Genomic DNA, 54423 nt, shown 5'->3' with positions numbered 1-54423 from the left:
TGCATGCCGGTGACAGTGGCCTTGCCCGGCTCCTGCGTCACGTTAGCCGTCGTCTGGCCCTGGGCCGCGGCAAGCTGCGCCGCGGCGACGATGACTGCTGAGACAACCCACTTGAGGTACAGCATCGCGATCTCCTGTTACAGATCGAGCTTCGTTACCTTGGTGCCGGCGACCGACGCATCGGCCATGAGGCCCGCATTGGTCATCACGATCGCCTGCACCGGCGCCGTTGCGGTTCTCGTGTCGATCTGTCCATTCGCACCCACCTTGACGAGCGCTACGGCAACGTCGCCGCCAACTGACCAGCCCTTCGAGTTGCGGAACTTGTCGAGCGAGTCCTGCGTCATGAAGAGAAAGATCACGGCTGTGGACTGAACCCCTGCCTGCAAACCGAACGAAGCGGCCGCCGTGCTGTAGTACCCGACTGTCGATCCACCTACGCGCAACGCACCCTGGCCGTATGACCCGCCAATAATGAACGCCGCCTTGCCGACCGAAGGAAAGACCAGCACACCTTGCGACTTGGAAACGAGTTCCTGCGAGCCCGGGACGGTCGAGAACAGCCGGGACATCGTGCCGTCCACGGCCGCATCGATCTCCTGGCGTTTTGCCGCGTCGGTCGCGCCGCTCGTCCCACTGCTCGTGGTCGTGCTGCAACCCGCAACAGCGAGCCCAGCCGCGGTCGCCGCCGTAAGCACAAAAATCCGTCGCTTCATTGTTGTCCTCCATTCAGTTTTTACAGCCCGGACACGGCACTCACGCATGCGGATCAAAGCTCACGCGAGAATGAGACGTTGCTCGCACATCGTTGCTCATCGTTCAGTTACATAGTCTCAGAGGCCGCGCACAGGACAAATCGGACCTTGGTCTTACGCCGCCCGAAACCACAACGCGCTCCGCACGCGCTACTGCACCGTGTAGCCGCGCCCTTGCATGCACGCGGCAAAGGCACGGTTGAACGTGTCGATCGCGCCCTGCTGCTGTTGCTGGGCGTTCGCCTGCTGGGCACGGCGTTCCTGCCGCGCGCGTGAGCCGCCCACCATCGTGCCGGCCGCCGCGCCCACTGCCGCACCCCTGCCCGCGTCGCCGGTAATCGCGCCAATCACCGCGCCGCCCGCCGCGCCGCGCGCCGCGCCCTGGACACGCTGGCCGCCGCCCACGGCCGGGCCCGAAGGCGGCGGTGGCGTCGACGCAACCTGCTTCGGGTCGATTCCCGTGTTGTTCTTCGCCCACGAGTAGCACGCCGATTCGTCCGCATGCTGTTGCTGCGCGCTCTGCCCCTTCGCGGGATAGGCAATAGGCGTTGCCTGCGCGGCACTCATCAGAAGCACCACGGCGGCGCACAGGGCGCCGGTTCGACGATTTATATAGGTATCCATATCAACTCCTTGAGCGCGTGCGAGAGCGCGCCGATTACACCTGCTGCGATCGGCGGGAGGTTGGCAAGCGACAGTCGTGCTGGGCACACGACGCCCGAATGCGGGGCAAACACCGCGCCGTGCGACCGGCGCAGTGGTCTGTTCAATGATGTGGGAGCGGCACAGCGAAGACAATCAGACCATGGTCCTACCGTCAGGAACAATGGCTGGCCGGCGCGATGAACACGCCCGCCGGCGCACGGCCGGAACGGTCATGCGGCGCGGCGGGCGCAAAAGCGATGCTGAGGGAGATCAGAATTTGTGGCGGATACCGAGGCTCACCATGATTTGGGAACTCGAGCTGCCGTTCAGCCCATAGTCCGCGACGGAGGCGACCGCAGTAGTCAGAATGGAACCCGTTGCGGTCGGTACGCGCTGCGTGCCGTTGGCGTGCTGCCACGCGCCGACGAGGTACACGTCGGTACGCTTGGAGAGGTTGTAGTCCCCGCCCAGCGAGACCTGGTTATAGGTCGCCGAGGTGTCGCCCGCGCTGTGCGTCCACGTATAGCCAACGCCGATGAGCGACGCCGGCGTGAGCGCATAGTTCACGAAACCGCCAGCGACGTTGTAGCGCTGGTTGGATGGGAAAAGCGATTGCGCGTCGGCCTTGTACTGCGCATTGCTATACCGGCCGCCGAACGTCCACGGTCCGGCCACGTATTGCAGCGCGACGGAGCCAATGCCGACCCACTTGGCGGTTTCGTACGCGAGGTTCTGAAAACCGCCATCGAACGTGCCGTCCGAGGTGCTGGTCCAGTTGGTGCGGGGAATCGTGGAGTTTGCGTTATGCATGCGAAGGTAGCCCGCCGCGATGCTGAATGGGCCAGTCACATAGCTCGCTGCCGCCGACCAGGTCTGCTGCGAACCCGTCGCACCTGCGACGCCGCCCAACGCATACATGCCCTCGATCTGGAAGCCGGCGAATTGCGGCGAGAGATACTTGATCGCACTATTCGTACGCGAGCTGTTGTCGTTGTTGTCGACGTCGCCTGGCGTGGCGAAGGTGCTGCCCCAGTAATTGTCTGCGGTAAGCGGCTGGACCATGTCGACGACCGGGTCGTACTGACGGCCCAGGGTCAACGTACCGTACTGCTGGTGCGTCAGGCCCACGAACGCCTGGCGGCCGAACAGGCGGCTGCCCTGCTCCGAAGTGCCGTTATTGATGTCGAACCCGCTTTCCAGCTGGAAGATCGCTTTCAGGCCGCCGCCCAGATCCTCCGTTCCCTTCAGCCCCCAGCGGGACCCTTGCAGATTGCCGCCTTGCATCCGATACAGGTTTTTGCCCTGAGCGTCGGCGTTGTGGACGAACTGAAAGGCTTCGTCGATCACGCCGTACAGGGTGACGCTGCTTTGCGCTTGAGCGACCGGCGCCAGCATGGTGAGCGGAACAGGAAGCAACATAAGCGCAAGCTTTTTCATGTTTGCAACTCCTTCACGCACCAGGTAATTGGTATTCCTATATTAGTCGCTTGCTCCGGAACGACCTCGGCGTGAAATTGGTTCCGTTGTTGGCGCAAGACACCCGAGGCGACATGCATGGAGGCCGCCGCGCTGTAACCGCAGCTTAAATAAAGCACGGAATAAAGTACCCGGCATGTTTGCAAATGCCGCGAAGGCCCTTGCCTCGCGGTGCGTTTCGCTCGTTGCGGGATTGAACGTAGTTCGATCAGTATTGCCAACCATTATTCGAGAAATTCCGTGATCGCTGCGGCAATCTCGTCGGCGTGCGTTTCCAGTGCGAAGTGCCCGGTGTCGAAATAGCGCACCACGGCTTGCGGCAGGTCGCGCTTGAACGCCTCCGCGCCAGTGGGAAGGAAGAACGGATCGTTCTTGCCCCACACGGCCAGAAACCGCGGCCGATGCGTGCGGAAATACGCTTGAAACTCGGGGTAGAGGGCGACGTTGTTCCGATAGTCGCGGAACAGGTCGAGCTGGACCTCTTGCGCGCCGGGGCGGTTCATATAGTAGTCGTCGAGCGAATAGCCGTCAGGCGACACTGCCGACGCTTCGGGCACGCCGTGCGTGTATTGCCAGATCGTCGCTTCGCGCGACAGCAGTGCACGCAGTGCCTCGCGATTGGCCGGCGAAGCGTCCTGCCAGTACGCGCGAATCGGATTCCAGCCGTCGCTCAGGCCTTCCTCGTAGGCGTTGCCGTTTTGCGAAATGATCGCCGAGATGCGCTCGGGATGCGCGAGCGCGAGGCGAAAGCCCGTGGGCGCGCCGTAGTCGAATACGTACACCGCGAACCGCTCGAAGCCGATTCGCTCGGTGAAGCGCGCCATCACCCTCGCGATGTTCTCGAACGTGTATGCGAACTGCCCCCGGTCGGGCAGGTCAGATTGACCGAAGCCCGGCAGATCCGGCGCGACGATATGAAAGCGGTCGGACAGCTTGGGAATGAGGTCGCGGAACATGTGGCCGGCGCTCGGAAAGCCATGCAATAGCAGGAGCTTCGGCGCGCCAACGCGCCCGGCTTCCCGGTAGAACACGTTGAAGCCGTCGATATCTGCGCGGCGGTAGGCAATGGCAGTCATGGGTTCCTCCAGAGGTGAACGGAAAGCCGCGCGTCTAGCGAGAAGAGACGGACTGAACGGCTTCGCCCGAGTTGCGGCGCCTGCGGGTGCGTTTTCCCGCGATGGAACACGTCGGCCACGGTTTCGCCTTCGTCGGGCGCGAGCGCTGCCGCCTACACGTGAGAGATGCTTCCTTACCTAACCGTTCCGTTGGTATTTTATAGGTTACTAATCACAGACGTAACTTGTCAATCAGCATTTGGCTAGTTACACTGAACGCACCCTGATTACCTTGCGCGGCAAGAAAATGGACTTCCGTCCCATACCGGCAATATTCGTGGCCGACGCGCCGGGGCTCGACTTCCTGAACTCGGTTGCGACACCAGTGGACGTGCCGGTCGACTGGATCGCCGACGGCGAAGGTTTGCTGGCCTGGCTCGAACGCTCGGGCATGGTCCCCGCGCGGGCACTTGCCGCCATGCGTGCGCAGTTCACCGCGGCCGAGTTCGACAGCATCGCGGGCGAGGCGCGCGCGCTACGCGAATGGTTCAGGTCGTTCGTAGGTGAAAAAAAAGGTCGGCCGCTCGCCCGCGGCGATCTGCGCGAACTCGCGCCGCTCAACGATTTACTCGCGCGTGACGACCGCTATGGCGAAGTCGTTGCGTCCGGCAGTGACGGCGCAGCGGCGTTCGAATACCGCGTGAATCGCCGCTGGAAAACGCCGGAATCGCTCTTGATGCCAATCGCCGAGGCGCTGGCGAAACTGGCCTGCGAGGAGGACTTCACGCACGTGAAAGCCTGCGAAGGCCCGAAATGCACGCTGCTGTTCGCCGATCACACCCGCGGGCACGCGCGCCGCTGGTGCAGCATGGCGATCTGCGGGAATCGCGCAAAAGTTGCGGCGCACCGCAAACGGCTGAAGGAACGCGAAAGCGCTTAGGGCGCCACGCCCGGGAGCGGGTCTTGCGGGGCTCTGGCGTGCCTACCGAAATGGGAGAGGAACGATGACCGCCAGCACCCCAAAGCCCCAGGAAAATGGCGCCAGCAACGCCAGCGAAAATCCGCAGCAGAAACATACCGAGCACAGCGACGACAAGCGCAGCGCCATGCCCGAGCGCGATGACAAGTCGCGCGAGCAGTCGCCCGCCGACCGCCCCGGCAAGCAGTCCGGCGAAGGGGAGCCGCCGGTGGGCTGATTCCGCTGTTCGTCAAGCGAAAGAGGCTTGCCTGGCGCAAGCCTCTTTCGCGTTCCGCCTCACTTACTTCGCATCCCTTATCGAATCGTCTCAGTCGCGATCCGGCGCGCCGAGTGGAAAAAGCGGACGATATGGCCGCGCCTCGTCCACGGCCTGCGCGAAGGAACGGCGCGCGAGCAGGCGGTCGCGATAGGCACGCAGCACGGGATACGCGGAGGCGATACTATGCGTCCAGTCCGCATAGAACAGCGAGGAAGAGGCGGCGCAGTCCGCCATCGTATAGTTCTCGCCCGCCGCCCACGTCTTGCCCGCAAGGTGGCCTTCGAGCCATGCGTAAGCAAGTTCGAGCTTTTCCTGCGCAAAGGCGCGCCCTTCGTCGCGCCGCGCCGGGTCGCCGGTCAACGCGCCATCCACGGCGCGTTGCACGGGTGTCATGACATGCAGGTCGAAGAAGCGGTCGAGAAAGCGCACGTCGAGCGCGGCCATGGGATCGGCGGGCAGCAGGCGCACCGGCCCGGGATGCGCGAGCTGAAGGTATTCGATGATGATGCTGGTTTCCGCCACGTTGCGCTCGCCGTCCACGAGCACCGGAAACTTGCGCAGCGGCCAGCGTTGCAGCCACCGCGCCGTATGCTCGGGCGAATCCGGACCGACGCCGCGGAACTCGAAAGGCGTGTTGTTCTCGTACAGCGCGATGAGCACCTTCTGCGTGTACGAGGAAAACGGATGACCATATAGCGCGAGCGACATCTTTGAATCTCCTGGTTCGAGCCGCGTGAAAGTCGTTGAACCATGCACCGGTGGCCGGCGGATTGCAAGCGTTGCCGGGAACTGCAGCGGCGCGTGTTAGGGGAACTGTACATGGCCGCGGCCAGATGCATGACGTATCGTGCACGGGCGAGACTCCCTCTTCTTTTCTTTCGATATGCTCAACATCCTCGGCAAAGCATCGTCCATCAACGTTCGCAAGGTGCTTTGGACCTGCATCGAATTGGACCTTCCCTTCGAGCGTGAGGATTGGGGCTCGGGCTTTCGCTCGACGCATACGCCGGAGTTCCTCGCGCTGAATCCCAACGCGCTCGTGCCGGTCATCAGGGACGGCGATTTCGTTCTGTGGGAGTCGAACACCATCATCCGCTATCTGGCGTCGCGCTATGGCGGCGCGCATCTCTATCCTGCCGATGCGTGCGAGCGGGCTCGCGTCGATCAATGGATGGACTGGCAGGCGACCGACCTGAACCGTTCGTGGAGCTATGCATTTCTCGCTCTGGTCAGAGCGTCGCCGGCTCACCAGGCATCCAGCGAAATCGCGCTTTCCATCGAGAACTGGACCCGGCATATGCGCATTCTCGACGCACGGCTGCAGGCGACCGGCGCGTTCGTCGCCGGCGCGCAATTCTCGCTTGCCGACATTCCCGTTGGGTTGTCCGTGAACCGCTGGTTCGGCACGCCCCTCGAGCATCCACATTTGCCGGCTGTTGCTGCGTATTTCGAACGGCTTGCCGAACGGCCCGGGTTTGCCGTGCATTGTGCAAATGGGTCGCCGTGAGGAGCGGCGCGGGCAGTTTCGTGGCCGGCGAGGAACTTCTCGTGGATGGCGCGTTCGTGGCGGTCTGATCCCCCGTGACACGACCGACGAAAAGATCCTTGAAAATCCGAGCTTCGCGCCGAGTAAGAATTCGCGCGCGAACGCCAGGCCGTGCACAATAACGCCATGCAAGCCCAAGACCTCGAACGCCTTGTCACCCTCGCCATGCCCTTCGGCAAATACAAGGGCCGGCTCATCGCCGACCTGCCCGGGCATTACCTCAACTGGTTCGCTCGCGAAGGGTTCCCGCCCGGCGAAATTGGCCGTCTGCTCGCGCTGATGCAGGAGCTGGACCATAACGGCCTGAAGGGCTTGCTCGAGCCCCTGCGCAAACGCGGCTAGCGCCAACCGGGCACCCGGCGGACAATGCTCGGGCGAATCTCTTGCGAGGCTCCCCGACATGGCCAATTTTCAGCCCGATGGATGGCACACCGTCACGCCCCGAATCGTCGTGCGCGACGCGGAGAACCTGGTCGCCTTCATCAAGACGGTGTTTCAGGCACAGGGCGCGTTCCGCCATGGGCGACCTGCCGAAATCAGGATCGGCGATTCGGTCGTGATGGTTAGCGGCTCGGACGGTCTTCGCGAGGCGATGCCGGCATTTCTGTACGTCTACGTTCAGGACACCGATTCGACCTACCAGCGAGCGATTGCGGCGAACGCGGTCTCGCTCGAGGTTCCGGCAGACCTGCCTTATGGCGACCGGCGCGCGATGGTCAGAGACCCGTGGGGAAACACCTGGCAGATCGCCACCCATCAGCGCGACCTCTCTGATGCCGAAATCCGCTCGAGAATGGACAGCGAAGGTTAGCCCGATATTCGAGCATTACGCGAATGGGGGCTGCAGGACGATTGCATCATCGCGCTCAGGGCCGGTGGTAACCATCGCCGCGGGCACGCCGACTTCGTTCTGAATCGCTTCGATCAGCGCCGCTGCCTGCGGTGGCAAGTCGCCATAAGAGCGCACGCCGCGGGTCGAACCGGCCCAGCCCTCGTAGCGCCTGAGAACCGGCTGCAGGCGCTGCTGCTCGGCGTTCGTGGATGGCATGTAGTCGATGCGCGCTCCATCGAGCATATAGCCCACACAGAGCTGCACCGACTCGAAGCCGTCGAGCACGTCGAGCTTCGTCAGCGCGAGTTGGTTGATCCCCGCGACTTTGCAGCTCTGACGCAGTTGCACGGTATCCAGCCAGCCGCAGCGGCGTGGGCGGCCGGTATTGACCCCGTACTCGCCGCCGCGCTGCCGGAGCACGTCGCCGAGCGCGCCGTCCAGTTCCGACGTGAACGGGCCTTCGCCGACGCGCGTCGCATAGACCTTGCTGACGCCAAGTACGCGCCCCAGTTGCGACGGCGCAATGCCGGCGCCGCTGGCCGCGCCGGCGGCAATGGTGCTCGACGACGTCACGTAGGGGTAGCTGCCCCAATCGATGTCGAGCATGACCGCCTGCGAGCCTTCGAATACCACGCGTTTGCCCGAAGTATGGGCGTGGTCGAGCTGCTCCCAGACGCGGCCCACGAACGGCAGGATGCGCGGCGCCATGGCGAGCAGCCCGCTCAACATCGGCTCGCGCGGGAACGGCTCCTGGCCCGTGCCGCGAAGCCAGGCGTTATGGTGCTCGAGCAGAACGTCGAGCTTTTCCGCCAGCAGGTCCGGTTCGGCCAGGTCGCATACGCGCAGGCCACGGCGCCCAACCTTGTCTTCGTACGCCGGACCAATGCCGCGCAAGGTGGTGCCGAGCGGCTTCGCGCGCATCCTTTCCTGGGCAGCGTCGAGCGCGCGATGCACCGGCAGGACCAGCGTGGCCGTCTCGGCAATCTGCAGCACTTCGGGCGTCACGCGGATGCCCAGCGCCGCCATGCGGTCGATCTCCGCGAGCAGCGCCTCGGGGTCGAGCGCGACGCCATTGCCGATCAGGCCAAGCTTCCCGCGCACGACGCCGCTGGGCAGCAGCGCCAGCTTGTAGGTGCGGCCGTCCACCACGAGCGTGTGCCCGGCGTTGTGTCCACCGTTGTATCGGACGACGATATCCGCCTTCTCCGCGAGCCAATCCACGATCCGGCCCTTCCCCTCATCGCCCCACTGCGCGCCGACCACGACGACATTCGACATGCGAGATTTTCCCTGGTGAGTTAATAGAACAGATCCAGAAACCGGAGCTGCTGAAAAGGGCTCAATATAGGGCGAGTCGTGCGCCACGAAAAGCGATGTAAACTCACGGCATTTGTCAGGAAAAGTCACATAGGGGGTCGATTTTGCGTCGTCTGCCACCGTTGAACGCCCTGCGCGTATTCGAGGCGGCCGCCCGCGCGGAGAGTTTTTCCATGGCGGCTGAGGAGCTTTGCGTCACACACGGGGCCGTTAGCCGACAGGTTCGGCAACTGGAGGACTGGCTCGGACTCGACCTGTTCGAGCGTCGCGGCCGCAGGGTTGTCTTGACTGCATCGGGGCGCGCCTACCTGGCCGAGGTATCGGCGGCGCTGGATCGCATCGCGCTGGCCACCAGTGAGCAGCTTCGGGCCACGCGCGCGCAGATCGTGAGGGTCAACGCGCCGACGACGTTCGCGTTGCGCTGGCTATTGCCGCAGCTTTCGAGCTTCCAGCTGACCAATCCGGCGGTGGAGGTCCGGCTGACGACTTCGGACGAGCCAATCGAAAAGCTCGGCGACGAATGCGACGTGGCGATTCGCGGCAGCGAACAGAAGTCGCAAGGGTATGCGGTCAAGGAGTTTCTATCGGAAGTCCGGCTGCCGGTGTGCTCCCCCAAGGTGCTGGAGTCTCACCCGATACGCCGTGTTTCGGACCTGGCGCACCATACCCTGCTTCACACGGCGACCTATCCCGGCCTTTGGGCGGAATGGCTTGCGGCGAGCGGCCACCCTGGGCTGGCCACGCGCCATTCCCAGCAACTGGATCACTTCTATTTGACCCTGCAAGCCGCCATTGACGGCCTTGGGATCGCAATGGGACCTACCGCGCTTGTCGCGCTCGACGTCAAAGAGGGGCGTCTCGTGTTCCCGTTCGACGGCCCCGCCCTGCCGGCATGGCGCTACTGCAGCTATGTCCGCGAAGCACGCCTGGAGGATCCTGCAATCAACACCTTTCTGGCGTGGTTGCGCGAACTCGGCCAGCGCTTTTCACATCGCGCGTAGCGCTGGAATGGCGCGTCGCCTGTTCCGCGCTCACGGGTTGACAGCCCGGATTCGATGCTTTAAAAAGTAAAGCATGAAAATTCCACGACCAGGACAACCCGTCCGCGGCTCGACCACCGGACGGCCGATCATGGTCGTGCTGGACCTGCTCGGGCGGCGTACCGCATTGCGGATACTGTGGGAACTTCGCGGCGAGGCGCTGACGTTTCGCGCGCTCCAGGAAGCGTGCGACACGAATGCCCGCCTGCTCAATACGCGGCTCGCGGAATTGCGGGCGTCCGGTCTCGTCGAGCACGGCGATGGCGGCTACCGCATGACAGCCGAAGGCAGGAAGCTCCTGGCCGCACTGCAGCCGCTGCTGGCCTGGGCGCATCAGTGGGCCGAGCGCGATCCGCACGGGTTCGAAGCTGCCGATCCCGATCACGCCGACCGCGAGGCGTAATTCGCGGTTTTTCACTCAAGGGATGTTGCACACCGTGAACCATCTCCGCTGGAAGATCGTGGCATTGCTCGTTGCGCCACTGACGTTCGTGATGACGCTCGACCGCACGGCCATGGCAGTCGCGGCCCCGACGATCCAGAACGAACTGGGCCTGTCGATCGTCGAGATGTCGATGATTCTCACGATCTACTTCTGGGCCTACGCAATCGGGCAGATACCGGCCGGCCGCGCTGCCGAACGCTTCGGCTCGCGCAGGGTGCTGTTCGGCACGAGCACGCTCTGGTCGCTCATGATGCTCGCCACGCCCCTAGGCACCTCGTTCGCCTGGCTCTTCGGATGCCGGCTCGTGCTGGGCGGGGCGCAGTCGGCGGACTGGTCGAGCAGTGTCGTCGCGCTCAAGCGCTGGGTTCCGGCCAGCGAGCGCGCAAAAGGCAACGCGCTGCTGCTCGCAGGGCTCTATCTTGGGCCGATCGTTTCGGCCCCGCTGACGGCGTGGACCATCGCGCGCTTCGGCTGGCATGCCGTTTTCTTCGGATTCGGCGCACTGGGCCTGCTACTCGGCGCGTTCTGGTGGTTCGGCTACCGCGACACGCCGGCCGCACATCCGCTCATCACGAAGGCAGAAGTCGAGTACATCGCAGCCGGCCAGCCACCCGAGCGCGTGGCGGCAAGGAGTGCGCTCAGGCGCTGTCTGAAGCAGTGGCGCTTCTGGATCTTCGGTATCCAGTACTTCCTGCTGGTGCTGATCCAGAGCTTCTATACGACGTGGCTGCCGACCTACCTCATGCGCGCGCGCGGGCTCTCGCTCAAGGCGATGGGTCTGTACGCATCGTTGCCCTGGGTTGCCGTGTTCGTGGCGGTATTCGTCGCGGGGGCATTCAGCGACTGGCTGCTTCGAAAGACCGGCTCGATCTATCGGGCGCGCACGCCCGTTGCAATGACCGGATTCGTCGTGAGCGCGCTCGCATTGACGGCGGCCTCGCGCGCGGAATCGATGGCGATGGTCATCGGCTTGCTGTGCCTGTCCTTTGCCGCGGTGGGATTCGTGCAGGTCGTCGTGTGGTCTGCCACGCAGGATCTCGGGCGCGCGTTTGCCGGTGTCATGTCGGGCTGGACGAACGTGTGGGGGGGCCCTCTCGAACGTCGCGGGCCCCATGACGCTCGCGTTGATCGTCAAGGTCACGCATAGCTGGGCGAGCGGCATGATCGTGATCGGCGCGGCGGCCGCCTGCGGTGCGCTGCTATGGCTGTTCGTGCACCCCGAGCGCCCCTTGCTCGGCGACGAGCCGGCCGGACCGCTGCCGCCCGCAGAAACGGGCGCGGCAACAGAGTCCGTGCGGAACGCGGGCGCTTCGCGCCATGATGCGCGCGAAACCGACGCGGATGCTGGCGAAGTATCCGAGCACAACAGCTAAGTCAGCGCGCGAGGATCATCTACGATGAGTGCAATTCCCGCGAGCGACACTGGCTGAAGCATCTCACTCCAAACAACGTAACCGAATAGCGCCGCCCCGATTAACGAAATGCCTGCCGGATTCCCAGCGCAATCATGAGCCCTCCACATGTGAGGTCGATCCACGCCTTCGCGCGACGATACGCCGTCGCAATCGCCGCGTGCGATAGAACGAGCGCGACTGCTCCGTACCAGCACGTCGCTGATGCACCGACAGTAGCAAGCATCGTGAAGAATGTCGGCGTGGAAACGTGGGTGGGCACCGCTGAGGAAAACACCGCCGCATAAAAGGCGATGGACTTCGGGTTCGCGATGTTTGTCGCGACACCTTGCAGGAACGCGGCCCGAAAAAGAGGCGCCTTCGTTGGGTGATGCGCTCCTGAGGGGGTTGCCCCTGCCGATACGACGAGGCGCAGCCCGAACCAGATCAGATAGGCCGCGCCAGCAAGCCTGACGCCGACAGCGAGCCACGGGAAAACAGCGAACACCATTCCGATACCAAGGATGGCGCAAGTCGCCCAGAACAGATTCACCATCACGATTCCGGCGACAAGCGCGAGCGCATCGGAGCGTCTGCCCGCTACCGCCTTGTGAGTGACTGCGACGAAGTTCGGCCCGGGTATAACGGCAGCTGCCGCGTAGACAAAAAAGACTGTCGCAATAGCAGACCAATCGACCATTTGTAGCCTCAATGAATTGTGGTTGTGCAAAACGTGGAGTTGCTTCATCGGCCAGTATTTTGAAGCAATTCACGACTGACCGCTGTTGGGCCGGCAATTGCCCGCTTAGAGGGTACAACAGGCGCTAGTCCACTACCGGGCTAACCTGCTGCCTGGCTTAGCGCTCGCCCTCAGGAAAGAAACACCCACCCTTGCGGACCAACGACTTCATCTCTTCGCTCACTTCCACGGGGCTTCGATTCAATCGAGCAACGAACTCCTTGTGTCGCCGCATGTACGACTTCGAGTCGTGCCTTCGCGCTCCAAAGGGCGATGTTGAGCAGAACAGGGATGAGGTCCAGACCCTGTCGCCGAAGATCTCCGCGCCGTAGTTCACTGCGCAATGGGCAACGGCGCCCGCAACAAGTCGTCAAGCTGTTTGCCATAAATATGAACGTCGTTTATTATTGTGAATGCGCGATCACAGTTTGGCGGCGATGTAACGCATAGTCATTTGCGGGTGCTCTGTCATCTCACAGGTATCCGGCTCGGCTATAGCCTTGGCGCCAAAAGCTGTGTGGTGACAAGTTGTGGGGCCACAGTACAGGAGGAGCTCGCCGTGCCACGGGAAGCTGTCACCGCCTGCCGCATCTGCGCCGGCAACTGTTCACTGCGCTTGACCCTCGACGACGTCGGACGCGTCGTTGCCGCGCGCGGCGACCGCGACAATCCGCTCACGCGCGGCTACGCCTGCATCAAGGGCGCGTATCTGCATGAGGCGCATAACAGCGCGGAGCGGCTTCTGCACCCGCTGAAACGGCAGCGCGACGGCAGCTTCGTGCAGATGCCGCTCGACGCGATGCTGGCCGAGATCGCGGCGCAACTTGAGGCGCTGATCGAGCGTCACGGCGCCGATGCGGTCGCAGCCTTTCGCGGCACCATGAACTACTCTAACCTCGCCGCCAATCATATGTTGCCCGCCTTCCTCGCGGCGCTGGGTTCGAATTCGTTTTTCTCTACAATGACCATCGATCAGTCGGCCAAATGGGTGGCATTTGAGCGACTGGGCGGCTGGCCTGCCGGCAAAGATCCGTACGCGCTCGCGGACGCGCTATTGTTCGTCGGCACCAATCCGCTGGTGTCGCTATCCACATTCAACTTTGCATTGCAGAATCCGGTCAAGCAGCTCCACGAAGCGAAGGAGCGCGGCCTGAAGCTGGTGGTGATCGATCCACGAGAGACCGAGACCGCCCGCCATGCCGATGTCTTCCTGCAGGTGTTGCCGGGCGAAGACCCGACCGTCCTTGCTGGCCTGCTGCGCATCATTCTGTGTCGGGGCTGGCACGATGCTGAATTCTGCGCGCGCTACGTCAAGGATCTGCGACGACTGGCGCGCGCGGTCGAGCCATTTACGCCCGAATACGTCGCCCAGCGCGCCGGCGTAAGCGTCGAAGGGCTAGAAGCCGCCGCTGCAGCCTTCGCGGAACCCGTCCGGGAGGCCGGCGGCCTGCGCCGCAAGCGTGGCTCGGCCGCGTCGGGAACCGGGCCCAATATGGCGCCGCACTCCAATCTGGCAGAGCATCTGGTCGAATGCCTCAACGTCGTATGTGGCCGCTTCGCTCGCCCCGGCGACCCCGTACCGAATCCCGGCGTGGTCGCCCCGCGCTACCAGCGCCGCGCCGAAGTGATTCCGCCACGCCGTTCCTGGGAATCCGGCTGGAAGAGCCGTGTCGGCGGCCATGGCATCCTGTTCGGCCAGAAGATGAGCGGCACGCTGGCCCAGGAAATCACTACGCCTGGCGCCGGCCAGATCCGTGCGTTGTTGGTCGACGGCGGCAATCCAGTCGATGCCGTGCCTGACCAGCGTCGCATCGCCGATGCGCTGCGTCAATTGGAACTACTGGTATGCATCGAGCCATTCATGACTAACACTGCGCGGCTCGCGCATTATGTGATTCCACCGAAGCTGATGTTCGAGCGCGCCGACCTGCATTCGCGCGACTACGAGTCCTACATCATGTTGCAGCCTTACGCACAATACTCGGCCGCCGTGGCGATGCCGCCGGAGGGATCCGAGGTCGTGGACGACTGGTTCGTGTTCTGGGATCTGGCGCGGCGCCTGGGCAAGACCGTCATATTCGACGGCGTTCCGCTCGATATGCGCGCAGCTCCGACCACCGACGAGCTGCTTGCGACCCTGGTTCGCCACGGCTCGATTTCATTCGACGAACTGAAGCTGAACCCACATGGGAAAATCTACGATGTCGAACCGATGGTCGTGCAGCCCGGCGAGCCAGCTAATACCGCGCGCTTTGACGTGATGCCGGACGACGTCGAGCGCGAACTGGGGGGCGTACTGACCGAAGCGGGAGCGCCACCGGGGTTCACGCATCGCCTGGCGGTGCGGCGCCTGCGCGACGTGCAGAACACCATGTACCACCACCTGCCCGCCATCCGCCGACGCATGACGTTCAATCCGGCCTTTGTGCATCCCGATGAGCTGGCTGCTCAAGGACTGACCGAAGGCCAGTGCGTGGCCATTGTTTCGCCGCACGGCCGCATTCGAGCTATCGTCAAAGCCGACCCCGCACTGCGCCGAGGCGTCGTGTCCATTCCGCACGGCTGGGGACCGATGCCCGACGAGGAGCCCGAAACCTACGCCGGCACCAATCCAAACCAGTTGCTCAGCACGACGGTTGGCCTTGATCCGATCAACGCCATGCCGGTAATGAGCGCGGTGCCTGTACGCATCGAAGCCGCAGACTGAAAGCAAGAGAGAACCCACTGTTCGAATCGAACGGTTTGTTCCGAGCACGACGATGTAGCTACCCGGCCGTCCTGCCTTGCCCGAAATGTGTTCGAGCAAACGAAAGCCACCACGCCACCACAACGTCCAGCAGCCCTCGCACCTTCGCGACACGCAGACCGTAGTTGCGGATGCGATGGAAGCCACCGGCAGCCTCTGTGGACGCTGCGTCACTTCATTGGCAATGAGTCAACGTGGTGGGAACCTCGCGGCGTGGTTCGACAACGCACGCGAGCGGCTGGACCAGGCCCAAGACCGGCCGCTCGCGCCGCTGCTGCGACTTCCTCGTTGCTCCGGTCGTGTCTCGGTGGTCGAAAGGTCTATGATGGGACTGTGAGGTTGCCATGCGTTATCAGGACCCGAGCGTCGAATGAAGCCACCACGCAATACCGACTCCGTGCCTGGAGAGTGGTATATCGACACGGCATGCATCAATTGCGGTGCATCGCGTCATGTCGCGCCTGGGCTGATCGTCGAGCGAAACGACAAAAGTGTCTTCGTTCGCCAGCCCGACACGCCCGAAGAGCAGCTTGCTGCCTGGCGGGCGGTGTTCGTATGCCCGACAGCATCGGTACGCAGCGAAACGAAGCAGCTTCGTCCGAACGCGGTGATCTTTCCACAGCAAATCACCTCGGGCGTGTGGCGCTGCGGATTCAACTCACGCTCATCGTTTGGCGCACATTCTTATTTCGCCTCGCGTGCGGACGGCAATCTGCTGATCGACTCACCGCGCTATGCGGCAGAGCTCGTCAAATGGTTCGACGACGCGGGTGGCATCGCACACATTCTTTTGTCACATCGTGACGACGTCGCAGACGCGGACAAATACGCGCGTCGATTCGGCGCGCGCGTCTGGATTCACCGGGAGGACAGCTCGGCTGCCCCCTATGCAACGGATCTACTCGACGACGTGTCGGCGCCGACCATTGCGGCCGGCGTACAGGCAGTCCCCGTGCCCGGTCACACTCGGGGTAGCGTCGTGTATCTCCTCGACGATCGCATTCTCTGCTCGGGTGATTCGCTTGCCTGGAGCCCACGCGAGCAGGACCTCGTCGCATTCAGGGACGCGTGCTGGTACTCATGGACCGAGCTCACCGAATCGCTCGGCAAGCTGGCCGTGTATCGTTTCGAATGGCTGCTTCCTGGTCACGGCTGGCTCGCGCACTTGCCGGCCAGGGAAATGAGTGCTCGCTTGGTCGCATTAGTCGCACGCATGCGAAATGGTTGAAGTCGCCGGAATAGCTCATTGCTGGTCTCCTCGCGCTCCACGGTTCTGATCGGGACTGGATTTCGCTGGCCCGGTGTGGCCCTAAAAGCCAGGCGGGGGTGGCAAGGGTAGGCCCGGTGGGGGAAGTGGCAGCCTTGGCGGGGACGACAGGGACGGAGGCGACGGAGGGGAAGGCAGGGTCGGAGGGGAAGGCAGCTTCGGCAACCCAGCAACGGGCGACCTGAGCATACTGATAACCGATTTGAGCTTCTGGGCGATGGCCTCGGTGACCGCCTTTTTCGCTTCGTGGGCGAGCGCCTCGCACACGGCACCGATGACCTCCGGCGGAGTGGCGCCGTTGGTGGTCGCGCCGATATTGGCGAGATGCAGCGTAGGCAGCGGTACCGTAAGCACGCCTCCGGGCAGGTGAACGTCGAGTGAGAGCGCGCCGCCCATGACGGTAAGGTTGCGGATGATGACCTTGCGCCCGTTGCTGCCGGCCTGGATGGCGGCCTGGATGGCGGAATAGGCTTGGGCTTTGTTCTTGATGGTCTCCAGGTTGCTGGTGGCGGTTGGACTTTGCGCCTCGTAAGTAATCTGCGGTGCGATGACCGTGGCGGAATCGACAATGACAGGGCCGCCGCCGAGAAGCGAGCCGCTCTCCACATGCAAGGCGATACGGTCCACCACGACGGCGTAGGGCGAAGAGAAACCAGTGGGGTTGCCCACGGTAAGTCCATCAAGCGCGCCCACGCCGGTTAAGGGCGAGAATTCGACGCTACCCACGAGCACCTGCGACTGGGTGGCAAGCGCGCCATCCGTCTCGATAGCGGACTTGATGGATGGTTCGAACCGGGCGAGCAGGGTCCACAGCGCAATAGCGGCGACGGCGAGCAGGGTCGCAACGGCAAGTCCGAGGGTTTTTTGCATGGTTTTGGGGTAACCCGAGAAAGGCGGTGGGCCGTCCAGACGCGTGGTGTTCGGATGGGGCTACTCTGCGATACCCTCATCCGAACAGCGCGGGGGTTGAGTGTTGAATGTGCAAAGGGGGACCTTCTTCGGCCTAGGTGGCGATTGCACCTTCGCGTACTGGAACTCAGGCGTTGCCATTATGGCGTCCCAGGTCGCGCCCGGCAGATATAGATTGCCGCCGCGCACGTCGAGGGCGGCGATGGGCACAGCTACGTCATGCGTGGCGACTCCGAGGAAGCCGCCTGCAGCGACGATGGCCGCCGAGACGGAGCCGTCCGGGGCCACGATCAGATCTTTGATCGCGCCGATTTTTTCGCTCTGGTCGTTGTATACCGATTTTCCCAGCACGCTCTTCTTGACGCTCCATCCTCGCAAAAGCGCCTGGGACTGCTCAATAGTGACGCTCAGAGGCTGAGTGCCGGCGAACTGTGCGTGCACATCGATACATGCTGCAAGCGCCACTGCTGCCAATACTGCCTTGTCCAAAGCCATATCGTTCACTCGATGGTTAGAATGGGTTTCTGGCACGTTCTTCGGATCCCCGGGGGCGACGCCGGCCGAGAGCCTGTATGCCAGATCGTTGGGCGGCAGTTTATCCACTTGCTGTCGGCTTACAAGCCCCGTGGCGCCAACTCATAGTTCCCGTTTTCGCAACGTTGAGAACCAACGACGCTTAGTCGATGATCCGTAGCGCCAGTTTCTGCCCATCTGGCTTAAATGCAGGAAGACCCCTTGACGTGCTCGTCATTGGGTCGAGGGTCAGTCAGGGTCGTCTTAAGCCTGTTGCATCGCCTGTCCGCCCGGAGATGTTCGTTGAGCTCTGTCGTCGGGCTCTGGTCGGCCAGGAACCGGTCGGTCGGCTCTGAAACTGGAAGGGGATCACTGGGTACCAGGCTAGACGCCCACTCCCATGGGCAAACTGGCATTCGAGATGCTCTCGCCGACCTGGATGGCGATCGATGCTGAGCGACGCCCTGATTGGCGCGTGATCGAACTGTTTTGTCAGTGGGGGGTTGCAGATGGGGTCTGATGAACGGGCTATTCGTGAGGTTCACGCAACCTGGATTGATGCAGTCAACGCCGGCGATCTTGTCCGCTTGCTCGGCTTGATGGCGGAGGATGTCGTGTTTCTCTATCCGGGCCGAGCGCCGTCAGGCCGGGAGGGATTCTCCGCTGGCTTCTCGGCCGCCCACCAACAATCTCGAATCCGATGCATCAGCGAGTTGGAAGAGGTAGTGATCGTCGGCGAAGTCGCCTACACAATGTGCCGGGACTCGTTGCCTGTGACACCGCGCGCCGGCGGAGAAGCGACGGAGCTGGCCGGTCATCGGATCACCATATACCGCAAACAGCCCGACGGCCGCTGGCTTCTGGCCCGCGACGCCAACACGCTCTCCCCAGTGGCAAGCTGAGGTCTAGAGAATCGTTTCGCTGGACCTGGCCATTCCATCGCGCGCACTGAGCGCCTTTGGACCGCCGCTCATGTCGAGCGTTGAGGTACACGAATCGCGCCGCGGAGAAATGACGGAGCGAAGAGTGCCCCATACGTGCAAATGCAGTCTCTGCTACTGTCCGCTTCATGTCGCGAAGCAGTCTTTGGATCGCCGGTTTGGCAGAACTCCGTTCCGGGCGGGGCCTTTTGCATGAACAATTGCGCCCGGGGCGTTCGCCTCGCTCGGGCGTGGGGCGGTGGCCGCCGGAAATCGCACGCGGCTCAGAAATGAGACAGCCCTGCACGTCCGGTCGGCTATCATGCGTGTCCTCCCCGAAGTAGCTCCCTATGATTTCCGTCCGTAATCTCACGCTGCGCCGCGGCGTCAATGTCGTACTCGATCGCGCGTCCGTCACCTTCACCCCCGGCGAAAAGATCGGTCTTGTCGGCCGCAATGGCGCCGGCAAGTCGTCCTTCTTCGGCCTGCTCAACGGCACCCTGCATGAAGATAGCGGCGAGTTCTCGATTCCCGCCGCATACAGGATGGGCCAAGTCGCGCAGGACATGCCGGAGACCACACAGAACGCGACCGACTTTGTCGTCGAGGGTGACACCGTGCTGCTGGCCGCGCAGGCCGAAGTAGCCGCCGCCGAGGCCTGCGACGACGGCATGCGCATGGCGCACGCCTACATGAGTCTGCACGACGCCGGTGCGCACGATGCACGCGCACGTGCCCAGGCGCTGATTCTGGGCCTTGGCTTCAGTGCTGCGCAGCTTAGCCAGCCGGTCAACAGTTTCTCCGGCGGCTGGCGCATGCGACTGCAGCTGGCGCGCGCGCTCATGTGCCCGTCCGACCTGCTCCTGCTCGACGAGCCGACCAATCACCTCGACCTCGACGCGCTGGTATGGCTGGAAGCCTGGCTCAAGCGCTATCAAGGAACGCTCGTAGTGATCAGCCACGACCGCGAATTCCTCGACGCGGTGACGCAGGTGACGGTGCACGTCGACAACGCCAAGCTCGTGCGTTATGGCGGCAACTACAGCAAGTTCGAAGAGATGCGCGCTGAGCAGCTCGCATTGCAGCAGGCCGCAATGGCCAGGCAGGCGGACAAGATCGCTCATCTGCAGAAATTCATCGACCGTTTCAAGGCCAAGGCCTCGAAGGCGAAACAGGCGCAGAGCCGGGTCAAGGCGCTCGAACGCATGGAAAAGATCGCACCGGTGCTTGCCGATGCGGAGTTCACCTTCGAGTTCAAGGAGCCCCTCAACGTCCCGAACCCTCTGTTGTCGATGCTGGACGCGAGCTTCGGCTATCCGGCGCCGACGGGCGCACTGCCGGGCACGCCGCCCACGGTGATCGTGCGGGGCATCAGCCGTTCCGTGCTGGCCGGGCAACGCATTGGCATTCTCGGTGCCAACGGGCAAGGCAAGTCCACGCTGGTGAAAACCGTGGCGCATTCGCTGGCGCCGATTGCCGGTGAAATCAGCGAAGGCAAAGGCCTGAACATCGGTTACTTCGCCCAGCAAGAGCTCGATGTACTGCGCCCGCTCGACACGCCGATGGAACACATGATCCGCCTTGCCAGGGACACGCCGGCGCACATGCGCGCCCCCGGCCAGAGTGGCACCGAACAATCCCTTCGCACCTTCCTCGGTACCTTCAACTTCAGTGGCGACACGGTCCATCAGGCGGTTAGCACAATGAGCGGCGGCGAAAAAGCGCGGCTCGTGTTGTGCATGATCGTGTGGCAGCGCCCCAACCTGCTGCTGCTCGACGAGCCTACCAACCACCTCGACCTGGCCACACGCGAAGCGCTAGCCATGGCACTCAACGAATTCGAAGGCACGGTGATGCTGGTCAGTCACGACCGGGCCCTGCTACGCGCCGTTTGTGATGAGTTCTGGCTGGTCACCAACGGTGGTGTAGAGCCCTTCGACGGTGATCTGGACGACTATCAGGAGTTCCTGCGCGACGAAGCCCGTCGTACGCGCGAGCAGGCTGCCGCAGATTAGAAGGACGCCTGACATACCCCCGCGCTGGAGGCGAGCGTTGCATGGGAGGCGATGCGCAGACGTTCGGCAAGGACTTCGGTAATCGTGCGGGGAAGCGCGCTCCAATGCAAGCTATCGGCCACAAGCTGCCTTTTACGATCGCAGCCACTCAGTCATTCGAGTGGCTGTTCGGCATCGAACAGCGGACCTTCTCTAAAAAGATCGAATCCAGAGTCCGGCGCTGCAAGCCGCCCCACTGACGCGCAGATCACTCGGCAGATTGAGCCGTGACATGGCGTCAGTGGTGTGATTGCCTACGTCGAGCGCTTGCCTGATTTGAAGCCCGCGATCGAAATCGCACTTGCCGCGCTGGTGGCGCATTGCAGGTTGCGAAACCCGTCGGTACCTCGCCCCCCGGTTCGACGTGACCGTCACGATCGCAGTGATTCGTCGTTCAGCCCGGACGATCTGCACGCGTCTTGCGACCGTGAGCTACAGGGCCGGAATCACGTTTGGATATTCAAGATGGTACTCCACACGCTTGACGCCCGGCACGCTCTCCGCCGCAACGCGGATGGCCCGCTTTTCCTCTACAGATTCGATCACCCCGCATAGATGCGCGACACCATCCTTGACGCGCACGCAGTTTTTGGGCAACCCCCAGTTCTGCCCGTGCATTGTCCGGACTATCGCTTCGCGCAGGCTCGCATCATCGCGCGAAGCTAATTCCACGACCGGAGCAATTCGCGCGAGTGCGCGAATCAGGTTCGAGCGACTCAAATTTCCGATCAGCGTGCCACTCTTCAACACTGGCACGCTGTCGAGACGTCGACGCTCCATGAGGTCCGCGATCTGCTGGAGCGGCATATCCTCCGAGATCGAAATCACCTCTTCGCACATCACGTCGCCTACGACGCGCCCGTGCTCCTTCAGATATCTCGCGGCCTGAGCGCGGGGGGACGACAACAGGACTTCGAGCCACCACTGGCGCTTTCTGTGGCAGGTGCTGTTCTCTACTCGATGCAGAAGATCGCGTTCGCCGACGATACCGACAACTTGTCCGTTCTCGTCGACGACCGGCATGCTCCCGATATGGTTTTCGACCAAAAGTGTTGCCGCTTCGTGGATCGTCATGTCCGGTGTGGCAGTGATTACGGACGCAGTCATGATGTCTTGCGCGCGCATAGTTGCTCCTCCTGCTTGTTCGCGACGGGTCCTCGTCTGGTGCTCCCGTCACGTGGCTTTGGCAGACCGTCCCGAGCCGATCGCTCGGTGCTGAGGCGCCTTGATTCCACAACCTGATTCAATTCCCGGAGGGGTCGGTGCTCCGTGGGCGAACACCCGCCTTGGTTAGACTTTTCTTGTCGTTGGGCGCGATCGCGCCGACTGCGCTAGCGGACTGCGAGTGAACAATAGAGGTCGGGAATACAAAGGGCAATTGAATCATCCAGTGCGGGCTGCGGAGCAAACGGAATCTGCGATGGGTCGAAGCGCGGAAACGGAGTGTTTCCCGAAGCACGGGAAAATACGACGGAGTCTTCCAGCCCAGAATCGAAATCGTCGTTACCGGTCGCGGCAATAGAGCATTGGACCCCGGCGGTGGCCATCGCCGTGAGCACGCAGCAGGTTCGAACAATTTTGACCCTGCTCGCGTATCTCATGTCGAGGTTCCTTAAAAGGCAGTTCAAAAAGAGCTCGTAACGGCAGTCTACTTTTCCGGCAAGCGGTTAACCTGGGATACCTGATCAATTGGTCAAGGAGTGCCGGCTGCTATCAGCGATCGCGAGCTGTAGTTACTGATCGAACCGTTAGTTCTGCGTCACAGAATCGCGACGCAAGCGATACCCTGGGCGCCTGCGGGCCTCGGACTGTGCGGCACTCAATGGCATCGTGGTGTGCTCTCGACAGCGGCGCGTTGAAGGCGGGCACGCTGCAATGCAATAGCGGCATGGGTCTAATCGTAGATGATTCGCTGACACCCGAACATAACCTGAATAGGTGATCGCGTGACTCTCTCTCGGCCCGTGCCGGTGCGACCTGTCCAGTCCACTTCGGACAGCCAGCCTGACGACTCGATGTTCGCGCTCTGGGGCGAGCCTTCTGGCCGACCTGGCCGTCGGCCACGCAGACAGCATGTCAATGCGTTGCGACCTCAACGAGGATGCCCGCGTGCACATCTTTATTTTGCGCAGCGCGGAGGCTCCGCGATTTGCATCCACGGACAAGAAGCCTTACGGCCTCGCCTTGCGCGGGCGGTTCGCCATCGTTGCCTGCAACGCCAGCGCCTGCAGTTCGCTATCTCAGCTTGCCGAGCCACAGCGCGGTGAGCGTTGAGCGATTCCGGACGTTGAATTTGGCGTAGATCGCCTTGATATGGACATGCGTCGTGTTCGGACTTTGGTCGAGCTTCTGCGCGATCTGCTTTTCCGTGAGTCCGTCGAGCAGCCACAGCAGCACCCTTCGCTCGGCCGTCGTCAGGGGAGCGTCGGCGATGAGCAGGCCGTGGCTGAGCAGTTGCTGCCGGTTGAACCATCTAAGCCCATGCATCACGAAACCCAGACGCTCGAGATCCGGCGCAGAGAATCGGGGTGCCCGCACATCGCGAAACACGAAGAGATGAATCCGCACATCGTCATTGAGCGAGCAACGCACCTGGATGCTGTCGCCGTGGCCGACTTCGAGGTAGTGGCGCCGATAGTGCTCACCTTCAAACCATTCGGCGGGCATCGCCTCGAAGAGCAAGTTGGCGCAGAACGGCTCGTTCCCTGAGGCGGCCACGACATGTGACGAGTCGACGTGGCCGGACCAGAGCGTGTCGTACTGCTCCTGCACCGAAGCGACCATCGCCGGTACCGGATGCAGAAGCCGAACCAGTCGTGGACGCCAGCCGAACAAAGGATCCTTTGGCGCGAGCGAAGGCAATCGCACGACAACGGCCCAAAGCGCATTCTGTGCTTTGACCATGGCACAGAGCTTGGTTAGCAGATGGGACAGCGCGACATCGCCATCACCTGCTGAGAACTCGGCCAGCCGATCCCATAGTGCATAGACGTCATCGTGCGCCGGTGGATTGGTGGAATCCGCGAATGGAAGCATGTCGTCCTCAAGAAGAATGGGCGGATCACCGATCTTCGGTGAGCATGAGGGTATCACCTTTTCAGGTAGTACCGACGCGTATCACGGTGCTCGATACTGATGTGCCGCTCACAGCCGCGACCGTCATCAACCGGAACTAAACAGCACTGGACACTCGATGTTTCATGGGGCGACGACACCCAGCAGACGCGGGACAAGGCCGCCGCGCGCAACGTGGCGAGCCTGCGCAGCCGCCGCACCGATGTAACCAATCCTTGAACGCGCGCTTCCCGCCACAACGGGCGGGAAACACTGGCCTTTCCTGTAATGTCCAATACGGAGAGACACGGCAAATGGATAGCGAACCTCAGCCCGCGCCCGAGAGCGCCGCGGGACCAGCCCGGTCATTGACCCCGGCAACGGGATGGCACACCTGGCAGGTCAAACTTCAGTGGGCCGTGCTCGTGCTCGCCACGGCACTTTGCCTGGCCTTGTCCGTGCACGAAGGCGTCGAAGTCTTTGTCATCGGTGCCGTTTTTCTGGCGTCTGGCGTATCCAGCATCGCGGGCTTCGCCTTCTCCGCAGTCTGCGGCGCAATGCTGTTCCATCTCTGCGCTGACCCGGTGCAGGTTGTCCAGATCATGATTGTCTGCAGTATCGCGAACCAGACAGCAATGGTCTGGTCACTCAAACGGGATATCCAGTGGCGGGCGCTGGCTGTTTTCCTGGTCGGCGGCGGGGTCGGACTGCCCCTGGGCATCGCCGTGCTGCTCACGCTGGATCGTCACGTCTACACCCACGTGCTTGGCGTGTTCCTGGTTCTCTACGGGTGCTACATGCTCGCCAGGCGGCCGCTGGTCACCCGGCGCGAGGCGAAGGCACTCGATGTCTTAGCGGGATTTCTCGGCGGCGTCACGGGTGGCGCGGCCGGCTTTCCCGGAGCATTCGTGACCATCTGGTGCGGGTTCAAGGGGTGGAGCAAGGACCGCCAGCGTGCCATGTATCAGCCGTTTATCCTGATCACGCAGGTAGCTGCGCTCGCTGCAATTAGTCTCTTGCGACACTCCGCCGGCAAAACCGGTTTCGCCCCAGCCATTCTGCTCTGCATACCCGGGTCGTTGCTCGGAACCGCGATCGGCATGACGCTCTATAAACGGCTGTCCGACAATCATTTCGCACGGGTCGTGAACCTGCTGTTGATTGTCTCGGGGGTCAGCTACTTCGGATAACTAGAGAATCAGCCGCAGAACGTGCGCACCGTCGAATCTCGCTGTCGCAAGCTTGGCAGAACGTCGCTCCGGCGTGGGCAGCGCCATATTGGCAGCGCTGCATTTGCAATTGGCGAAGTGGTGTGCCGATCATGGGTTTCCTCTGCATGTCGACAAGTCTGCAAGCGTCTTTGTCGCGTGAGCGTAGCGGATGACCCTCGTGGGAATGGCCGCTATCGGCGAGCCTGACGGTCCACTTCCGGGTCGGACTATGCCTTTTGCATGACGCGCATGTGCCAGGTGTTCAGGGCGCGGCGCCGTCGGGCTCTCCTCGGGCCAGAAAGAGACAGTGGACGTTGATGCGGTAGACGTCAGCTAACATTTGAGCAACGGCCGTTCAACCGAACTAGCTCAAGCGCGAACACCGAGGTTGTATGCCGTGCTGTCAAGTTCGTACACGGCAGTCGACCGCCATTTTGGAATCAGTCCGCGGTTGAGATTTTAAAGCTCGGGGCGCGGTCTCTGATGTGCTGCCAAAGCAAATTGGCGATTGGCCCGTGGGGCAAATCGCGTCGGCGCGCCGCGGTGATCTCGACGCGGCCGCCTTGCAGATGTCGGCCGCCGATTGAGAGAAGGCGTCCATCGCGTAGATCGCTCTCAATCAGAAAATCGTGCAGATGACCCCAGGCCGCGCCCTGCAAAATGATTTCCTTCTTCATCAACTGATCGCCGACCGACCACGTTTGGGCACCCTCAATGATGTAGTAATTCGGCCGCGCGATATGGCGTGCCGTGTCGCGAATGACGCACTGAACGTAGCCGCGCATTTGCTCCGGCGTGATCTCCTCCGAAATGGGCATGCGAAGAAAACCCGGCGCGACGACAGGGATGAGTCTGACGGGACACAGATCGATGTACTCGAGCCGCGGATCCGCCTTGTCGATGTGATGAATGATCAGATCGGCTTCGCCGTCAAACAAGCGTTCCCACGGACCTGCAATGGCCTCCACATGCAAATGCAGTTGCGTCGCAGGATGACCGTCGAAGAAAGAACGAAGCAGTGCGAGTACCTCACGCACGGGTGAGAGATCGCCGATCACGACGCGAAGTTCGCGCTCCTCGCCCATGGCCAGTTGCTCGGCATGGTTCTTCAGTCCGCGAAGCTCTTGAAGGAATACGCGCACGTGGTCATGAAACGAGCGACCGGCATCGGTCAGTGCCACGCGATAGCCGCTCCGATCGAGCAAGGTCAGGCCAAGCTGTCCTTCGAGGTTCTTCACCGCGGCAAACACGGTTGGCTGCGTGCGCAAGAGCTTTTCGGCCGCGGGCTGGAAACCGCCTTCCGATACCACCGCGTCGAAGCACTGCAGCTGATACAACGTCAGGCCCTCGATCATCGACGAGTCCTATTAAGTTGATCAAAACTTCATTATTTTTAACAGAATCTCCGATCTCTAGTATTAGACGACACTCGCTGATATGGAGATTTTCATGCGTGCCATCGTTATCAAGCGGTACGGGGGACCCGAGGTACTGAGCATCGAGGAGCGTCCTGATCCGTCCCCGCGGATCGGCCATGTTCTCATCGAGGTGAAGGCTTTTGGCGTGAATCGCGCCGAGACGCATATGCGCGAAGGGAAGTGGCCCGAGGCGACCGAGATAAGTGGAATCGAATGTGTCGGGACTGTGCGTGCCGATCCGGATGGCCGGTTCATGCCGGGTCAAAAGGTCGTCGCATTCATGGGGGGCATGGGCCGAAAGATAAATGGAAGCTATGCCGAGTTGACTTGTGTCCCGGCAAGCAATGTCGTTGCCGTGAATACCGATCTGACCTGGGAGCAACTCGCGGCGATTCCGGAGTCGTATGCGACGGCATGGGCAGCCCTCTTTGGCAATCTTGATCTTGAGTCCGGACAGACCTTGGTTGTTCGTGGCGCCACGTCCGCATTGGGTCGGGCGGCGGTGGATATCGCCGCTCATGCCGGCGTTCGGGTTATCGCCACCACGCGTAACCCGGAACGCGCGCCGTCGCTCGAGGCGCTCGGCGCCAAGGAGGTGTTGCTCGAGGCCCCTGATCTTCCACAGCGTGCGCGCGACTTGCATCCTGACGGCGTTGACGCAGTGTTGGAATTATTGGGCAACAGTACGGTAATCGGTTCACTGACCATGGCCCGGCGGCATGGTCGCCTTTGTCTGGCGGGATTTCTGGGTGGTACCGATCCGATTAACGGCTTCATGCCCGTGGCCCAGATGCCGAGCGGGGTGCATTTCAGCTTCTTCGGCAGTTTTATGTTTGGGGCGCCAGCGTTTCCGACGGCGGAGATTCCAATGCAACTCATCGTCGATCGCGTGGAACATGGCCAATACAAAGCGATGGCCGCGCGGGTCTTCCGATTTGAGGAAATCCGCGAGGCCCATCGGCTGATGGAGACCGACAGCGCGAATGGAAAGATCGTCGTACGGTTGTGAGTGCAGCTATCAAAGCTCGACCACCCGCATAAACCCTCGGACACCCGTTGGAGGCCTTCGATCTTCATATTGGATCCAGCGGTGAATCCGCACCGGGCATCCGTCACCGGCCTGTCCAAGCGAATGGCCGTTGTGCACGGGTAACTGCCATCGAAGCATCGCTGGGTCGAGTGACGGTTGTGGGGTCGACTCCAGCCGCCCCCTCGGACGGTAGTCCGGGTTCCGTCGATCTTTAACGGTTATTGGACGTCTGCCCTCATCCACATGTCCGTGAGTCTGCCGCAGCGCGTATGGGCAGGCGTCGAACAATTCGGTTGACTATGGCGATTGATGATCCGGCATCCTAAGCATTGCTGGAGTACGGCGGTTGCAACTGGATGCTGGAAGCGCCCAGACGTCATGGCCGATGCGATTCACTGGCGCGAGAGGAGGATGAAGTGGGCTTTAGCTGCTTTGACTGGCGCGATCCCACGGAGGCACTCCGCTGAACGCTTCGACCAGGAAGTCGATCATAACGCGCACTCTGGCGCTCAGATGTCGACGGCTCGGGTACATGGCGAGTATGTCGATCTCCGGCAGCCGATAATCCGGCAGCACGTGAACGAGTGTACCGGCACGTAGATCGTCGCCGATCAGGAACGTCGGTTGCCAGATCACGCCTTGGCCAGCGAGCGCTGCAGCGCGTGCCGTGTCGCCATTATTGCTATGCATGTGGCAGTCGACCCTCACAGCGTGGGTCTTGCCGCTACGGTCGATGAGTTGCCACTCATCGCCGGTGGCTGCATAGGTGTACCCGACGCAGCGATGCTGCATCAGGTCCGCCGGCATGGCCGGTTGTCCAAAGTGGGCCAGATACGCCGGCGACGCGCACAGGATGTTTTGCGATGTCGCCAGCTTGCGGGCTGCGTGGCTCGTGGAGCCGGCGCGCGAGATGCGTATCGCGAGATCGTAGCCTTCATCCACGATATCAACGACGCGGTCGATCAGCGCGACGTCGAGCTCAATTCCAGGATGTTTGCGCATGAACTCGGGCCACAGCGCTGCCAGATACCGAATCCCAAAGCTCACAGGCGCATTGATGCGCAGTCTTCCACGCGGTTCGACCGACCCGGATGAAACAAGCCCTTCGGTCTCCGCGACATCGTCGAGAATGGACTTGCAGCGGGCGTAAAGCGTCTCGCCGCCCTCGGTCAGAGATAGCGTACGCGACGTGCGATTGAGCAGGCGCGTGCCGAGATGCGCTTCCAGTTCGTTCACATAGCGGGTGACGTTGGCGGGCGACGTGCCGAGCGCATCGGCTGCGCGCGCAAAGCCGCCGCGGCTCACTACCGTCACGAATACTTCGAAGGCACGCAGGCGGTCCATACCTTCTCCGAACATTCATAAAAGCTGAATGATATGACCATGTTTTATGCCTTTCTGCAAGCAGAACTGAAGCCTATATTTCGCTCACGGGCCGGGGCACAGGGCACTGGCCAATGCGGGACTTCAGGAGATTGAAAATGCAACGCTTGACAGGAAAAGTCGCCATTGTGACCGGTGCCAGTTCAGGGATTGGCCGTGCTACGGCCAGGCTGTTTGCGAAGGAAGGCGCCAAGGTGGTTCTTGCTGCGCGGCGCGCGGCGGAGCTTGAAACGCTCGCTGCGGAGATCGTCAGCGAAGGCGGCGAAGCCGTGTATCTGGCCGGCGACGTTCAGTCGGAGGACTTCGCGAAGGCGCTGGTTGCGCTCGCAGTGGACCGCTTCGGGCGGTTGGATATTGGCTACAACAACGCCGGCACGCTGGGGGAAATGGGGCCGAGCACCGGTATTTCGGAGGCTGGCTGGAACGCGGCGCTGGCGACCAATCTGACCAGCGCCTTCCTCGGTGCGAAGCACCAGATTCCCGAAATGCTGAAACATGGCGGCGGATCGATCATCTTCACGTCGACCTTCGTCGGTTATTCGTTCGCGTTTCCGGGCACTGCGGCCTACGCGGCGAGCAAGGCCGGGCTGATCGGTTTGACCCAGGCGCTGGCCGCAGAGTATGGCGCGCAAGGCGTGCGCGTCAACGCGGTGTTGCCGGGTGCCGTGGACACGGACATGTATCGCGGCATGAACGACACCGACGAGTCGCAGGCGTTCGTGTCCGGACTGCATGCGCTCAAGCGCGTCGCGAAGCCGGAAGAACTCGCACGTTCGGTCCTCTACCTCGCGTCGGACGATTCGTCGTTCGTAACCGGCACCGCATCGCTCGTCGATGGCGGCGCCTCGATTACGCGTACCTGAACCGCCGGGCGGTATCCTGCGGTCAAGACCCGATGCCGCCCTTCGCTACCTTTTTTGAAGCGCCCCGCAGCCGACGAACTCGCGCAACGTTATCCGGCTGCGGAAATTCTGGTTAATAACCTGGGAATCTTCGAGCCGAAACCATTCGAAGCGATCGACGGGCGTTGCGCTGCGAGCCGATGGAGGGGCTATGAGGAGCGCGTTCTAGACGTGACGCTCTCCAGCATCTTCGTACCCAGGAGTCACGGCGGAATGGAGCTGGATCTTCCGTAGGGGTTCAAATTGATCGTCGAACGCGCCCCGAATGCCTCGTGAGAGCCGCCGAGGCGATCTGGCCCGATTCGTGAATACCGCGATCGCAGGCACGCAATGACGCGTGCTCAGGCAAGCACGACCCCTGCGAGGAACGTTGCGAAGTAGTCGTCGTCCAGCCATCCCGAGACGTGCTTTGAGGCTTCGATGCGCCGGATTTCACTCTGTCCTTTATCCGTCAGGACGGCAATCTGTAATGTGGGGAGATACTTCGTGTTGGGGGGAGGTTTCTGATCTACGATCTGAATCAAACCGTGCGAGCGAAGCAACGTGAAGATTGCGGGTCGCTTGTGCCACGGTATTTGTCGATGCAAAGCAAGTCGAAGAGCTTCTAGTACAGCGCCATTATTGAATTCCATGAGGATCCTTCTGGTGTTCGACTGAAACGTCCTGCTGGCCCTGGGTACCTACAGTAGCACATGAAGAGGTTCTGTACGATGACACACAAATACGGAACCTTTCATGTCCAGCGATGATGCCGGCGCGGCGCGCGGCGCCGCTACGTTACTAGCGGTGTTCAACAGCAATCTTGTTGACCATCGGTTCTGCGCGGCGAAATCAGCACGGTACCCGCTAGAATTACGGTTTTAGCCCGGAATATGCCAATGTCTTTTGCCTCGCTTGGCCTGATCGATCCCTTGCTGCGTAATGTGCAAGACCTCAATTACCAGACACCTACGCCGGTGCAGGCCAAGGCGATTCCTGTCGTGCTCAGTGGCAAGGACGTCATGGCTGGGGCACAGACCGGCACTGGTAAAACGGCGGGTTTTGCGCTGCCGCTGTTGCAACGGCTGGTGCAACACGGTCCGGCGGTGTCCAGCAACCGCGCGCGCGTGCTGGTGCTGGTGCCCACGCGTGAACTGGCTGAGCAAGTGCTGCAAAGCTTTGTCGCTTACGGCAAAGGCCTCGACTTACGATATCTGGCAGCCTACGGCGGCGTGAGCATCAACCCGCAGATGATGAAGTTGCGCAAAGGCGTGGATGTGCTCGTTGCCACGCCGGGCCGTTTGCTGGATCTCAATCGCCAGAACGCTGTGCAGTTCGATCAGGTACAAACTCTGGTGCTGGATGAAGCCGACCGCATGCTGGATCTGGGCTTTGCGCGCGAACTCAACGCCGTCTTTGCTGCCTTGCCCGCCCAGCGTCAGACCCTGCTGTTCTCTGCCACGTTTACTGACGATATCCGCGCCATGGCGGCGGGCATTCTGCGCAGCCCGGTCAATATCACCGTCAGCCCGCCCAATGCGACGGCCAGCAAGATCAAGCAGTGGGTGGTGCCCGTGGATAAGAGGAACAAGCCTGATCTCTTCATGCACCTCGTGGCCGAGAACAACTGGGAGCACGCGCTGGTGTTCGTCAAAACCCGCAGTGGCGTGGATTACCTCGCGGCCATGCTGGATGAAGCGGGCTATGCAGTCGACACCATCCACGGCGACAAACCGCAACCCGCGCGGCTGCGCGCGCTGGAGCGCTTCAAGACGGGTGAAGTCAATATGCTGGTAGCCACCGATGTGGCCGCGCGCGGGCTGGATATCGACGACCTGCCGTTGGTGATCAACGTTGATCTGCCGATCGTGGCGCAAGACTATGTGCACCGTATTGGCCGTACCGGCCGCGCGGGAGCCAGCGGCGTGGCGGTGTCGCTCGTGTGTGCCGATGAAGCGCCGCAACTGGCCGCGATTGAAGCGCTGATCCGGCAAACGCTGCCCCGCAAAGAAGAGCCAGGTTTTGAAGCCGAACACCGCGTGCCGCAAACCAGCGCGACGGGCGAACTCATCAAAAAACCGAAAAAGCCCAAGAAGCCCAAAGTGCCCCGAGCCGCGCCGGACGCCATGCAGGCGACCAGCAAAAATCGGCGCCCGCAAAATGGCGAAAACAAGCGCAAACCTGCGACGCAGCGCACTGTTGCCGCGGCCAAGGGCACAAGTTTCACGAGCGGTAGCCCATTCAGCGTGCAAAAGCCACGCAGCAAGCCTGCCAGCAAGCCAGCTGCGGGTTCGCGCACGCCGGCTGGCAAACCCGCTGGTGCTCGCGGCAAACGCCAACCCTGACTGCGCCCTTTGCGCGAATCGGAGTCCGAATCCACCGGAATGGTTGTGCGAAAAATGGCGCGCTCATCTGACTGAGGGCGGTTTCGTCGTCGCCTCAGAGATCTTTCGCACGGCCTATAGTCGATTCTCAGTAACCGCAGTTTCGAATTCCATCCGGTACCGCCGTGCGAGTTCGGATGCGATTTCGCGCAGTGATTCGCGATCGGTCGCCAGTGCATTGGCAACCGCATCGGCAAGATTGCCCGGATTCACAACGCCGGCGAGACCCGCTGCTTCCCATGTCCGCACATAAGCCGCATGCTTGTTTCCCTCGAACAGATGATCAGGATGACTGATGTTGACGCGGGGGAGCGCATACGCCATCGCGACGATGCGGCCGTGCAGGCTGCTGCCGCAATAGATGCGGCTCCCAGCGATCAGCGCACAGATGTCCCAGACGTTCAGCGAGACAAACACGCGAACGTGAACCGCGCGCAGTCGAGCGGCGAGCCGCTCGTACACCGCCAGGTCGTCGTGCAAGGGGGCGGCGCCCGCGCGAAACAGCACAATACCCAAATAGTGCCCCCGCGCCGCGAGTTCGAGTTGGGTGGCCAGTGTATCGAGCGTTGCATCGTCGCCGAAGTCAGCGCTGAATTGCACGGCTGCATAACCGTGCGGCAACGCCTGCCGCAAGTCGCGCAGCGCGAGGTTGGCGGCGTGCCGGCATATTGCCGTGCCGAACAGGGCGGCTGTCATCGTGGCGGGGTCCGGTATCAGCCGGGCTGCGATGCCCCGATGCGCGAGCAGCGCCTGTGTTTGGCCGTCGCGCACGCTCACCGCGTCCGCGGATTGCAGCGCGGTGAGTACGTCGGCGCCCAACTGCGCATTGCGCACATCGAGATCCACGCCCCCCACCGCGTTGAACGAGAGATGCTTCACGCGCACGCCCGGCAACGCGGACTTCGAAAGCACATACGGCGCGAGCGACGCCGCGCCAACATGCCGGAGCGCCCACGCGCGCCCCTCGCGCAGCCATGTATCCTCGTCGGCAACGAGCGCCGGCACGCGCCGCGGCGGCGCGAGCATCACGGCGGCCTCCCACGCATTGCAGGTCAGCAACTCGCCGCCTGCGTGGATCACGTTCACCGAGCGGCCGCCTGCGAACGCGGCGATGCGCGCGAGCGCGACGGTGGCTGGCCCGCCATCACCATGCGGATCGCGCGCGGCTAGCCCGGCGAACAGCAGTTCGCGGCGTTGCAGCATGCGCGCCGCCACCCGCGCGATCAGCAGGTCGCCAAAGTTGTGCCGGTCGAACGCGCCGAAGATCACCGTGGGCTCGGAAGCCATGCGGGCCTCAGGTCGTACTTCTGTTCAATATCAGCTAGTCCCATAATCTTTTCGATCCTTACGGCGCCGCAGCATTAAGTTTGGGCCGCAAATCAGGCCGCAAGGTGCCGCTCCTCATACTGACATAAGGAAACCTTAAGCATTCCTGGGGAAACTGTCGGCCTTGCCGACGTGTTTTTCCTGGGTATGAGAACCGTCTACTCCGAACTGAAGAGCGCGCGCCTGCGCCCTACGTCCAGCCGCGTGGCCGTGCTGAAGGTATTTCATGATGCGCCGCACGAGCATCTGACTGCCGACCAGGTCTTTCGCCGCATTGCGAAAGACGTGGAGCAATGCAGCCTCGCGAGCGTATATCGCGCGCTTGCGCAGCTGATGGAATCGTCGCTGCTCGACAGCACATGGATTGGCGAAACACGCGTGGTGTACGAACTCGGGCGTGGTGCGCCGCATGCGCATCTCGTGTGCGAGAGCTGCAAGACCGTGGTGGACATCGACGAGCCCACGCTGCAGGAACAGCACGCCGCCATCGCGGCGGCGAAGCGCTTTCGCTATACGCATTCGAGTCTTGTCGTTTTCGGGCTTTGCGCCCAGTGCGCCGCGGCGGCGTCGTGATCTGCTGCATCGCCGGCGCAAGATTCAAGGTGTGACGACGACCTTCCCGAACTGCTCGTTCGACTCCAGATAGCGGTGCGCCTCGACGATCTGCTCGTAGGTATCCTCGCTATGACGGGCAGTACTGCCTCCACTTTCAAGCCGTCCAGAATGAAGGCTTTGGCGCGCGCCAGCCAGTCAGGATTGCCAACGACCTCATGGACCAGTTAGCCGCGCAACGTAAGCGTTTTGTCCACAATTCGGATCGACACTGGTAACGGATCGTTTCGAATATCGTGCACGCGAGTTCGGGCGTGGCAATCATCGGGAAGTCGACGCCGATGGCGCCCGGTTCCAGCGCGGTCTTGACGAGCCAGGGCTCGGTCCACGGAACCGCACGATGGGCGTGATCGGCGTGCCGCGCGTGGCGCGCACCACCGCGTGGAGCTTTGCATGTTGATGGGGCCGTGCTCCATGTCGAAGACCAGGCCCCCACGCCTCTCACCGCGAGTGCCTGCACGAGCCCCATGCTCGGCAGCTCGACCATGAAAGCGGACAGGTTTTCGCCGGCCGCGAGTTTGGCCTTGGCGCTATTGTGGCGGGCTGGCAGGGCGGACATGTCCTTCTCCATTAGCCGGGGCGGCGTATTTATGCCAGGGCTTGCCTGCTTCGCGCTTGCTCGCGCAAGCAGCTTGAGCGCATCGTCGCCCCATACCGGCTACCATGACATTCCGCCTGCAGTCTCGCGCTGACTCGCAACGACTTGCGCGGCGAAATAACCGGAATACAGGAGCGAAAGAAAATGCTTTTCCGCAAGACGATGTTGGCCGTAGCCGCATTCAGCGCCGTGCTGGCCAGTGCCAGTGCGAATGCCCAGATCGCGGGCGCGCAGCCCTTGAGCGTTTCGGTCGAGCAGTCGCAGGCGCTGCTCGAAGGCTGGAGCGTGAAAAAGAGCGTACTTGGCAAGCCCGTTTATAACGACGACAACGCGAAGATCGGCACCGTGCGCGACCTGATCGTGGCGCCGGACGGCTCGGTTTCCGCGGCTATCGTTTCGGCGGGCGGTTTCCTCGGCGTCGGCTCGCACGACGTGGCCGTGCCCATCGCCTCGCTCGACGTGCGCCAGGGCAATCTCTATCTGCCCGGCGCAACCAAGGAAGCGCTGAAGGCCACGCCCGCGTTCCAGTACGCGAAGGTCGAATCGCCGCCGAAGCCGAAGAAGGCCGAGAAGCAGCAGTAAGTTAGAGCCGTCGCGTTTCAGCAGCCGCACTTCCAGTCCGGCTGCTGCAACGCCATGCCATGCAGACCGCGATATTCGGCGACAGGCGGCGAAGACCAGCCTGCCAGCAGCGCGGGCGCCAGCCGGTAGATCTCGATGCCGAGCGGCCGGCAAACCTCCAGCGGGTCGCGTGCATCGGGTCCCCACATCGGCAATGAAAGGTCGCCGCCGGGGCAGGTCGAAAGCGCGCACAACAGGTCGATTTCGGCGAAAAACTCGAGGTAGTCGCCCTTCTTCGCCGGGCAGGCCTTCATGAAGTACTTGTCTTCCAGATTGAGGCCCGTGCACTGGAACACGTTGAGCACGTCGTGCACGTCGTATTCGGTGAGCCCGTACGGCGCGATGGCGCGCGTGAGATTCGAGTGGCAGTGGAAATGAAAGTCCTCGCCGGTCAGCATGCGGTTCACGTAGGGGTCGCAGCGCGTGCCGAGCAGATCGTGAACGCGCCCGCCATGCTCGTCCACGCCGTAGCCGGCGAGGCTGTCGTCCGTGATGGTGACGAGCGGGCGCAGGAAGGGCAGCGTCGACCACAGGCGGTCGAAAGTGCTCACATGCGCCTGCTGGAGCTGGCGCGTGCGCGAAGCCCACATGCGTTCGCGCGGATCGTGCCGGTTCCACAAGTTGAGGTCGGCCACCTGCGGCCCTTCTATCGTCACGATGCGGAACACGTGCCCCGCGGGCGCGCTCCAGGCTTGCCCCGAGCGTATCGGCACGACGATCGATTCGATCAGCTCGCGCTGATCCTTCTCTTCGGCGATGCGGCGGTAAAAGGGCTTGTTCACGTCGAGCGCGGAACCTTTGGTGGACTGATAGGCGGCGGGATAATTCAGCATTGCCTCGTACTCCTGTATGAACGACCTGTGCCCGCTTTCGCGATGCCGATGGCGCACAGCGCAGTCTTCGCGGGATGTCTGCTGGGGAGTATAGGAATCGCGCAACGGTAAGCCCAGGTTTGTTCAACGATCGTGAGGTTGGGGATTCACGGACTTTTCAGCATGTTCGGGCCTGCCTGCGCGCACGGCGCCTTCGTGTAGAGTTCGCTTACTTCATGACAGCGGCGCCAGCTTGCGAAGCGCGCGCAGCCCAACGAGACGCGAAGGTACATGATCAGACTGGAAGACCTCGTCATCTTTATCAATGCGGCAGACAACGGGAGCCTCTCGGCCGCCGCGCGCCAACTCAATCTCACGCCCGCCGTGGCGAGCGCGGGCCTCAAGCGCCTCGAAACCGAACTTGGCACGCGCCTGCTCGCACGATCCACACGCAGCCTGCGCCTCACGCAGGACGGCGCGCGCTACCTCGAATACGCGCGCGGCGTCATGGAGCAGGTCGAGGCCGGCCAGAACGCCGTGGCGCATGGGCGCAAGATGATCGGCGGCACGGTGTCGCTGTCGATTCCTTCCGACCTCGGCCGCAACGTGCTCGCGCCCTGGCTCGACGATTTTCAGACGCAGCATCCTCCGGTTTCGTTCCAGGTGCACATTGGCGACCGCGTGACCGACATGTTCCGCTCGCCCGTTGCAGTGGCCGTTCGCTATGGCGTGCCCGAAGATTCCTCGCTCGTCGCGCTGCCGCTCGCGCCCGACAACCGGCGCGCGCTGTGCGCCGCGCCCGGCTATTTCGCGCGTCACGGCAAACCCGCGACGCCTGCCGATCTCTCGGGCCACAACTGTCTGCGCTTCGCGCTGAGCGATACACTGCACGACCGCTGGACCTTCTACCGCGGCGACGAAGCGAGCGTCGTGAACGTGCACGGCAACCGTAGCAGCGACGACGGCGAACTCGTGCGCCGCTGGGCCGTGGCGGGGCACGGCCTCGCGTACAAGTCGCGTCTGGACGTGCTCGCCGATATTCAGGCGGGACGCCTCGAAACCGCGCTCGAGGCGTTTCAGGGCGAAGGTGCGCCGCTGCATCTTGTCTGCGCGCACCGCACGATGCTCTCGCCGACCGTCAACGCACTGCGCGACGTGCTGCGCGAGCGCATCGCCGCGTACCTCGCCTGATATTTGATTCCGCGGTAGGTCCGCTCGCTGGTCCGATACCCGGCCGGGTCGCCCCCCGATCTTCAAAGCAGCTTTGAAGCTGAATTCGGCGTTTGCCGCTAGGCGCGCCCGGCGCGCGGGCCGATTATTCGTACCAACACGAACGGCACGGAGACTTGCATGATCGTCGCGATAGGCCGCTTTTACCTGCGAGCCGACAAGATTTCGCATTTCGAGGCGGCCTGGCTGCGCGTATGCCCGTTACTCACGGACAAGCCGGGTTATCGCGGGCACCGCCTCGGTCCGCAGTGCGAAGATGAAGGTTGCTACGTGCTGGAAGTGCAATGGGACTCCCTCGACGCGCAGAGCGCGTTCATGCTGCATGGCGATTTCCAGAGCTTTCTGCACACACTGTGGCCGTACTTCTCGGCGGACCCCGACCTCTATCACTTCGAGCCGCACGTTCAACAAAGCCGGTTTCCCGCAATTTGACTGTCTGGAGGTATTCACGATGAAAGCGATTGGTTATTACCGCAATCTCCCCATCAGCGAGCCCGAATCGCTGATCGATCTCGAGGTCCCCGAGCCGCAGCCGGGCCCGCGCGATCTGCTCGTTGAAGTGCATGCCGTGTCGGTGAACCCGGTCGACGTGAAGGTGCGCGCGAACAAAGCGCCCGAAAACGGCGAGCCGAAAGTGATCGGCTGGGACGCGAGCGGCGTCGTGCGCGCCGTGGGCCGTGACGTGACGCTCTTCAAGCCGGGCGACCGGGTGTGGTATGCGGGCTCGCTGCTGCGCCCTGGCACCAACAGCGAATTGCACGTGGTGGACGAGCGCATCGTGGGCCGCATGCCGCAAAGCCTCAACTTCGCGGAGGCGGCTGCGTTGCCGCTCACCTCCATCACGGCGTGGGAGTTGCTTTTCGACCGCCTCAAGGTGCCCGAGGGCACGGCGCCGTCCGGCGACTCGCTGCTCGTGATCGGCGCGGCGCGCGGCGTCGGTTCGATTCTCGTGCAGTTGGCGCGCAAGCTCACGGGCCTCACGGTGATCGGCACGGCGTCGCGGCCTGAAACGTCGAAGTGGGTGAGCGAGCTGGGCGCCCATCGCGTCATCGATCATACGAAGCCGCTTTCGCAGGAACTCAAGCGTATCGGCATGGAAGGCGTGGACTATATCGCGAGCCTGAATCAGACCGACCGTCACTTCGACGAGATCGTCGCCTCGATTAATCCGCAGGGGCATCTCGCGCTGATCGACGACCCGGAACTGGTCGACTTCCGCAAGCTCAAGACCAAGAGCGTGGCCCTGCATTGGGAGTTCATGTTTACGCGCTCGATGTTCGGGACGAAAGATCAGATTCGCCAGCATGATCTGCTCGAGCGCATGGCTTCGCTCATCGACGAAGGCGTGTTGCGCACGACGCTCAACGAGAGCTTCGGGACCATCAATGCGGCGAACCTGCGCCGGGCGCACGAGCTCGTGGAAACCAACCGCTCGCGCGGCAAGCTCGTGCTCGAAGGGTTTTAAAGCGCGCCGTCCGTCACTCGGATGCGCGGTCGAACGCACAATCGGCCGTGCTCACGAGCGTGACGAACGGGTGCTCAAGGTGCGTCAGCGCGCAGTTTCGGGGCGCTTCCAGTGCGCGTTGGCCTGCTTGTCCGTGATGCGGACGTTCGCCAGCAGCGGCTTATAGCCTCTCAGGACGATTTCGCTAATCGCGAGAAGCTCGGAGCGAAAGATGTTCTCGGCGAATTTGCTGCCGTCCGCGAACTCCAGGGCGTAGCCATCGATTGGTCCCCATTGGCCTCTCGGTAACGGTTCGACATAGACGTCCATGATCAATCTCCATTGATTAACAAGCGAATAAGAAGCGTCGATTGGATTCAGTCTATCGCAGTGAAAGACGGCATCCTCGCGGGTTTTCGGCGCTGAAATTTCCTTGTGGTTCAATGGTTTACGCGATGTCTTTCACGATAAGAGAAGGTGTCCTTCGATGTGCAATTGCGGGCCCCCATTCGAAAATGCGTAATTTGCACACACCGGGCGCGCATTGCACGATATGAAAGCGCGAGCGTGCATTCACTCCTCCTCGCGCTGCGCCGCTTCGCCGAGATCGATCTCGTCCATGCCCTTGTTCAGTTGGTTGAGGAAGTGCACGAGCGAGACCTTGTCATCGAAGCGAAAGCTCGCGAGCGCCTGACGATAGAACTCGTAGATCTTCGGCTGCAAGCTCTCCCAGAACACCTTGCCCTGCTCTGTGAGCACCACTTTTTTCGCGCGCCGGTCCACGGTGTCGGCCACGCGCAGCACGTGATCGTCGCGCTCGAGGCGCTTGAGCACGCCGTCGAGACTCTGGCGGCTCACGACGAGATAGTCGGCCAGTTCGGAAAACGACATGCCCTCCTCAACCTGCGGTCGCGACAGCGCGCCGAGCACCGACCACTGCACGGTCGTGATGCCGAGCGCCTTGGTTGTCTGCCGGTCGAGCGTGTTGCCCGCCTGGAACAGGCGGAAGAACAAGCGGTTGTGAATCGACGAGACGGATTGATCGTACGAAGGGTCGTTCTGGGTCATGGGCGCCTTTCGGTCACCGCGCGAGTCCGGCGGCAACGAGACAAATACGTGATACGAAAATATTGAAAGGAAGCGAGCGCGCCGTCCACTCGGGCAATACCCATCCTCGCGCCCTCAATTTATATCATGATGTTGACGTAATTGGGAGCCTCGCCTAGAGTGTGGAAACGACGCACGAGAATATCAAGAGACATCCCATGGCGATCTACGATCGGCTTTTGACCCCGCTTCGCGTTGGCGCGACGCTGCTGCCCAACCGCATGGTGATGGGTGCGATGCACACGCGGCTCGAAACGCTCGACCGTCCGCATGAGCGTCTCGCCGCGTTCTATGCGGCGCGCGCGGCCGGCGAGATCGGCCTGATTCTGAGCGGCGGGTTTTCGCCGAATCCCGAAGGCGTGATGGAGACGGGAGGCCCGCTCTTCAATCGCGCGGAGCAGATCGACGAGCATCGTGCGGTGACGCGCGCGGTTCACGAGTCGGGCGGCAGGATCGTGCTGCAGATCCTGCACGCGGGCCGCTATGCGAAGGTGCCGGAGTGCGTGGGGCCCACGGGCGCCAAGGCGAGAATCAACGCGTACGCGCCACGCGCGCTCAGCACTCAGGAAGTGCGTGCCACCATCGACGACTTCGCCCGCACGGCGGCGCTCGCGGTCCAGGCCGGCTACGACGGCGTGGAGATCATGGGCTCGGAAGGCTATCTCATCAACGAGTTCACGGCGGCCGTCACCAACGCGCGCGACGACGAATTCGGTGGCAGCTTCGCAGGCCGCATCCGCTTTGCGCTCGACATCGTACGCGCCGTGCGCGCGCAAATGGGCCGCGAGCCCATGCTGATCTACCGCATCTCTTCCATCGACCTCGTGGAAGGCGGCATGAGCGGCGTCGAGATCGCGGCGTTCGCGAAGGAGATAGAAGCGGCCGGCGCGGACCTCATCAACACGGGCGTGGGCTGGCACGAGTCGGCGGTGCCGACCATCGCGGCGTGCGTGCCGCGCGCGGCCTGGCGCGACGCGATTCGCAACGTCAAAGAGGCGGTGTCGATTCCGGTGATGGCGTCGAACCGCATCAACACGCCTGAAGTCGCGGAGGAACTGATCGCCTCGGGTGTGGCCGACCTCGTTTCGATGGCGCGCCCGCTGCTCGCCGACCCGGACTTCGCGAAGAAAACGCGGCTTGGCATGGCCGACGAAATCAACACGTGCATCGGCTGCAATCAGGCCTGCCTCGACCGAATCTTCACGGAACGCACGGCCACTTGCCTCGTCAATCCGCGCGCCGGGCGCGAGATCGAATTCGCGGCGGGCAAGGCCTTGCAGCCCAAACGCATCGCGGTCGTGGGCGGCGGACCGGCCGGCATGGCGTTCGCGATCAACGCCGCCGAACGTGGCCATACGCTCACGCTGTTCGAAGCGCATGCGCGGTTGGGCGGCCAACTGAATCTTGCGAAGGTCGTGCCCGGCAAAGCCGAGTTTCACGAGATGCTGCGCTATTTCGAGGTACGGTTAAAGCGGCTCGGCGTGACATTGCGGCTCGGGCAAGCGGCAACGGCCGACGAACTCGCGAGCGAGGCGTTCGACGAGATCATCATCGCCACCGGCGTCATCCCGCGCATGCCCGATATCGTGGGTGCCGATCATCCGAAGGCGGTGTCGTATATCGATGTGCTCGCGGGCCAGGTCGAAGTAGGTGCGCGCGTGGCGATCGTCGGCGCGGGCGGCATCGGTTTCGACGTGGCCGAGTATCTGCTGGGCGACGCGCTGGAATCGCTGGACCGTGGCGCGTTTTTCCGCGCGTGGGGCGTCGATCCCGCGAATGCGGATGCGGGCGGCTTAACGCGTAGCGACGCTCATGGCGCGCCGCGCCGTAGCGTTCACATGTTTCAGCGCAAGGAGGAACCGCTCGGCAAGGGCCTCGGCAAATCGACGGGATGGATCTTGAAGGCCCGCCTGCGCAAGGCGCGTGTGATGATGACCTCGGGCGTGACCTACGATGCGATCGACGACGAAGGCCTGCATTATCGCGTCGATGGCAAGCCGCATGTGCTCGCCGTCGATCATGTCGTGCTGTGCGCAGGCCAGAATTCGAACCGTAAGCTTTACGATGAACTCGTCGCGCGCGCGGCGAAACCGAAGGTGATAGGCGGCGCTGATGTCGCCGCCGAACTCGATGCGTTGCGCGCTATCGATCAGGCCACGCGGCTCGCGATGACGATGTGATGTCGCCGACAGCGCACACGCTGGTTACGCGCTGGTTAAGAATATGCCTCGTCCGTGAGCGGCGCGCTCTTGCGTGCGTCGCGAATGAAAATTGCCGAGAGCGCCGCGCCTGTGAGTGCAACCGCACCGGCCAGCACGAACGCCGTGGCGAACGAGCCGCTGCGCTCCACCAGCAAGCCTGTCACGGCTGGCCCGATCACGCCCGAAAGGCTGCCCGCGCAGTGCATGCAGCCGCTCACGCTGCCCACCCTGGCGGGATGCACGACGTCCTGCACGATCGCCCAGTAGAGCGCGCCCGTCACATAGAGCAGGAAGAGCGCAATCGACATCAGTGCGATGGCCGCGACAGCCGTATGCACGAGGCCGGCAACACCCACGCACACGCCCGTCGCCGCGAGACAAGTGGAAAGGACAATCTTGCGCGAGAGCATGAGCTTGCCGGTCCAGCGGAAGATCGCATCGGAGATCGCGCCGCCCGCCGCGAGGCCAACGGTGCCCACGAGCCAGGGCACGACGGTGGCGAGACTCATCTCGCGGATGTTGAGGTGATGCGCCTGCACGAGGTAGCTGGGGAACCAGCTCAGAAAAAAGAACAGCACGTAGTTGTAGGCGAAGAACGCCACGGCCGTCGCGATCACGAGCGGCTGGCGCAGCCATGCCGAGAGCGGCAAAGAAGCGGCGCTGTCGGGCACCGCGCGGCTCGTGTGCGCGACGCCCTGCCCCCGCCGCGCCGGCTCGGCTTCGTCGAGCGTGCTGACAAAGCGGCTTTCCGAAGGACGGTTGGCGGTGAGCAGCATCCACGCGACGCACCATACGAGGCCAATCGCGCAGATGATCCAGAACGCGGGGCGCCAGCCGAAGCTGATCGCGAGCAGCCCGATCACCGGGCCGGCAATTGCGCCGCCGAGCGGCGAGCCGGCGCTCAGGAGTCCCATGGAAGTCGCGGCGATGTCGCGCGGCATCCAGTTGTTGACCATCTTGTTCGCGCCTGCGCAGAGCGGCCCTTCGGCCATGCCGAACAGCACGCGCAGCACGAGCAGGCTCGCGAAGCCCACGGCCACGGCCGTGAGCCCGCAGAAGATCGACCACAGCCCGACCGCGAGGACATACACGATCTTCGGCCCGAGCTTGTCGCTCGCGAGGCCGCCCACGAAGTTGAACAGCGCATAGCCTACGAAGAAGCTGCTGAACACGATGCCCATCTGCGCCGCATCGATGCCGAGGTCCTTTTGAACGAGCGGTGCGGTGATCGAGAGCGCCACCCGGTCGAGGTAATTGATGCCGTAGACGAGAAATAACAGGAATACGGTTATCCATCCCATCGTGCGTTGCTTCATGTTCTGTCTCCAGTCTTTATCGAGTTGGGCGCGCGTGCGGTTTCAGGCCGGCGCGGGGCAGGACAGCAGCGCGTTCGTGCCGTGCCGGCGCAGCGATTGCAGATGGCGGCCGAGCCGCTGGGCGAACGCCTGCGGCCAGGGCGCGGCGCCAAAGACGCTCGTGTGCGACAGGGCGGCTTGCACGGCGTCAAGCGCCGTGCTCGCGCTGCGCAGCTTCGCGGCGAGCGCAGGGGCGCCGGGGTCGCTCAACACGATCGACGTGCCCGCGTCGCTGCGTTCGGCCGCGAGGTAGTGCAGCCAGGCGGCGAGCGCGCGTTCGAGATGAGGACGCTCGATACCGTGCGCGAGGCTCTCGCGCAGCGCAGGTAGCCAGCGCACCGGTACTTTCTGCGTGCCGTCCGTCGCGATCTGGCTGGTACGGTGCGCGAGCGTCGGGTTGGCAAAGCGCGCCAGCAGATCCTGGCAGTACGAATGAACGTCGAAGCCAGGCGGGACCGTCACAGTGGCGAGCAGGTCCTCGGTCATCAGCGCGCGCACGAACGCGGCCATCGCGGGATCGTCCATCGCATCGGAAACGGTTTCGCGCCCGCGCAACTGACCCACGTACGCAATCGCCGAATGCGAGCCGTTCAGCAGGCGCAGTTTCATGGCCTCGTACGGGTGCACATCGCGCGTGAGCAGCGCGCCCGCGTCTTCCCACGCGGGGCGCGGGCCGCTGAAGCGGTCTTCCATGACCCACTGGGTGAACGGCTCGCATACGATCGCGGCTTCGTCGCGCAGGCCGAGTTGCGTCGCCACCGCGTCGAGCGACGCGGGCGTGGCGGCCGGCACGATGCGATCGACCATCGTGTTGGGAAACGCGATTGTCTCGCCGATCCGGCGCGCGAGCGCCGGGTCGACCTGCTCCGCATACTGGATCAGCAGCTTGCGCAGCGTGTCGCCGTTGGCCTGCATGTTGTCGCAGCAGACCACCGTGAGCGGCGCGCCGGCGGAGCGGCTGCGGATGCCCGCGGCGAGCACGCCAAGCGTGGTGCGCGGCGCGTCGGGTGTCATGAGGTCGTGGCAGATGCCGGGGTCGCCGGCGTCCAGCTCGGCACCGGCGGGCGCGATGCTGTAGCCCTTCTCCGTCACGGTCAAGCTCACGACGGCCACGCCGGGGTCCGCAATCGCGCCGAGCACCCGGTCCATCGCCTCGGGCGCGTACAGCGCGTCGCGCAGGGCGCCGACCACGCGGCACGCCGTCGTCTCGCCGCTGCGCTCGGTGACCGAATAGAGGTGGTCCTGGGCGGCCAGCGCCTGCGGCACGCGCCTCTCTCGCAGGCTCACGCCGACTATGCCCCAGCGCGTGTCGCCGCGCTCGAGCAGCGCTTCCGTATAGAGCGCCTGGTGCGCGCGATGAAACGCACCCAGACCGAGATGGACGATGCCGGGGCGCACGCACTGGCGGTCGTACCCCGGTTGGCGGACAGTCGTCGCGGTGTTAGTTAGTGAACGCTCACACAAAAGAGGTATCGTCATTGGTTTGTACCATGGTACACAAGCGAATGCCTGAAGCTTAGTCCGATGTTTTATCTCGTTTTATCGGGGTTAACGCTATGCATGGATCGTAAAATGTTTTTGCTACCATGGTACAAACAGTCACCCTTGACCGACATGAGCCAGACCGTCATCGAACCGCAAGAGGACACTGTCCTCGCCGCACTGAGCGGATTCGTCGCCAATCCCGCCACTTCCTATCGCCCACAAGTGCATGCTTTTCTGCGCGACGCGATCGTGCGCGGCGCGCTGCCGCCGCACGCCAGCCTCTCCGAAGCCGCGATTGCCGAAGCGCTACAGGTGAGCCGCACGCCGGTGCGCGAAGCGCTCGCGCAGCTAGCCGACGAACATCTCGTGAACATCTACCGCAAGGTCGGCACGATCGTCGCGCCGATCTCCGTATCGCAGCTCGAAGAGGGACGCTTCGCGCGCAGCACGCTCGAATGCGCGAACCACGTGCAACTGGCCCAGACCATCACAGCCGACCAGCTCGCGGAGTTCGGCCGGATCGTCGACGACCAGCGCGACGCGGTCGCGCGCGGCGACGTGGACCGCTTTTTCGATCTCGACGAGCTGATGCACCGGCGCCTCTTCGAATTCGCGGGCCGCTCGCATGTGTGGGAAATGCTGCAGCCGATGAAGCGCCAGTTCGACCGCGTGCGCTGGCTGCTGCTCGACCGTGTGGCGGACCATGCGCAGCGCGCGCTGCGCGAACACGAACTGATCCTCGCGCATATGGCTTCGCGCAACTTCGCGCAACTGGGGGCCACGGTGGCGAGCCATATCGACCGCGTGGGCTCGCATCTGCCGGAAGTGCAGGCGCGCGTGCCCGACTATTTCGTCGAATGAAAGAGAGTGGAGACAGCAATTGAAGATTGAACGGCTGCAGACGATCGTCACCTGCCCCGGCCGCAATTTCGTGACCGTGAAGATCGTGACCGACGAAGGCGTGTACGGTCTCGGCGACGCGACGCTCAACGGCCGCGAGCTGGCCGTGCGCGCGTACCTCGAAGATCACGTGTTCGCATGCCTCGTGGGCCGCGACCCGCGCAATATCGAGGACATCTGGCAATACCTCTATCGCGGCGCGTACTGGCGGCGCGGCCCGGTCACGATGACGGCGATCGCCGCTGTCGACATGGCGCTCTGGGATATCAAGGGCAAACTCGCGAACATGCCCGTGTATCAGCTGCTAGGCGGCAAGAGCCGCGAAGGGCTCATGGTCTACGGTCACGCAAACGGGCGCGACCACGAAGAGGCCATCGACGCGGTGCGCCAGCATGTGGAGGAGGGCTACCAGGCGATTCGCGTGCAGTCGGGCGTGCCCGGTCTCGACAAGGTGTATGGCGTGGGCAAGGTCAAGGGCGAGTACGAGCCTGCCCAGAAGGGGCTGCCGCCGGAGGAGCCGTGGGACACGGCGCTCTATTTGCGCCATACGCCCGAACTCTTTCGCAAGGTGCGCGAGGCCGTGGGCTTCGGCCCGCATCTGCTGCACGACGCGCACCACCGCCTCACGCCGATCGAGGCCGCGCGCCTCGGCCGCGACCTGGAGCCGTATCGCCTCTTCTGGCTGGAAGACGCGACACCGGTCGAGAACCAGGAGAGTTTCCGCCTGATCCGCAGCCACACCAGCACGCCGCTCGCGGTGGGCGAGGTGTTCAACTCGATCTGGGACTGCAAGGACCTGATACGCGAACAGCTGATCGACTATATCCGCGCGACCATCGTGCACGCGGGCGGCATTACGCATATGCGCCGCATTGCCGACTACGCGGCCATGTACCAGGTGCGCACGGGCTTTCATGGCGCCACCGATCTTTCGCCGGTCTGCATGGCCGCCGCCGTGAACTTCGGCCTGTGGGCGCCGAACTTCGGCATTCAGGAACTGATGCCGCACAACGCGCTCACGAATGCCGTGTTCCCGCATCAGTACCGCTTCGAGAACGGCTTCCTCGTGATGGACGACGCGCCGGGGCTCGGCGTGGACATCGACGAGACGCTGGCCGCGAAATATCCCTATGAACGCGCCTATCTGCCGGTCGCCCGTCTGGGCGACGGATCGATGTGGAACTGGTAGGCATGCCTGATCAAATATCCATGGAAGCGTCCACTATGTTGAGCGTCGTAGTCGATCGACCGAACAGCCTCGCCGTGCGCGAGATGCCCACGCCCACGCCCGCAGCGGGAGAAGTGCGCGTACGCGTGCGTTATGCGGGCATCTGTGGCTCGGACCTGCACATCTATCGCGGGCACAATCCGTTCGTGTCGTATCCACGCATCATCGGCCACGAGTTCGTGGGCCGCATCGAGTCCGTTGGCGAGCGTGTCGATGCCGCGCGCGTGGGCGAACTCGTGGCCGTCGATCCCGTCATTAGCTGTGGGCGCTGCCACGCGTGCCAGATCGGGCGGCAGAACGTGTGCCGCAATCTCGTCGTGCTGGGCGTGCATCGCGACGGCGGTTTCAGCGAGTATGTGTGCGCGCCCGCGCGCAACGCATACCGCATTCCCGAGCGTATTGCGCAATCGTGCGCGGCGATTGTCGAGCCGTTTGCCGTGGCGGCGAACGTTACAGCGCGCACCGGTGTACTGGACAGCGACGTTGCGCTGATCTACGGCGCGGGCACCGTGGGCCTGACGATCCTCCAGGTGCTCAAGCGCGTGTACGGCGTGCGTGCGTTCATTACGGATCAGCTCGACGAGCGGCTCGAACTCGCACGTCGTTGCGGGGCGCAAGCCGACGAAACGATCAACACGCGCAACGAGCCGCTCGCCGACGCGCTGCGCGCGCGCGGCGTGGAAGACGGCCCCACGCTGATTTTCGATGCGGTGGGTCATCCGTCGATTCTCGAAGAGGCGGTGCGGCTCGCGGCGCCCGCGGGCCGTATCGGGCTGCTCGGTTTTTCGTCGACGCCTTCGGCCATCGCGCAGCAGGAGCTGACGAAAAAGGAACTCACGTTGTGTGCTTCGCGCCTGAACTGCGCGATGTTCCCGACCGTTATCGACTGGCTGGAGCGCGGGCTTGTGACGCCGGAATCGATCATCACGCACAAGGTGGATTTTCGCGAGGTGAGCAGCGCGTTCGAGCTGGCGGAGCACAATCCACGCGAGACCTGCAAGGTGTTGCTCGACTTCGGCGCGTAAAATGCGGGGCATTCGTGCAATGGAACCTCTTCGCGCATGCTCCCCCGAATACTCGTTAGCGCTTGCCTGCTTGGCCGCCCGGTTCGATACGACGGCTCGGCGAAAACCGTTGCGCATGCACTGATCGAGCAGTGGCAGCGCGAGGGGCGGCTCGTGCCCGTTTGCCCGGAAGTCGCGGGCGGGTTCGGCGTGCCGAGGCCGCCTGCGGAGATCGCAAACGCCGCTTCTGGCGCCGCTGTGCTGGCAGGGCTCGCACACGTGATCGATGCGCGCGGCGAGGACGTTTCCATATGTTTCGTCGAAGGCGCCCGCGTCGCGCTCGAACTAGCGTTAGCCCACGACTGCCGCTATGCGCTGCTGACCGATGGCAGCCCCTCGTGCGGCAGTCGTGCGATTTACGACGGCAGCTTCGCGGGCCGCAAGCATGCGGGCGCAGGTGTGACGACTGCGTTGCTGCGTCAGCACGGCATCGAGGTCTTTGCCGAAACGGAAATCGAAGCGCTTCACGCACGGCTCACGCAGGCAAGCGCGTAGCAGACTGACCGCGACGGTGGCCCGCGCATCACCCTTCCTCGCCGCTGCCGGCTTCCTTCACGATCCATTGTTTGAAGGCGCGCATGGCGGGCGTCGCCGTTTTCCCCTTTTGCGACGTGAGCCAGTAGCTGCCGGCCTGCACCTCGATATCGAAGGGCCGTACGAGCCTTCCCGCCGCGAGATCGCGCTCGAACATCGAAACCGGGGCGAGCGCGATACCCGCGCCCTGCATTGCCGCTTCCACCATGAGCCGCGACGAATCGAATACGGGTCCGCGCACCGGGCGCGGGGCGAGCCCGGCGGCTTCGAACCAGAGCGTCCAGTCGTCGGCACGATACGAGCGCAGCAGTTTTTCGTTGGCGAGATCGGCCGGGCTCTGCAGACGCTGCGCGATATCGGGCGTGCAGAGAGCGGCGAGCGGCGCGTCGAACAGCTTTGCGGCGCGCGAACCGGGCCAGGTGCCGTCGCCGAATCGAATGGCAAAGTCGAGGCCTTCGCCCGCGAGATCGACGAGATTGTTGTTCGTCATGATGCGCAGCTCGACGAACGGATGCGCGTCGTGAAACGACTTCAGGCGCGGCATCAACCAGCCCACTGCGAAGGTCCCCACGGCCCCCACTGTCAAGACCTCGTGAAAGTGGCCGCCCTCGAATTGGCGCAACACGGCTTCGATGCGGTCGAATGCGTCGGTGAGCACGGGGCGCAGCGCGAGACCTTCGTCGGTGATCGCAAGGCCGCGCGGCAGGCGCTTGAAGAGGGTCGCACCAAGCCGCTCCTCGAGCGTTCGGACCTGCTGGCTGACGGCCGCCTGAGTCACGTTCAGCTCGCTCGCCGCGCGCGTGAAGCTCAGATGCCGCGCCGACGATTCGAACGCGCGTAATGCATTGAGGGGCAGATACGTTCGCATGATCGAGGCATAAGTTTTTCTGGGGCAACGCGCAATTTATCATCGTTTGTCGCCTCGTGGAGAACACGCGATAGTGGCGGCACTTCAAGGAGAGGCCATGATCACGCGACGTAGATTCACGATGACGGTGTTGGGCGGCGCGATAGCTGGCGTTGCATCTCAAGCATTCGGCGCAACAGGGGGAACGGCGCCGGAAACGGACGCGACGCCCGCTGGCGCAGCGGACAAGCAGCTCGCCGCCATCGAGGCGCAGGCAGGCGGACGGCTCGGCGTGGCGATGCTCGACACGGCGAACCCACACGTGCGCGGATGGCGCATGCACGAGCGCTTTCCGATGTGCAGCACGTTCAAGGTGTTGCTCGCATCGGCCGTGCTGACGCGCAAGGATCACGGCGAGGAAGACCTCGCGCGCAAGGTCGTGTATTCGCCTGCGCAAGTCGTGTCGTATTCGCCGGTGAGCGGACCGCGTGCGGGCGGTGAGGGAATGACGGTCGCCGAGCTGTGCGAAGCCGCGCTCACCCGCAGCGACAACACGGCGGCCAACCTGCTGCTGGATAGCATTGGCGGCCCTGCGGCGATCACCGCTTTCGCGCGCAGCATTGGCGACCCGGTCACGCGCCTCGACCGCAACGAGACCACGCTCAACGAAGCGATCCCCGGCGACCCGCGCGATACGACCACGCCCGCCGCCATGCTCGCGAACCTGCGCGAATTGCTGCTGGGCGAGCGTCTTTCGGCGGCATCGCGCGAGCAACTCATTGCATGGCTCGTCGCCAACAAGACCGGTGATGCGCGTTTGCGCGCGGGCCTGCCGAACGACTGGCGCGTGGGCGACAAGACCGGCACCGGCGACCATGGCACGGCGAACGATGTGGCCATTGTCTGGCCCACCGGACGCGCGCCCATCCTCGTCACGACCTATCTCACCGGCGCGACGCATGCCAGTTCGGCGCAGCGCGATTCGGCGATCGCACAGGTCGGAGTATGGGTGGCGGGTCTCTGACTTGATACGGGCTCCTTATCGTATGAAAAGAGACCGATCGTTCACTATGCGCGTGTGTTCCTTACGCATTGTTATATTTGCAACAATGACTTAATTTTTTGACGTCGATGTCGTCAATATGGGTGACCTCTCACTACGGCGTCCCCATGTCATTCCTTACCAGAATCAAGATCGGCCCGCGTCTCGGCGCGGGCTTTGCCATTGTGTTGCTCCTGCTCGGCGCGGTGGGCGGGATCGGGCTGCTTCAGGCGTCGCGCATATTCGACGGCACGGAGGAAATCGCTACGGACTGGCTGCCCAGCGTCGAGACGCTCGGCAACATGCGCAATCAGGCGCAGGACGTGCGTCGCACGTCGCTGCGGATGCTGATCGCCAGCGACGCCAGTGAGAAGGCTACGCTGCACGACCAGCACGCCCAGATGATCAGCCAGTTCGGCACGCTGCTCGACAGCTATTCGAAGTTGCTCTCCTCGGCCGAAGAGCGCCGCTTGTTCGATTCGATCGGCAGCGCATGGTCGCAATATCTGGACGACGACAAGAAGATCGAGGCCCTGGTCATGTCCGCCGATGGCGGATCGCCGGATGCCCGCGCTGCGGTTTCGAGCGCATCGGCGAAGTCGTTCGTGGCAGTCATGGATCTCATCAACCAGGACGTGACCCTCAATCACAACGGCTCGACCGCCGAAGTCGCCACGGCGAAGGCGGCGTACCACAGCGCGGTCGCGTGGACCATCGCGCTGATCGTGATCGCCATTGGCATCGGTGCCACGATTGCCCTCTTCATCACGCGTTCGATCACGGGCCCGATCGCCCGGGCCGTGGATGTGGCCGAAACGGTGGCGCGCGGCGACCTTACCGCGCGCATCGACGTGGACGGCACCGACGAGGCGGCCCAGTTGCTCGGCGCGCTGCGTCACATGACCGAGCGGCTGGTCGACCTGGTGGGCCGCGTGCGCACGGGCAGCGAAGGCATTGCGACGGCTTCCGCGCAGATCGCGGCGGGCAACACCGACCTGAGCCAGCGCACCGAGGAACAGGCCGCTTCGCTCGAAGAAACGGCGGCGAGCATGGAAGAGCTCACGGCGACCGTCAAGCAGAACGCCGACAACGCAACCCAAGGCAACACGCTGGCGGGCCAGGCTTCGCAAACGGCCACGCGCGGCGGCGAAGTGGTGGGCCGCGTGGTTGATACGATGCGCGATATCGCGAACAGCTCCGAGCAGGTCGCGCAGATCATTTCAGTGATCGAGGGCATCGCATTCCAGACCAATATCCTGGCGCTCAACGCGGCCGTGGAAGCGGCGCGAGCAGGCGAACAGGGCCGCGGCTTCGCGGTAGTTGCCGGCGAAGTGCGCACGCTCGCGCAGCGCAGCGCGACGGCGGCGCGTGAAATCAAGGAACTCATCAGCGTATCGGTCGAGCGCGTCAACAACGGCACGGCGCTCGTGGACGACGCGGGCCGCACGATGGGCGAGATCGTGCAATCGGTCAAGCGAGTTGCCGACCTGATGAACGAGATTTCGGCGGCCTCGGGCGAGCAGCGCACCGGCATCGAGCAGGTCAACCAGGCCGTCACGCAGATGGACGAAGTCACGCAGCAGAACGCGGCGCTCGTCGAGGAAGCGTCGGCGGCGGCGCAGTCGATGTCCTCTCAGGCAGCGGCGTTGCGCGAACTGGTATCGGTGTTCAACATCGGCTCGGCGGCCCGTGCGGCAACGACGAATACTCTGCCGGCGGCGAAGGCCGTTGCGAGCGCAACGGCCAGGCGCCCCGCAGCTTCGAGGCCCGCGCCCGTGCGAGCCCCCGCTGCGTCCGCTCCCAAGGCGGATCGGCGCGAACCCGCGACGGCCACGTCCGATGACGACTGGCAGACCTTCTGATGTAGGACGCTAAAAACGCAGTTCGAACGCCCCGGTCAGCAGTACAACCGGGGCGTTTGTATCTTGATGCGGCTAGCGGCGCATCAAAGCACGCCGAGCGTGGACTTCGGTTCCAGAAACGCTTCGATCCCGAAGGCGCCGTACTCGCGCCCGATGCCCGATTGCTTGAAGCCGCCGAACGGCGCAGCCGGCTCATGGGCGAGCGTGTTGACAAGCACGCGGCCCGCTTCGATCTGCGCGGCCACGCGGCGCGCGCGCGCGATATCGGGCGAGAGCACGTAGGCCTGCAGTCCATAAGGCGTGTCGTTGGCGATCTCGACGGCGTGCGCCGTGTCGCGATACGCGATGATCGAGAGCACCGGCCCGAAAATTTCCTCGCGGGCGATGGTCATGTCGTTCGTCACGCCGCTGAACACGGTGGGACGCACGAACCAGCCCGACTCGATACCGTCGGGCCGCCCCGCGCCGCCCGCAATCAGGCGTGCGCCTTCGTCGATGCCGATGCCGATATAGCGCTGCACGCGCTCCCATTGCTTCTGGCTCACCATGGGGCCGACGCTCGTGCGCGTGTCGCGCGGATCGCCCGCCTGGAACTGCGCCACCGCTTCTGCGACACGCGCTTCGAATTCGACGAGCCGCGACTGCGGCACGAGAATGCGCGTACCCGCAATGCACGCCTGTCCGCTGTTCATGAAGCCAGCCTGCAGCGCGAGCGGCACGGCTTCGTCGAAATTCGCGTCGTCGAGCACGACGACCGGCGACTTGCCGCCCAGTTCGAGCGTCACGCGCTTGAGCGTTTCCGCAGCCGTGCGCAGGATCGACTTGCCCACTGCGGTCGAACCCGTGAATGAAATCTTGGCGACGTCGGGATGCGCGGCGATACGCGCGCCCACGGTGTCGCCGCGGCCCGTGACGATGTTGAAGAGGCCCGCAGGCAAGCCCGCCGAATGCAGCGCCTCGGTCACGATGCGCGTCTGGAGCGCGCTCATCTCGCTTGGCTTGACGACGGCCGTGCAGCCCGCCGCGAGCGCGGCCGCCAGTTTGCCGCAGATGAAGCCCGCGTCGCTGTTCCAGGGCGTGATCAGCCCCGCCACGCCGAGCGGCTGCATGGTGACCTCGGCCGTGCCTGCGCGCCGCGTGAACGCATAGCCTTCTAGCGTCTGCGCGGCGTCGCGCAGCACGTTGGATGCGTGCTGCGCCATCCAGCGGCCGCGCGAGACCGGCGCGCCGTACTCTTGCACGATCGCTTCGAAAAGTGCGTCCTCGCTCGCGACGGCGGCCTCGTGCAGCGCCATCAGCATCTCGATGCGCTGCGCCTTCGGGGTGCGCGAAAACGCCGGGAACGCGCGCTTCGCGGCGGCGATGGCCGCGTCCGCGTCCGCCGCGTCGGCGAGGCGCACGCGGCCGATCACGGCCTCGGCCGCCGGGTTGAAGAGGTCGAAGTATTCTTCGCCGTGCGGCGTGACGAACGCGCCGTCGATATAGATTTTGTCGATGATCTGCATGGCTGCTCCAGAAAACGTGAGTCGATGAAGGCACGATAGACGCCTGGCATTGCGTTGACTAGCCGTACAATGCTGCATGAGCTGTTGAGCGAATTGGGACAATGAAAACATCGGGCCTGGTGGAACTCGAAGCCGTGCTGGCCGTGGCGCGCCATCGCAACTTCCGTGCGGCGGCGAATGAACTGAGCGTGTCGACCTCGGCGCTCAGCCACGCGGTGGCGGCGCTCGAAGCGCGCATCGGCGTGCGGCTCTTCAACCGCACTACGCGCAGCGTGGCCTTGACGGAAGCGGGTGCGCAGTTCGTGGGCAGCGTCGCGCCCGCGTTGTCCACGATCCGCGAGGCGCTCGACCAGGCCGGCAGCTTTCGCGACACGCCCTCTGGCACGCTGCGCATCAATGCT

Annotated in this window: 56 protein-coding genes (2 of these 56 only partly in view); 31 read left to right on the top strand and 25 right to left on the bottom strand. The window is 63.3% G+C overall.

Annotated elements, in window-relative coordinates:
• The 5 genes from M3I53_RS05900 to M3I53_RS05880 all read right to left on the bottom strand — a co-directional run.
• Positions 1 to 125: the 5' portion of a copper-binding protein gene (locus M3I53_RS05900; protein ID WP_254315031.1), read on the bottom strand. The gene continues 466 nt to the left of window position 1, outside the view; the window shows 125 of its 591 coding nt (coding positions 1-125); its start codon is at positions 123 to 125; the stop codon falls past the left edge of the window.
• Between the two features lie 12 nt (positions 126 to 137).
• Entirely contained in the window at positions 138 to 716 is a 579-nt protein-coding gene (locus tag M3I53_RS05895; RefSeq protein ID WP_254315030.1) for a YSC84-related protein, read from the bottom strand.
• 189 nt (positions 717 to 905) lie between these two features.
• Positions 906 to 1322, bottom strand: a complete 417-nt coding sequence (locus tag M3I53_RS05890; protein ID WP_375542474.1) for a glycine zipper family protein — start codon at positions 1320 to 1322, stop codon at positions 906 to 908.
• A 348-nt stretch (positions 1323 to 1670) separates the two neighbouring features.
• Positions 1671 to 2837, bottom strand: coding sequence for a porin (locus M3I53_RS05885; RefSeq protein ID WP_254315028.1), 1167 nt, complete (start codon positions 2835 to 2837; stop codon positions 1671 to 1673).
• Positions 2838 to 3100: 263 nt separating this feature from the next.
• Positions 3101 to 3952: an alpha/beta fold hydrolase gene (locus tag M3I53_RS05880; protein WP_254315027.1), complete on the bottom strand. Its 852-nt coding sequence runs from the start codon at positions 3950 to 3952 to the stop codon at positions 3101 to 3103.
• A gap of 286 nt (positions 3953 to 4238) precedes the next feature.
• On the opposite strand from M3I53_RS05880, the gene M3I53_RS05875 reads away from it, so the two are divergent.
• On the top strand, positions 4239 to 4871 hold the full coding sequence (locus M3I53_RS05875) for an ABATE domain-containing protein (RefSeq protein WP_254315026.1): 633 nt from the start codon (positions 4239 to 4241) through the stop codon (positions 4869 to 4871).
• Positions 4872 to 4935: 64 nt separating this feature from the next.
• Positions 4936 to 5127 (top strand): hypothetical protein, encoded by a 192-nt coding sequence (locus M3I53_RS05870; RefSeq protein WP_254315025.1) that lies wholly within the window; start codon positions 4936 to 4938, stop codon positions 5125 to 5127.
• A gap of 90 nt (positions 5128 to 5217) precedes the next feature.
• Here M3I53_RS05870 and M3I53_RS05865 read toward each other — a convergent pair whose 3' ends face one another.
• On the bottom strand, positions 5218 to 5877 hold the full coding sequence (locus M3I53_RS05865) for a glutathione S-transferase family protein (protein WP_254315024.1): 660 nt from the start codon (positions 5875 to 5877) through the stop codon (positions 5218 to 5220).
• 175 nt (positions 5878 to 6052) lie between these two features.
• Between M3I53_RS05865 and M3I53_RS05860 the strand changes: the two genes are divergently transcribed.
• The 3 genes from M3I53_RS05860 (at position 6053) to M3I53_RS05850 (ending at position 7526) form a co-directional block, all read left to right on the top strand.
• Positions 6053 to 6676 carry a glutathione S-transferase family protein gene (locus M3I53_RS05860; protein ID WP_254315023.1) on the top strand — a complete coding sequence of 208 codons (624 nt, stop codon included), beginning with the start codon at positions 6053 to 6055 and terminating at the stop codon, positions 6674 to 6676.
• A 165-nt stretch (positions 6677 to 6841) separates the two neighbouring features.
• Positions 6842 to 7057 carry a DUF3820 family protein gene (locus tag M3I53_RS05855; RefSeq protein ID WP_028208077.1) on the top strand — a complete coding sequence of 72 codons (216 nt, stop codon included), beginning with the start codon at positions 6842 to 6844 and terminating at the stop codon, positions 7055 to 7057.
• A 58-nt stretch (positions 7058 to 7115) separates the two neighbouring features.
• A complete protein-coding gene (locus M3I53_RS05850) occupies positions 7116 to 7526 on the top strand; it encodes a VOC family protein (protein WP_254315022.1) in 411 nt (136 codons plus the stop codon).
• 15 nt (positions 7527 to 7541) lie between these two features.
• Here M3I53_RS05850 and M3I53_RS05845 read toward each other — a convergent pair whose 3' ends face one another.
• The gene (locus M3I53_RS05845) at positions 7542 to 8825 is read right to left on the bottom strand and encodes an adenylosuccinate synthase (protein ID WP_254315021.1); all 1284 of its coding nucleotides are present in this window, start codon (positions 8823 to 8825) and stop codon (positions 7542 to 7544) included.
• Between the two features lie 140 nt (positions 8826 to 8965).
• Here M3I53_RS05845 and gcvA point away from each other — a divergent pair, with 140 nt between their 5' ends.
• The 4 genes from gcvA to M3I53_RS05825 all read left to right on the top strand — a co-directional run bounded on the left by gcvA (position 8966) and on the right by M3I53_RS05825 (position 11722).
• A complete protein-coding gene (gene gcvA, locus M3I53_RS05840; RefSeq protein WP_254315113.1) occupies positions 8966 to 9865 on the top strand; it encodes a transcriptional regulator GcvA in 900 nt (299 codons plus the stop codon).
• Between the two features lie 130 nt (positions 9866 to 9995).
• Entirely contained in the window at positions 9996 to 10307 is a 312-nt protein-coding gene (locus M3I53_RS05835) for a winged helix-turn-helix transcriptional regulator (protein WP_254315020.1), read from the top strand.
• Between the two features lie 34 nt (positions 10308 to 10341).
• A complete protein-coding gene (locus M3I53_RS05830; protein WP_254315019.1) occupies positions 10342 to 11496 on the top strand; it encodes an MFS transporter in 1155 nt (384 codons plus the stop codon).
• Positions 11462 to 11722, top strand: coding sequence for a hypothetical protein (locus M3I53_RS05825; RefSeq protein ID WP_254315018.1), 261 nt, complete (start codon positions 11462 to 11464; stop codon positions 11720 to 11722). Before M3I53_RS05830 ends, M3I53_RS05825 begins: the two co-directional genes overlap by 35 nt.
• A gap of 100 nt (positions 11723 to 11822) precedes the next feature.
• On the opposite strand, the gene M3I53_RS05820 is transcribed toward M3I53_RS05825, so the two are convergent.
• The gene (locus M3I53_RS05820; protein ID WP_254315112.1) at positions 11823 to 12440 is read right to left on the bottom strand and encodes a LysE family translocator; all 618 of its coding nucleotides are present in this window, start codon (positions 12438 to 12440) and stop codon (positions 11823 to 11825) included.
• Positions 12441 to 13038: 598 nt separating this feature from the next.
• Between M3I53_RS05820 and M3I53_RS05815 the strand changes: the two genes are divergently transcribed.
• Entirely contained in the window at positions 13039 to 15186 is a 2148-nt protein-coding gene (locus M3I53_RS05815) for a molybdopterin-dependent oxidoreductase (RefSeq protein ID WP_254315017.1), read from the top strand.
• A gap of 409 nt (positions 15187 to 15595) precedes the next feature.
• Positions 15596 to 16453 (top strand): MBL fold metallo-hydrolase, encoded by an 858-nt coding sequence (locus M3I53_RS05810; RefSeq protein ID WP_254315016.1) that lies wholly within the window; start codon positions 15596 to 15598, stop codon positions 16451 to 16453.
• 81 nt (positions 16454 to 16534) lie between these two features.
• Here the strand turns inward: M3I53_RS05810 and M3I53_RS05805 are convergent, their stop codons facing one another.
• Both M3I53_RS05805 and M3I53_RS05800 read right to left on the bottom strand, forming a co-directional pair.
• Complete coding sequence (locus tag M3I53_RS05805) at positions 16535 to 17362, bottom strand: hypothetical protein (RefSeq protein WP_254315015.1); 828 nt, start codon at positions 17360 to 17362, stop codon at positions 16535 to 16537.
• A gap of 60 nt (positions 17363 to 17422) precedes the next feature.
• A complete protein-coding gene (locus tag M3I53_RS05800) occupies positions 17423 to 17896 on the bottom strand; it encodes a PRC-barrel domain-containing protein (RefSeq protein WP_254315111.1) in 474 nt (157 codons plus the stop codon).
• A 527-nt stretch (positions 17897 to 18423) separates the two neighbouring features.
• Here M3I53_RS05800 and M3I53_RS05795 point away from each other — a divergent pair.
• From M3I53_RS05795 to M3I53_RS05785, 3 genes are all read left to right on the top strand, one after another.
• Positions 18424 to 18816 (top strand): SgcJ/EcaC family oxidoreductase, encoded by a 393-nt coding sequence (locus M3I53_RS05795; protein WP_254315014.1) that lies wholly within the window; start codon positions 18424 to 18426, stop codon positions 18814 to 18816.
• A gap of 368 nt (positions 18817 to 19184) precedes the next feature.
• On the top strand, positions 19185 to 20849 hold the full coding sequence (locus tag M3I53_RS05790) for an ABC-F family ATP-binding cassette domain-containing protein (RefSeq protein WP_254315013.1): 1665 nt from the start codon (positions 19185 to 19187) through the stop codon (positions 20847 to 20849).
• A 41-nt stretch (positions 20850 to 20890) separates the two neighbouring features.
• On the top strand, positions 20891 to 21088 hold the full coding sequence (locus M3I53_RS05785) for a hypothetical protein (RefSeq protein WP_254315012.1): 198 nt from the start codon (positions 20891 to 20893) through the stop codon (positions 21086 to 21088).
• Between the two features lie 232 nt (positions 21089 to 21320).
• Here the strand turns inward: M3I53_RS05785 and M3I53_RS05780 are convergent, their stop codons facing one another.
• The 3 genes from M3I53_RS05780 to M3I53_RS05770 form a co-directional block, all read right to left on the bottom strand.
• Positions 21321 to 22013 (bottom strand): CBS domain-containing protein, encoded by a 693-nt coding sequence (locus M3I53_RS05780; protein ID WP_254315011.1) that lies wholly within the window; start codon positions 22011 to 22013, stop codon positions 21321 to 21323.
• A 206-nt stretch (positions 22014 to 22219) separates the two neighbouring features.
• On the bottom strand, positions 22220 to 22489 hold the full coding sequence (locus M3I53_RS05775; protein WP_254315010.1) for a hypothetical protein: 270 nt from the start codon (positions 22487 to 22489) through the stop codon (positions 22220 to 22222).
• Positions 22490 to 23123: 634 nt separating this feature from the next.
• On the bottom strand, positions 23124 to 23924 hold the full coding sequence (locus tag M3I53_RS05770) for a helix-turn-helix transcriptional regulator (RefSeq protein WP_254315009.1): 801 nt from the start codon (positions 23922 to 23924) through the stop codon (positions 23124 to 23126).
• Between the two features lie 332 nt (positions 23925 to 24256).
• Between M3I53_RS05770 and M3I53_RS05765 the strand changes: the two genes are divergently transcribed.
• Positions 24257 to 25132 carry a sulfite exporter TauE/SafE family protein gene (locus M3I53_RS05765; protein ID WP_254315008.1) on the top strand — a complete coding sequence of 292 codons (876 nt, stop codon included), beginning with the start codon at positions 24257 to 24259 and terminating at the stop codon, positions 25130 to 25132.
• A gap of 461 nt (positions 25133 to 25593) precedes the next feature.
• On the opposite strand, the gene M3I53_RS05760 is transcribed toward M3I53_RS05765, so the two are convergent.
• Positions 25594 to 26508 (bottom strand): LysR family transcriptional regulator, encoded by a 915-nt coding sequence (locus tag M3I53_RS05760; RefSeq protein WP_302057559.1) that lies wholly within the window; start codon positions 26506 to 26508, stop codon positions 25594 to 25596.
• A 94-nt stretch (positions 26509 to 26602) separates the two neighbouring features.
• On the opposite strand from M3I53_RS05760, the gene M3I53_RS05755 reads away from it, so the two are divergent.
• Positions 26603 to 27580: a zinc-binding dehydrogenase gene (locus tag M3I53_RS05755; protein ID WP_254315007.1), complete on the top strand. Its 978-nt coding sequence runs from the start codon at positions 26603 to 26605 to the stop codon at positions 27578 to 27580.
• Positions 27581 to 28024: 444 nt separating this feature from the next.
• Here the strand turns inward: M3I53_RS05755 and M3I53_RS05750 are convergent, their stop codons facing one another.
• A complete protein-coding gene (locus M3I53_RS05750; protein ID WP_254315006.1) occupies positions 28025 to 28945 on the bottom strand; it encodes a LysR family transcriptional regulator in 921 nt (306 codons plus the stop codon).
• 137 nt (positions 28946 to 29082) lie between these two features.
• Between M3I53_RS05750 and M3I53_RS05745 the strand changes: the two genes are divergently transcribed.
• The gene (locus tag M3I53_RS05745) at positions 29083 to 29847 is read left to right on the top strand and encodes an SDR family oxidoreductase (protein ID WP_254315005.1); all 765 of its coding nucleotides are present in this window, start codon (positions 29083 to 29085) and stop codon (positions 29845 to 29847) included.
• Between the two features lie 380 nt (positions 29848 to 30227).
• Here the strand turns inward: M3I53_RS05745 and M3I53_RS05740 are convergent, their stop codons facing one another.
• Positions 30228 to 30518, bottom strand: coding sequence for a hypothetical protein (locus M3I53_RS05740; RefSeq protein WP_254315004.1), 291 nt, complete (start codon positions 30516 to 30518; stop codon positions 30228 to 30230).
• Between the two features lie 246 nt (positions 30519 to 30764).
• On the opposite strand from M3I53_RS05740, the gene M3I53_RS05735 reads away from it, so the two are divergent.
• Positions 30765 to 32210 carry a DEAD/DEAH box helicase gene (locus tag M3I53_RS05735; RefSeq protein ID WP_254315003.1) on the top strand — a complete coding sequence of 482 codons (1446 nt, stop codon included), beginning with the start codon at positions 30765 to 30767 and terminating at the stop codon, positions 32208 to 32210.
• A gap of 114 nt (positions 32211 to 32324) precedes the next feature.
• Here M3I53_RS05735 and M3I53_RS05730 read toward each other — a convergent pair whose 3' ends face one another.
• A complete protein-coding gene (locus tag M3I53_RS05730; protein WP_254315002.1) occupies positions 32325 to 33536 on the bottom strand; it encodes a polysaccharide pyruvyl transferase family protein in 1212 nt (403 codons plus the stop codon).
• A 186-nt stretch (positions 33537 to 33722) separates the two neighbouring features.
• Here M3I53_RS05730 and M3I53_RS05725 point away from each other — a divergent pair, with 186 nt between their 5' ends.
• A complete protein-coding gene (locus M3I53_RS05725) occupies positions 33723 to 34148 on the top strand; it encodes a Fur family transcriptional regulator (protein WP_254315001.1) in 426 nt (141 codons plus the stop codon).
• 136 nt (positions 34149 to 34284) lie between these two features.
• Here M3I53_RS05725 and M3I53_RS05715 read toward each other — a convergent pair whose 3' ends face one another.
• Entirely contained in the window at positions 34285 to 34746 is a 462-nt protein-coding gene (locus tag M3I53_RS05715; RefSeq protein WP_254315000.1) for a hypothetical protein, read from the bottom strand.
• A 183-nt stretch (positions 34747 to 34929) separates the two neighbouring features.
• Here M3I53_RS05715 and M3I53_RS05710 point away from each other — a divergent pair, with 183 nt between their 5' ends.
• The gene (locus M3I53_RS05710; protein WP_254314999.1) at positions 34930 to 35367 is read left to right on the top strand and encodes a PRC-barrel domain-containing protein; all 438 of its coding nucleotides are present in this window, start codon (positions 34930 to 34932) and stop codon (positions 35365 to 35367) included.
• 17 nt (positions 35368 to 35384) lie between these two features.
• Here M3I53_RS05710 and M3I53_RS05705 read toward each other — a convergent pair whose 3' ends face one another.
• Complete coding sequence (locus M3I53_RS05705) at positions 35385 to 36239, bottom strand: DUF1989 domain-containing protein (RefSeq protein ID WP_254314998.1); 855 nt, start codon at positions 36237 to 36239, stop codon at positions 35385 to 35387.
• A gap of 270 nt (positions 36240 to 36509) precedes the next feature.
• Between M3I53_RS05705 and M3I53_RS05700 the strand changes: the two genes are divergently transcribed.
• The 3 genes from M3I53_RS05700 (at position 36510) to M3I53_RS05690 (ending at position 38913) form a co-directional block, all read left to right on the top strand.
• Positions 36510 to 37409: a LysR family transcriptional regulator gene (locus tag M3I53_RS05700; RefSeq protein WP_254314997.1), complete on the top strand. Its 900-nt coding sequence runs from the start codon at positions 36510 to 36512 to the stop codon at positions 37407 to 37409.
• A 159-nt stretch (positions 37410 to 37568) separates the two neighbouring features.
• The gene (locus M3I53_RS05695; protein ID WP_254314996.1) at positions 37569 to 37880 is read left to right on the top strand and encodes an antibiotic biosynthesis monooxygenase; all 312 of its coding nucleotides are present in this window, start codon (positions 37569 to 37571) and stop codon (positions 37878 to 37880) included.
• A 19-nt stretch (positions 37881 to 37899) separates the two neighbouring features.
• Positions 37900 to 38913, top strand: a complete 1014-nt coding sequence (locus tag M3I53_RS05690) for a zinc-binding alcohol dehydrogenase family protein (protein ID WP_254314995.1) — start codon at positions 37900 to 37902, stop codon at positions 38911 to 38913.
• Positions 38914 to 38997: 84 nt separating this feature from the next.
• On the opposite strand, the gene M3I53_RS05685 is transcribed toward M3I53_RS05690, so the two are convergent.
• Together M3I53_RS05685 and M3I53_RS05680 are read right to left on the bottom strand one after the other, a co-directional pair.
• Positions 38998 to 39222, bottom strand: coding sequence for a hypothetical protein (locus tag M3I53_RS05685; protein ID WP_254314994.1), 225 nt, complete (start codon positions 39220 to 39222; stop codon positions 38998 to 39000).
• Between the two features lie 243 nt (positions 39223 to 39465).
• Positions 39466 to 39960, bottom strand: coding sequence for a MarR family winged helix-turn-helix transcriptional regulator (locus M3I53_RS05680; protein WP_254314993.1), 495 nt, complete (start codon positions 39958 to 39960; stop codon positions 39466 to 39468).
• 197 nt (positions 39961 to 40157) lie between these two features.
• Between M3I53_RS05680 and M3I53_RS05675 the strand changes: the two genes are divergently transcribed.
• Positions 40158 to 42179, top strand: coding sequence for an NADPH-dependent 2,4-dienoyl-CoA reductase (locus M3I53_RS05675; protein WP_254314992.1), 2022 nt, complete (start codon positions 40158 to 40160; stop codon positions 42177 to 42179).
• 35 nt (positions 42180 to 42214) lie between these two features.
• Here M3I53_RS05675 and M3I53_RS05670 read toward each other — a convergent pair whose 3' ends face one another.
• Complete coding sequence (locus M3I53_RS05670) at positions 42215 to 43516, bottom strand: MFS transporter (RefSeq protein WP_254314991.1); 1302 nt, start codon at positions 43514 to 43516, stop codon at positions 42215 to 42217.
• Between the two features lie 42 nt (positions 43517 to 43558).
• Positions 43559 to 45028 (bottom strand): mannitol dehydrogenase family protein, encoded by a 1470-nt coding sequence (locus M3I53_RS05665; RefSeq protein WP_375542473.1) that lies wholly within the window; start codon positions 45026 to 45028, stop codon positions 43559 to 43561.
• A 141-nt stretch (positions 45029 to 45169) separates the two neighbouring features.
• Between M3I53_RS05665 and M3I53_RS05660 the strand changes: the two genes are divergently transcribed.
• From M3I53_RS05660 to M3I53_RS05645, 4 genes are read left to right on the top strand one after another with little or no spacing between them, the layout of a single operon-like run.
• Positions 45170 to 45901: a GntR family transcriptional regulator gene (locus tag M3I53_RS05660; RefSeq protein ID WP_254315109.1), complete on the top strand. Its 732-nt coding sequence runs from the start codon at positions 45170 to 45172 to the stop codon at positions 45899 to 45901.
• Positions 45902 to 45920: 19 nt separating this feature from the next.
• Positions 45921 to 47129 carry a D-mannonate dehydratase ManD gene (manD, locus tag M3I53_RS05655; RefSeq protein WP_254314989.1) on the top strand — a complete coding sequence of 403 codons (1209 nt, stop codon included), beginning with the start codon at positions 45921 to 45923 and terminating at the stop codon, positions 47127 to 47129.
• Between the two features lie 35 nt (positions 47130 to 47164).
• Positions 47165 to 48193 (top strand): Zn-dependent oxidoreductase, encoded by a 1029-nt coding sequence (locus M3I53_RS05650; RefSeq protein WP_254314988.1) that lies wholly within the window; start codon positions 47165 to 47167, stop codon positions 48191 to 48193.
• A gap of 36 nt (positions 48194 to 48229) precedes the next feature.
• A complete protein-coding gene (locus tag M3I53_RS05645; protein WP_254314987.1) occupies positions 48230 to 48727 on the top strand; it encodes a DUF523 domain-containing protein in 498 nt (165 codons plus the stop codon).
• Positions 48728 to 48755: 28 nt separating this feature from the next.
• Here the strand turns inward: M3I53_RS05645 and M3I53_RS05640 are convergent, their stop codons facing one another.
• Positions 48756 to 49634, bottom strand: coding sequence for a LysR family transcriptional regulator (locus M3I53_RS05640; protein WP_302057558.1), 879 nt, complete (start codon positions 49632 to 49634; stop codon positions 48756 to 48758).
• 97 nt (positions 49635 to 49731) lie between these two features.
• On the opposite strand from M3I53_RS05640, the gene bla reads away from it, so the two are divergent.
• On the top strand, positions 49732 to 50637 hold the full coding sequence (gene bla, locus M3I53_RS05635; RefSeq protein ID WP_254314986.1) for a class A beta-lactamase: 906 nt from the start codon (positions 49732 to 49734) through the stop codon (positions 50635 to 50637).
• 146 nt (positions 50638 to 50783) lie between these two features.
• The gene (locus tag M3I53_RS05630; RefSeq protein WP_254314985.1) at positions 50784 to 52517 is read left to right on the top strand and encodes a methyl-accepting chemotaxis protein; all 1734 of its coding nucleotides are present in this window, start codon (positions 50784 to 50786) and stop codon (positions 52515 to 52517) included.
• Between the two features lie 83 nt (positions 52518 to 52600).
• On the opposite strand, the gene M3I53_RS05625 is transcribed toward M3I53_RS05630, so the two are convergent.
• Positions 52601 to 54022 carry an aldehyde dehydrogenase family protein gene (locus tag M3I53_RS05625; protein WP_254314984.1) on the bottom strand — a complete coding sequence of 474 codons (1422 nt, stop codon included), beginning with the start codon at positions 54020 to 54022 and terminating at the stop codon, positions 52601 to 52603.
• 101 nt (positions 54023 to 54123) lie between these two features.
• Here M3I53_RS05625 and M3I53_RS05620 point away from each other — a divergent pair, with 101 nt between their 5' ends.
• Positions 54124 to 54423: the 5' portion of a LysR family transcriptional regulator gene (locus M3I53_RS05620; protein WP_254314983.1), read on the top strand. It continues 663 nt past the right edge of the window; 300 of the gene's 963 nt are visible here — the first part of the coding sequence; its start codon is at positions 54124 to 54126; its stop codon lies off the right edge, out of view.

This window comes from Paraburkholderia sp. CNPSo 3272, from assembly GCF_024206495.1.
In the GTDB taxonomy this organism is placed as follows: Bacteria; Pseudomonadota; Gammaproteobacteria; order Burkholderiales; family Burkholderiaceae; genus Paraburkholderia.
Note: the sequence above shows the minus strand (reverse complement) of the source record. Positions and strands in the feature narration are given on the sequence as shown.

What these genes read in the sequence shown, in the direction of transcription:
- M3I53_RS05895 (WP_254315030.1), bottom strand. Translation starts at nt 716, where the DNA reads ATGAAGCGACGGATTTTTGTGCTTACGGCGGCGACCGCGGCTGGGCTC.
- M3I53_RS05825 (WP_254315018.1), top strand. Translation starts at nt 11,462, where the DNA reads ATGACGCTCGCGTTGATCGTCAAGGTCACGCATAGCTGGGCGAGCGGC.
- M3I53_RS05730 (WP_254315002.1), bottom strand. Translation starts at nt 33,536, where the DNA reads ATGGCTTCCGAGCCCACGGTGATCTTCGGCGCGTTCGACCGGCACAAC.
- M3I53_RS05885 (WP_254315028.1), bottom strand. Translation starts at nt 2,837, where the DNA reads ATGAAAAAGCTTGCGCTTATGTTGCTTCCTGTTCCGCTCACCATGCTG.
- M3I53_RS05770 (WP_254315009.1), bottom strand. Translation starts at nt 23,924, where the DNA reads ATGCTTCCATTCGCGGATTCCACCAATCCACCGGCGCACGATGACGTC.
- M3I53_RS05650 (WP_254314988.1), top strand. Translation starts at nt 47,165, where the DNA reads ATGTTGAGCGTCGTAGTCGATCGACCGAACAGCCTCGCCGTGCGCGAG.
- M3I53_RS05870 (WP_254315025.1), top strand. Translation starts at nt 4,936, where the DNA reads ATGACCGCCAGCACCCCAAAGCCCCAGGAAAATGGCGCCAGCAACGCC.
- M3I53_RS05850 (WP_254315022.1), top strand. Translation starts at nt 7,116, where the DNA reads ATGGCCAATTTTCAGCCCGATGGATGGCACACCGTCACGCCCCGAATC.
- M3I53_RS05675 (WP_254314992.1), top strand. Translation starts at nt 40,158, where the DNA reads ATGGCGATCTACGATCGGCTTTTGACCCCGCTTCGCGTTGGCGCGACG.
- M3I53_RS05805 (WP_254315015.1), bottom strand. Translation starts at nt 17,362, where the DNA reads ATGCAAAAAACCCTCGGACTTGCCGTTGCGACCCTGCTCGCCGTCGCC.
- M3I53_RS05855 (WP_028208077.1), top strand. Translation starts at nt 6,842, where the DNA reads ATGCAAGCCCAAGACCTCGAACGCCTTGTCACCCTCGCCATGCCCTTC.
- M3I53_RS05785 (WP_254315012.1), top strand. Translation starts at nt 20,891, where the DNA reads ATGGGAGGCGATGCGCAGACGTTCGGCAAGGACTTCGGTAATCGTGCG.
- M3I53_RS05880 (WP_254315027.1), bottom strand. Translation starts at nt 3,952, where the DNA reads ATGACTGCCATTGCCTACCGCCGCGCAGATATCGACGGCTTCAACGTG.
- M3I53_RS05725 (WP_254315001.1), top strand. Translation starts at nt 33,723, where the DNA reads ATGAGAACCGTCTACTCCGAACTGAAGAGCGCGCGCCTGCGCCCTACG.
- M3I53_RS05705 (WP_254314998.1), bottom strand. Translation starts at nt 36,239, where the DNA reads ATGCTGAATTATCCCGCCGCCTATCAGTCCACCAAAGGTTCCGCGCTC.
- M3I53_RS05845 (WP_254315021.1), bottom strand. Translation starts at nt 8,825, where the DNA reads ATGTCGAATGTCGTCGTGGTCGGCGCGCAGTGGGGCGATGAGGGGAAG.
- M3I53_RS05750 (WP_254315006.1), bottom strand. Translation starts at nt 28,945, where the DNA reads ATGGACCGCCTGCGTGCCTTCGAAGTATTCGTGACGGTAGTGAGCCGC.
- M3I53_RS05695 (WP_254314996.1), top strand. Translation starts at nt 37,569, where the DNA reads ATGATCGTCGCGATAGGCCGCTTTTACCTGCGAGCCGACAAGATTTCG.
- M3I53_RS05690 (WP_254314995.1), top strand. Translation starts at nt 37,900, where the DNA reads ATGAAAGCGATTGGTTATTACCGCAATCTCCCCATCAGCGAGCCCGAA.
- bla (WP_254314986.1), top strand. Translation starts at nt 49,732, where the DNA reads ATGATCACGCGACGTAGATTCACGATGACGGTGTTGGGCGGCGCGATA.
- M3I53_RS05835 (WP_254315020.1), top strand. Translation starts at nt 9,996, where the DNA reads ATGGTCGTGCTGGACCTGCTCGGGCGGCGTACCGCATTGCGGATACTG.
- M3I53_RS05740 (WP_254315004.1), bottom strand. Translation starts at nt 30,518, where the DNA reads ATGGAATTCAATAATGGCGCTGTACTAGAAGCTCTTCGACTTGCTTTG.
- M3I53_RS05710 (WP_254314999.1), top strand. Translation starts at nt 34,930, where the DNA reads ATGCTTTTCCGCAAGACGATGTTGGCCGTAGCCGCATTCAGCGCCGTG.
- M3I53_RS05860 (WP_254315023.1), top strand. Translation starts at nt 6,053, where the DNA reads ATGCTCAACATCCTCGGCAAAGCATCGTCCATCAACGTTCGCAAGGTG.
- M3I53_RS05640 (WP_302057558.1), bottom strand. Translation starts at nt 49,634, where the DNA reads ATGCGAACGTATCTGCCCCTCAATGCATTACGCGCGTTCGAATCGTCG.
- M3I53_RS05865 (WP_254315024.1), bottom strand. Translation starts at nt 5,877, where the DNA reads ATGTCGCTCGCGCTATATGGTCATCCGTTTTCCTCGTACACGCAGAAG.
- M3I53_RS05800 (WP_254315111.1), bottom strand. Translation starts at nt 17,896, where the DNA reads ATGGCTTTGGACAAGGCAGTATTGGCAGCAGTGGCGCTTGCAGCATGT.
- M3I53_RS05685 (WP_254314994.1), bottom strand. Translation starts at nt 39,222, where the DNA reads ATGGACGTCTATGTCGAACCGTTACCGAGAGGCCAATGGGGACCAATC.
- M3I53_RS05645 (WP_254314987.1), top strand. Translation starts at nt 48,230, where the DNA reads ATGCTCCCCCGAATACTCGTTAGCGCTTGCCTGCTTGGCCGCCCGGTT.
- M3I53_RS05875 (WP_254315026.1), top strand. Translation starts at nt 4,239, where the DNA reads ATGGACTTCCGTCCCATACCGGCAATATTCGTGGCCGACGCGCCGGGG.
- M3I53_RS05670 (WP_254314991.1), bottom strand. Translation starts at nt 43,516, where the DNA reads ATGAAGCAACGCACGATGGGATGGATAACCGTATTCCTGTTATTTCTC.
- M3I53_RS05735 (WP_254315003.1), top strand. Translation starts at nt 30,765, where the DNA reads ATGTCTTTTGCCTCGCTTGGCCTGATCGATCCCTTGCTGCGTAATGTG.
- M3I53_RS05820 (WP_254315112.1), bottom strand. Translation starts at nt 12,440, where the DNA reads ATGGTCGATTGGTCTGCTATTGCGACAGTCTTTTTTGTCTACGCGGCA.
- M3I53_RS05810 (WP_254315016.1), top strand. Translation starts at nt 15,596, where the DNA reads ATGAAGCCACCACGCAATACCGACTCCGTGCCTGGAGAGTGGTATATC.
- M3I53_RS05625 (WP_254314984.1), bottom strand. Translation starts at nt 54,022, where the DNA reads ATGCAGATCATCGACAAAATCTATATCGACGGCGCGTTCGTCACGCCG.
- M3I53_RS05780 (WP_254315011.1), bottom strand. Translation starts at nt 22,013, where the DNA reads ATGCGCGCGCAAGACATCATGACTGCGTCCGTAATCACTGCCACACCG.
- M3I53_RS05765 (WP_254315008.1), top strand. Translation starts at nt 24,257, where the DNA reads ATGGATAGCGAACCTCAGCCCGCGCCCGAGAGCGCCGCGGGACCAGCC.
- M3I53_RS05745 (WP_254315005.1), top strand. Translation starts at nt 29,083, where the DNA reads ATGCAACGCTTGACAGGAAAAGTCGCCATTGTGACCGGTGCCAGTTCA.
- M3I53_RS05795 (WP_254315014.1), top strand. Translation starts at nt 18,424, where the DNA reads ATGGGGTCTGATGAACGGGCTATTCGTGAGGTTCACGCAACCTGGATT.
- M3I53_RS05680 (WP_254314993.1), bottom strand. Translation starts at nt 39,960, where the DNA reads ATGACCCAGAACGACCCTTCGTACGATCAATCCGTCTCGTCGATTCAC.
- M3I53_RS05660 (WP_254315109.1), top strand. Translation starts at nt 45,170, where the DNA reads ATGAGCCAGACCGTCATCGAACCGCAAGAGGACACTGTCCTCGCCGCA.
- M3I53_RS05630 (WP_254314985.1), top strand. Translation starts at nt 50,784, where the DNA reads ATGTCATTCCTTACCAGAATCAAGATCGGCCCGCGTCTCGGCGCGGGC.
- M3I53_RS05890 (WP_375542474.1), bottom strand. Translation starts at nt 1,322, where the DNA reads ATGAGTGCCGCGCAGGCAACGCCTATTGCCTATCCCGCGAAGGGGCAG.
- M3I53_RS05715 (WP_254315000.1), bottom strand. Translation starts at nt 34,746, where the DNA reads ATGTCCGCCCTGCCAGCCCGCCACAATAGCGCCAAGGCCAAACTCGCG.
- M3I53_RS05755 (WP_254315007.1), top strand. Translation starts at nt 26,603, where the DNA reads ATGCGTGCCATCGTTATCAAGCGGTACGGGGGACCCGAGGTACTGAGC.
- M3I53_RS05760 (WP_302057559.1), bottom strand. Translation starts at nt 26,508, where the DNA reads ATGATCGAGGGCCTGACGTTGTATCAGCTGCAGTGCTTCGACGCGGTG.
- M3I53_RS05700 (WP_254314997.1), top strand. Translation starts at nt 36,510, where the DNA reads ATGATCAGACTGGAAGACCTCGTCATCTTTATCAATGCGGCAGACAAC.
- M3I53_RS05775 (WP_254315010.1), bottom strand. Translation starts at nt 22,489, where the DNA reads ATGAGATACGCGAGCAGGGTCAAAATTGTTCGAACCTGCTGCGTGCTC.
- M3I53_RS05790 (WP_254315013.1), top strand. Translation starts at nt 19,185, where the DNA reads ATGATTTCCGTCCGTAATCTCACGCTGCGCCGCGGCGTCAATGTCGTA.